The sequence below is a fragment of the Botryobacter ruber genome, from assembly GCF_003347595.2.
GTDB lineage: Bacteria > Bacteroidota > Bacteroidia > Cytophagales > Hymenobacteraceae > Pontibacter > Pontibacter ruber_A.
In genome coordinates this window covers 1-57671 of record NZ_QCZK02000057.1, presented here as the reverse complement: position 1 = coordinate 57671, position 57671 = coordinate 1, and the positions used below count along the sequence as shown (strand labels likewise).

Here is a 57671-nt window from a genome sequence, read left to right as displayed (position 1 = left end):
GCTGTTTCAGGCATAACAGCCGAAAATATATATTATAACACTTGCTTAAACGTTTAAGCAAAGAATCAAAAAAATTTCCCTTACTTATCGGGCATGCCGCCGCTTGATGCGCGCACCACGAGGGTCGCCTCCAGGTTGAGCTGCGTTATGTTTTTATTGCTTTCGATGTTCTTGAGTAAAAGTTCGACTGCCTGTTTCCCGAAAGCCGCCATGGGCTGACGAACATACGTTATCGGGCAGTAAAAAAGATCGTAGGCATCGGTTTCATCAAAGCCCACCACGGCAATATCATCCGGCACTTTCAGCTTCAGGTCGCGAATGTATTTTAAACCGGTAACTGTTAATTTGTTTGAAGGAAAGAATATCGCGTCAACCGGCGGCTCGAGTGCCCGGAAACTATCCAGGGCTTCTTTGATATCCTCTTTGAGGTGGCTCTCCCGGATCTCCTGCAGCAATACGGGCTCCACCTGCAGCTTGTTTTCTGTCAGCGCCTGCTTATAGCCCCGCGAACGTTCCTGCAGGTGAAAAAGGCTGGTGTCGTAATTTACCATCCCGATGCGCCTGCGTCCATTCCGGATCAGAAGCGATACGGCATCGAAGGCAGCTTTATAATTATCCAGCGCGACATAATTGGCCGGCAGATCCGGCAGGTAACGGTCTATGAGCACAAAAGGAATGTTTTTTTCCTGCAGGTACTTGATCTGTGCTTCGGAGTTAACCGTAGGCGCAATGATAAAACCGTCTACCTGGCGGTTAAGCAACACCGTCATCAGGTTCCAGGCATTTTCAGGCGTTTCGTCGGAGCTGCCAAAGATCACGGTATAATTGCTTTTTTTGGCTTCGTCTTCGATGATGCGCGCCAGGTTTGCGAAAAAGGTATTTGAAATATCTGCCACAATAAAACCAATGGTAAGCGTTTTGCCGCTCTTCAGGCTTTTGGCTATCTGGTTTGGCTGGTAATTCAGTTCCCGGGCTGCCTTTTTAATCCGGGCCACCATCTCCTCTCCTACCCGCATCTCCCGTTCCTTGCCGTTGATAACATAGGAAACCAGTGCGGTTGAAACGCCTACTTTTTTCGCTATATCTTTCAGGGATGCTTTCATGGCTTTTCGGTTCAGTATATTTCGCTAGCTTAATCGTTTAAGCAAGGCTTGTAAAAAAATATTTTTGGCTACCCTTTACCGGCTTTCAAAAATATCGCTTACCCCTAACAATCGTTAGTTTCATTACAAATGTAAGTAAACTTTTTAAAAACACAAAATTATTTCTTAAATTTTACATAAAATATTTTTGTAACTGCCGGTGGATATCCGTACGGGCTATGGAAGGCGGGTGATGTGCCATGGATGTAGAGCGGCAGCGCAACTTGCAGCCGTGGAGTTACCGGTTAGTACCTGCTCCGGGGGCAAACGGCTGATAGTGCCGCGACAGGCCTGTTTTTTCGGAACGAACCGCCCCAAAGTCCGGGTAACACAGCAGGAATAACCCCTGAAAATAAGGCTTTTTCGGGCGGTCTGAAATATTTTATTTAGATAATACTTTCTAAATTTCATTTTCAGACATTTTTACATAATTTCGCTTCCTTATAAGAGACACATTACGGACAAAAAAACTTAATCATGTCAGATTTCGCTGAATTAAATTTAGAAGGTAAATCCTACAAGCTGCCAATAATTGTAGGTACTGAAGAAGAAAAAGCAATCGATATCTCCTCTCTCCGAGCCGAAACCGGTTATGTAACCCTGGATTCCGGTTATAAAAATACGGGTGCTACTACCAGCGCCATTACGTTCCTGGATGGAGAGAAAGGTATTTTGAGCTACAGAGGCTATCCTATTGAGCAGCTTGCCGAGAAGTCGAACTTCATTGAAGTGGCTTACCTTTTGATATATGGCTCTTTGCCTACCGCCGACGAGTTGGACCAGTTCAACAACCGGATTAAGCGCCATACCCTTGTGAATGAAGACATGCGTAAGATTCTGGATGGTTTTCCTTCTGCGGCGCACCCGATGGGAATTCTTTCGGCCCTGGTGAGCTCCCTTACCGCCTTCTACCCGGAATCTGTAAATCCGAACCAGACGACCGACGAAGTAGACCGTACCATTGTACGCTTACTGGCCAAGCTCTCTACCATCGCCGCCTGGTCTTACAGGAATTCGGTTGGGCACCCTGTTATTTACCCGAAAAACAGACTCGATTACTGCTCCAACTTCCTGAACATGATGTTCGCTTTTCCAACGGAAGAGTACCAGATTAATCCAGTGGTTGTAGATGCTTTAAATAAACTGCTTATCCTGCACGCCGACCACGAACAGAACTGCTCAACTTCTACGGTTCGTCTGGTAGGTTCAGCTAATGCCAGCCTTTATTCTTCTGTTTCTGCCGGTATCAGCGCCCTTTGGGGTCCATTACATGGTGGTGCCAACCAAGCTGTAATCGAAATGCTGGAGCAGATTAAAGCGGATGGTGGCGATTCGAAGAAATTCATTGCGAAAGCAAAAGACAAAAACGATCCGTTCCGTCTGATGGGCTTTGGCCACCGGGTGTACAAAAACTTTGACCCGCGCGCTAAAATCATCAAAAAGACGGCTGATGATGTATTGGGTGCCCTGGGCATCAAGGATCCGATCCTGGGTATTGCCAAGGAACTGGAAGAGGCTGCGCTTACCGACCAGTATTTCATCGATCGCAAGCTGTACCCGAACGTGGACTTCTACTCCGGCATTATTTACCGTGCCATCGGTATTCCAACCAACATGTTCACCGTTATGTTTGCATTGGGTCGTCTGCCAGGCTGGATTGCCCAGTGGAAAGAGATGCGTGAGCAGAAAGAGCCAATCGGTCGTCCGCGCCAAATTTATGTTGGTGCTACGGAGCGCAACTATGTTCCGATCAACGAGCGATAAGCTTTAGCTTCTAAAATTAATAAAAACAAAACGCCGGCTGCTGCAAAGTAGCCGGCGTTTTGCTTTAGGACCGTTGATGGTAATGATGGCGCTGATGAGTGTGATTTTATGTTTGTCTGAATCAGGATTTACAGAATTAACGGATTTTCAGGATTGGATTTGTCTGAACCGCTGATTCATGTGATTTGATTGATGACTATGATTTACTGCCGAATCAAGATTATGAGGAGCAGAGGCTATGGTGGCAGGAGCAAAAGACTTTTTTAGCGCCATTTGTAATAGGGTTGAAGATTTTCAACCCCTACAAAATCACTACCTCTCTACCTCCCAAACTTTCTAACTCTCTAACTCTCTAACTCTCTAACTCCTAAACTTCTACAACACCTGCATTTCGATGCGGCGGTTCTGGCTGCGGTTTTCTTCGGAGGTATTGGGTTTAACGGGTTTGGCTTCGCCGTAGCCTTTGTACTGGATTCTGACTTTGGGGATGCCGTTTGTGGTCAGGTAATCGACAACGGCTTTGGCTCTTTTTTCGGAGAGCACCTGGTTGGCGGCGTCTGAGCCTACATCGTCGGTGTGGCCGGCTATTTCAACTTTTACACCGTCGTTCTGCCGCATAAACCCGATTATCTTGTTCAGCTCCGTTTTCGATTCCTCTACCAGCTTGTATTCGCCTGTCGCGAAAAACAAATTATTCAGCACGACAGCGGCACCCGCTTTTATAGGATTCAGGTACACGTCCAGCACCAGGGGAGCCAGGTCCTGCGAAGAAGTATAATCGAAACTGAGGCTGTTCATCAGGTACTTCGGAGCACTGACATACAGGGCGTACTGCTTGCCCTCGGTTAACACCACGGTATATTCGCCCGACACCGGGTCGGAAGTTACCTGCTGCACAAGCGAGTCCGCCTTCACATCGTAGAGCTGCACCACACCGGCCAGCGGCTTTTTGGTTTCGCTGTCAAATACCCGTCCCTGGGCATAGGTGCTCCTGGCGCTGCTTTTCCAGCTGTCAGGTACCTCAAACTTAAAGATATGAATGCCAACATTACCGGCCTCGGCCATGGTCTGGCGGGAATAGTAGCCGGTGCGGTTATCGGGTGAAATGATAACAGAACCTTCGTCGGCATGGGTATTCAGCGGGTAGCCCATGTTTACAGGCTCCGTCCAGCTGCGTTGTTTGGTAAAGGTTGTTTTGAATGCATCCAGTCCGCCCATTCCCAAATGGCCGTCGCTCACAAAATACAGGGTAGAGCCGCTGGCATGGATGAAGGGCGCCATATCTTTGCCGTTGGTGTTCACGGATGCTCCCAGGTTTACAGGCTTCAACCAGTTGCCATCGTCCTGCAGGAAGGTTACCCAGATATCCTCCTGTCCCTGTCCACCGCCGCGGGTAGAGGTAAAATACAGGGTGCGCCCGTCGGCGGAGAGGCTGGGCTGGGAATCCCAGGCCCTGGAGTTGACGGTATTGCCCATGTTACGGGGCTTGCTCCATTCGTTGCCCGTGCGGCGGGAGATATACAGATCGCAGTCGCCGTAGCTGTCGGGGCGGTTGCAGGAGGTAAACACGAGCGTTTTGCCATCGCCTGAAATGGTAGCAGCCCCTTCCTGGGCAGCAGAATTTATCAGGCCGGAGATGGAGACAGGCTCCTGCCATCCTCCCTCTTCGTGCCACTGGCTTACATAAATATTCTCGTCGTGGCCCGGGTTAGAGCTCAGGCGGGCAGTAAAAATTATCTGGTGCTGATCGGCGGTGGTGTAGGGGAAGTACTGCAACCCGAACTGGTTCAGGGGAGCAGGCAGCAGTTCCGGGTTAAAGTTAACCGGGTTCTCCATGGCCCGTAAGGCAAAATCGGTCGTGCGGATGTGCTTCCTGGCCAGGTCAGCCAGTTTCTGGTTGCGGGGATTGGCCCTGAGGAAGTGCTCGTATTGCTCTTTGGCTGCCTGGTAGTTTCCACGGTCGAAGTAAAAACCGGCCAGGGTGTAATACTCGTTGGCACGCGCGGGGTTGAAGGGCACCAGTGCCAGCCCTTTCTGCAAATGCTGGAAGGCAGCCTCTTTCTCTCCCATCATTTTGTACAGGTTGGCAGACTTTAAATAAGCTTCGCCAAAATCAGGATCTTTTTCCGTTGCATCGCTCAGCACCTCAAGCGCTTTCCTGAAATCCCGTGCCTTTACATAAGTATCTGCTTTGTAGTAAAGCTCCTCTGCCCGTTTAGATGAAGTGCTCAGGGAAGCGGTCTGGGCTAGGGTGCTGTTAACGAAACCGGTTAGTAGCAGCAGCAAAAGGAGCAGTACTTTAAACATAATTGTTATGGGATATTCATGTACTTGTGCGTTTGCAACGACATACGCCACTGCGGATGTTGCTTTACATAATCAACTAAAAGCGGCATTAATTGTTCGGCCTTGCTCCACTCAGGCTGCAGGTACAAGAGCGTTTTCTCCCCTACCCTGGCGGCATGTTCTTCGGCCCAGGCAAAATCGCTTTTATTAAAGATGATCACTTTCAGTTCGTCGGCATACGGATAAACCGATGCATCGGGTGCCTTAAACTTTTTAGGCGACAGGCAAACCCAGTCCCAGTAGCCGCTGAGCGGGTAAGCACCCGAGGTTTCGATAAAGGTCTTGATGCCCTGTTCCTGTAAACGGGCCGTTAAGGGGTCGAGGTTGTAGAGCAGCGGTTCTCCACCGGTTACCACCACAGCCTTTCCCGGGTACACCATGGCCTGCGCCACAATCTCTTCGGTTGGCGTAAGCGGGTGCAGTTCCGCATCCCACGATTCTTTTACGTCGCACCAGTGGCAGCCGACATCGCAGCCTCCCAGCCGGATAAAATAGGCAGCGGTTCCCGTGTTGGCGCCTTCTCCCTGGATGGTATAAAAAGCTTCCATCAGCGGCAGCTGACTGCCGTCTTTGGGTACCTGGTAAATGGAGGCTGATTTATATGATTTAACTGATTCCAATGTTCTCTTGCTACGGCACTTTTCTCTGCTAGGGTGCCAGGTAAAAATCCAACTACTCCTGAAGTATTGCAGGCAGTATGCAGAACTTGCAAAGGTAGCTAAAAATGTAACATCATCTGCCGGCACTTCTGTTCCTGCACGGCCGCTATTTTAAAAATTGCCTTTCAGGACAAGTAACAGGAACAAAATTTAAAAAAAGATTTGTATTTAATTAAATTAATCTCAAAATTGAGGCTTCAAAATATGAAAAGCTATAAAACCATATCCTCCCCAGTGGGCGCGCCAAAGCCGGTGCAGACTGGTATGCGTCTTTCCTCCATTATTGCTTTTGATATTATCCCCCTTACAATTATTACCCCTTAAGGGGTTTCAATGTATATTTCGTTCCAGCCATACAAAGCCTACCGGCTACCGCAGCCCGTAGTAAGGCAACGTAACATTAATCATTTTATTTACCTGAAACCTTACCTATGCTGGTTTTAAAATTTGGTGGCACCTCTGTAGCTAATGCTAATGCCATAATGCAAATGGCTTCCGTTATCAGGGATAAAAATTATCCTGGTAAAATGGTGGTTGTAGTTTCAGCCATGTCCGGCGTGACCGATATGCTGATCAAATGCTTTCAGAAAGCAGAAGCCCATGACGATTCGTACCAAGACCTGATTCAGGAGCTGGAGAAAAAGCACATGGAAGCGATTGAGCAGCTCATCCCGATGAATATCCAGATCGATATTAAAGGACGTATCAAGCTGCGGTTCCGGGAACTGGAGGATGTGTGCAAGGGCGTTTTCCTGCTCGATGAGATCAGCGACAGCATCAAAGCACGGGTAATGGCCTATGGCGAGTTGCTTTCTTCCGCCATTGTTTCGGAAGCTTTCCAGTACAACGGCCTGCCTAACAAGCTCATCGACAGCCGCGATTTTATTGTTACCGATTCCAATTACCTGAATGCGAAGGCTGACTTGGTAAAAACCTATCAGCAGATAAACGATAAGTTGCCTGATGCGGCCCTGATTGTGGCGCCCGGCTTTATTGCCCGTTCCGAAAGCGGTAAAACTACGGTATTGGGGCGTGGCGGCTCCGACTACACAGCCTCCCTGTATGCCGCCGGCACCCAGGCCGACCTGCTGGAGATCTGGTCCGATGTGGATGGCATGTATACCACCGATCCGCGTAAAGCTAAATCGGCTTACTCCATTCCGGAATTAAGTTACGAAGAGGCCATGGAACTGGCTTATTTCGGGGCAAAGGTATTGTACCCGCCTACTATTTCGCCGTTAGTGGCGGCTCAGATCCCGCTGCTGCTCAAAAATACCTTTAACCCATCGCACCAGGGCACGCTCATTTCCAACAATCCTGCCCCAAGCCAGCAGGTCATAAAAGGGCTGTCGTGCATCGATAACATTGCCATGATTACGCTCAGCGGCAACGTGATGGTGGGTGTTCCGGGTATTGCCATGCGCATGTTCAAGGCTGTTGCGAAAGAGAACATCAATATTTACTTTATCACGCAGTCTTCTTCGGAGCACAGCATTACCATCGGTTTAGCAGAGGCGGACGGCAACAGGGCTCTAAAAGCTTTGTCAGCTGAGTTTGAAGAGGACATTAAGCAGGGTACGATTTACCCGCTCAACCTGGAAGCTCCGATGAGCATCATTGCCCTGGTAGGAAACGGGATGATTCAGCAACCAGGCATTGCCGGCACTACCTTTTCGTTGCTCGGGGATAACAACATCAACATTCGGGCGATTGCACAGGGGGCTACCGAGCGGAATATTTCGTTTGTCGTACAAGCCGACGACGCTACCAAAGCCGTAAACCTGCTGCACGACACCTTTTTTATATCTAAAACAGGAAAACCAGAGTTTGCCGAGGCATAACTCCTTATTATTATGAACAATTCTGAATATGTAAAAGCCTTTGCACCTGCCACTGTAGCCAATGTCTGCTGTGGTTTTGATGTACTGGGCTTTGCAATGGATCAGCCAGGCGATGAAGTGTGGGCCCGGAAATCAGACACGCCGGGTGTCACGATTACGGCCATCGAAGGCATTACCGGCCTTTCAGCTGACCCAAATGAAAACGTGATTGGTGTGGTTGCCCTTAAAATGATGGCCGACCTGCAGGTACAGCATGGGGTGGAGTTGCAACTGCACAAGGGCATGCCGGTGGGCAGCGGCCTTGGCAGCAGCGCTGCCAGTTCTGCTGCAGCCGCCTATGCCATGAACGAACTGCTCGGCCAGCCTTTTACCACCGAAGAACTGGTGGTATATGCCATGGAGGGCGAACGAAAAGCCTCCGGTTCGGCCCACGCCGACAATGTGGCGCCCTCGCTGCTGGGTGGCTTTGTGCTGGTACGCAGCTACGAACCCTTGGATGTCGTGCACCTGGGCGTGCCGGTAGAATTGTACTGCACCATCGTGTATCCGCAGATCGAGCTGAAAACTTCGCTTTCGAGAAGCATCCTGAAAAAGGAAATACCGCTTAAAAAAGGCATAAAGCAATGGGGCAACCTGGCCGGCCTGATTACCGGTCTGTTGAAAAAGGATTATAGCCTGATCGGGCGCAGCCTGCACGATGAGATTTTCGAGCCGGAGCGTTCTGTTCTGATTCCTTTATTTAATAAAGCCAAAGCTGCCGCTATAGGCGCAGGCGCGCTGGGCTGTGGCATTTCCGGCTCCGGCCCTTCGCTGTTTGCCCTCTCTGCTTCAGAAGAAACTGCCAAAAAAGTACAGCAGGCCATGGTAGACGTGTACACGAACAGCGGCATTGCCTTAAACACATATGTAACGCAGGTGCCTGAGCAAGGGGCACGGCTATTAGAACAACCTATTTACCAATCCGCACAAAAGCATGAAGTATTATAGCACCAACCGACAGTCACCGGAATTAAGTTTTAAAGAAGCGGTGATTAAAGGTTTGCCACTAGACAAAGGCCTTTTCTTTCCGGAGCGTGTACCAGAGCTGCCGCCTTCTTTCTTCGAAGCCCTGCCCGACATGGAGCTTCCCGAACTGGCTTTTCAGGTTCTGAAAGAATTTACTGCTCCCGATATTGCCGCCGACCAGCTGCGCGCGATCTGCAACGAAGTGTTTACCTTCCCTATTCCGCTGGTAAAAGTAGAAAAAGGCATTTATTCGCTGGAGCTGTTTCATGGCCCGACCTGTGCGTTTAAAGATGTGGGCGCCCGTTTTATGTCGCGCTGCCTGCAGGCTTTTGCGACCAAAGGTAAGCCTGTAACGGTGCTGGTGGCTACTTCCGGCGATACCGGTAGTGCCGTAGCCAATGGGTTCCTGGGTGTTGAGAATATCGAGGTAGTTATTTTGTACCCGAAAGGCGGCGTAAGCGAAATACAGGAAATGCAGTTCACCACGCTGGGGCAGAACATCAGGGCTGTGGCGGTGGAAGGCACGTTCGACGATTGCCAGAGCCTGGTAAAACAAGCCTTTTCCGATCCGGAACTGGCAAAAGAAATGCAGCTGTCGTCTGCCAACTCCATTAACGTAGCGCGCTGGCTGCCGCAAATGGTGTACTACTTCTACGCCTGGGGCCAGTGGAAGAAACTGGAGCATACCAGACCGGCAGAAGAACTCACCATTTCCGTACCAAGCGGTAACTTCGGCAACTTAGCTGCCGGCCTGATTGCGCGCAAAATGGGACTGCCGATAACTTACTTTATTGCTGCTACGAACCGCAACAAAGTTGTGCCGGATTACCTGGAGTCAGGTGTGTATTCGCCTGTGCCTTCGGTAGCGACCATTGCCAATGCCATGGACGTAGGCAGCCCGAATAATTTCCCGCGCATCCAGGAGATGTTTGGCAACAACCTGGAAGCAATACAGCAGGTGGTAAAAGGGTTCTGGGCAGATGACGAGGAAGTGAAAGCAGCCATCAAAGAAACAGAGGCAAAGGACGATTATGTGCTCGACCCGCACGGGGCTATTGCTTACCTGGCCCTGAAAAAGTACCTGCCGGCGCTGCACACGACCGGTATCTTCCTGGAGACCGCACACCCTGCCAAGTTTAAACAAAGCATCGACGAGATCCTGGGTGGCGACATTGCATTGCCGGAGCAGTTGCAGGCTTTCCTGAACAGGCCAAAGCAAAGCGCCTCGATCAAAAATGATTTTACAATGCTGTCGGATCTGCTGAAGGAGCAGAATAAGGTGAACGCGTAAAATTTGTTGTGTTGTAACCTGCCCATGAGCAGCAGCGGCTGTGGTGGCAGGTGCAGCAGAGTTAGTTTTTAAATAAAAAAGCCAACGAGAGCTATACTTTCGTTGGCTTTTTCTATTTTGGCTGGACCTGCAATTTAATGCTTTAGGCCCGTGACTACATATTCTTCTTCCTGAAGGCCGAAATAGTTATCTTTTTTTTCTACAAACTTTGTAGCCACCACATCAAATCCCGTATTCTGCAACCGCGCTTTTAGCCCGTCGACGGAGTAAATGCGGACGTGGTTCCGGTTTCCAAAGTGTTTTTTTCGGGCGGCAGACGTTCTCTTGTCCCAGTCCTCGTAAATCATACCTTTTTTGAAAGGCGTCTGGATGAAACACTTTCCTCCTACCCGTAGCACCCGGTTCAGTTCCTGCATGGCCTTCTTGTCGTCTTCGATATGCTCCAGCACATGGTAGCAGATAATCATATCAAAAGTACCGCTCGGTTCTTCTATGTTGGTAATATCCAGCTTTTTATCAGCCGGAAATTTGCCCTTCAGATCTGCGGTGTGGTACTGGATGCCGGGGTAATTTTTTAACTTTTTGCTCAGGCACCTGGCAGGCGAAAAATGCAGCACGCTGATATTATCCAGCAGGAAAGGCCGAAGCATCAGCCATAACCTCCTGTCGCGGCTCCGGCTGCCGCAGTTCGGACAAAGCTTGTCATGGTTTGTTAAAAGCGAAATAAACTTACGGAGCTTTTTTTCGCAGACAGTACACTGGAATTTATCGCCTTTGTAGAACTGGAAGATGATACTCCGGATCAGGTTTTCACCATAAAGCAGGTACTTCCGGGGAAGGACCTGCTTCGTTGAATTTTTTATTACTTCGTACATTTTCCAATGGCAGCGGAAAAAGCAGCTTACGCGTAAACCTCTTTCTTTGCTGCACTTAAGGTGTTTTTCAGCAACATCGCAATCGTCAAAGGTCCAACACCGCCTGGCACTGGTGTAATGTAGCTGCACTTAGGCGCCACTTCTTCAAACTTCACATCGCCGCGTAACCTGAAACCGGATTTACGGCTGGCGTCCGGCACGCGGGTAGTACCCACATCAATCACCACGGCGCCTTCTTTTACCATATCTGCTGTTACGAACTCCGGTTTACCGATAGCTGCGATAATGATATCGGCCTGGCGGGTGTAGTACGGAAGATCTTTTGTACGGCTGTGGCAAAGCGTTACGGTACAGTTGCCCGGATAGGTGTTTTTGGCCATCAGGATGCTCATCGGAGAACCCACAATGTTACTGCGGCCCAGTACCACGCAGTGCTTCCCGGATGTTTCGATCTGGTAGCGCTCCAGCAACTGCAAAATACCGGCAGGCGTAGCAGGTAAGTAAGCTGGCAGACCGGCAACCATCCGACCCACATTGATCGGGTGGAAACCATCCACATCTTTCTGCGGATCAACTGCCTCCAGCACTTTCTCCGGGTCGATGTGCTTTGGCAGCGGAAGCTGCACGATAAATCCGTCAATGTCTGCGTCTAAGTTCAGCTCCTTAATTTTCAGCAACAGTTCTTCTTCAGAAATGCTCTCGTCGTAGTGAAACAGCGAAGATCCAAATCCTACCCGTTCGCATGCCAGCACTTTATTGTTTACATAGGTTACAGAACCTCCGTCGTTCCCAACAAGGATAGCAGCCAGATGGGGAACTTTGCCACCGCGGGCTTTTATGGCAGCTACTTCAGCAGCTATTTCGTTCTGAATGGCTTCGGATGTTTTTTTACCGTCGAGCAGGGTCATTGTATAGTTTAAGAGTTAGAAAGTTAGAGAGTTTGGGAGTTATGTATTAAAGTCCGAAAATAAAATGAAATTTTCATCTTTAAAAATTTCCCGATTTATTACTACAGCACAATTAGTGTCAGGATAAACAACAAGCCCCGGTGCACATGCGGGTACACCGGGGCTTGATGATATTTTTTCTTTAGTCGAGCTTGAGCACAGCGAGGAAGGCTTCCTGCGGGATTTCCACGTTGCCCACCTGGCGCATACGCTTCTTCCCTTTTTTCTGCTTCTCGAGGAGCTTACGTTTACGCGAAATGTCGCCACCGTAGCACTTGGCCAGTACGTTTTTACGCAGGGCTTTTACCGTTTCGCGGGCAATAATTTTCTGACCGATGGCCGCCTGAATGGCAATTTCGAACATCTGTCGTGGCAGCAGTTCTCGTAATTTTTCGCACAGGCGCTTGCCCCAGTCGTAGGCTTTGTCGCGGTGCACGATGGCCGAAAGTGCATCCACTTTCTCGCCGTTCAGCATGATATCCAGCTTCACCATGTTCGACGGGCGGAAGCCGATCAGTTCATAATCGAGCGAAGCGTAACCGCGGGAGATGGTTTTCAGCTTATCAAAGAAGTCGAACACGATTTCGGCAAGCGGCATTTCAAAGGCCAGTTCCACCCGGTCGCTGGTAAGGTAGGTCTGGTTTTTGAGGATACCGCGCTTATCCATACACAGCGTGATGATCGGGCCGACAAACTCTGATTTTGAGATGATCTGCGCTTTGATGAACGGCTCCTCGATATGGTCGATGTAATTAGGCTCCGGCATCTCGGAAGGTGCGTTCACCTTGATCATCTGGTCTTTGGTGGTGTAGCAGTGGAACTGCACCGACGGCACGGTGGTAATTACCGTCATGTCGAACTCCCGCTCGAGGCGCTCCTGCACAATCTCCATGTGCAGCATGCCCAGGAACCCGCAACGGAAACCAAAACCCAGGGCGGCAGACGTTTCCGGCTCCCACACCAAAGAGGCATCGTTCAGTTGCAGCTTCTCCATCGAAGAGCGCAGCTCCTCGTACTCGCTCGTCTCCACGGGGTAAATACCGGCAAATACCATCGGCTTCACATCTTCAAAACCCTGAATACCGGCAGCCGGTCGGCCTACGTGTGTGATGGTATCGCCCACTTTTACTTCTTTGGCATTTTTAATACCCGAGATCAGGTAGCCCACGTTCCCAGCGCTCATCTCCTGGCGCGCCTCCTGGTTCAGCTTCAGTACCCCAATCTCGTCGGCTTCGTAGGTTTTGCCGGTGTTGATGAACTTCACTTTTTCGCCTTTGCGCAAAGTGCCGTTAAAAATCCGGAAATAAACTTCAATACCCCTATAGGAGTTAAACACCGAGTCGAAGATTAGCGCCTGCAGCGGCGCTTCCGGATCGCCTTTGGGAGCAGGAACGCGGTCGCAGATGGCATTCAGAATTTCTTCGATACCGATACCGGCTTTGCCAGACGCATGGATAATGTCTTCGCGGTCGCAGCCAATCAGGTCGATGATCTGGTCGGATACTTCTTCGGGCATGGCATGCGGCAGGTCAATCTTGTTGAGCACCGGGATGATCTCCAGGTCGTTGCCGATGGCCAGGTACAGGTTGGAAATGGTCTGCGCCTCGATGCCCTGCGAGGAGTCCACGATCAGGAGCGCGCCTTCGCAGGCCGCAATGGAGCGCGACACTTCGTAGGAAAAGTCCACGTGGCCCGGCGTGTCGATCAGGTTGAGCGTGAACTCTTCGCCTTTGTACAAATATTTCATCTGGATGGCGTGGCTCTTGATGGTAATGCCGCGCTCGCGCTCCAGGTCCATGTTATCCAGCAGCTGGTTCTGCATTTCACGTTCTGCCACGGTAGAGGTAAACTCGAGCAGTCGGTCTGCCAGGGTGCTCTTGCCGTGGTCGATGTGGGCAATAATACAGAAATTACGTATGTTCTTCATATAGTATCAATACAGGAACAAAGTTAAGAATATTCTTTTCAAAAACTGAATAAAGCCCGCCCTCCTGGCAAAACAAGTGGTTGGAGCAGCAATACCAGCCCAAAGTGGAGCAGTTTGCGCAGCTCTGGTATGGTCGGTTTTAACAACAGGCATACTGCAGCTGGTATTAGCAGAAGCCGTAACACCAAAGCCACCTGCTACTATCTACGTATGTTTCAAAAAATATTCCGGGTCGTCGAATTGCTAGCCGTTGTTATTCCTGCTTTGCTTGCGCTGTCTTCTTTTAAGTTACAGTACGACAGGCCCTTGTTATTGTCGCACCGCCACCTGGTGCAGAGGCTGTGGTGGCAGTGGCAGCAGATTTTTTTTGTGGCAAAACAGGTTGTTTTTTCCACTGCTCCTGCCACCACAGCCTTTGCGGCAGTACCCATAAAATTAATTTAAAAATTCTTCTGTTAACTTGAATATATAGTTAGTTTTGAATGAGCAATCGTTAAAGTTTTGTTAGGTTTCATTAAATAAATTACGCCTCTTCCCGATGCCTTCTGAAGAAAATTTCCCTAACCTGTTTAAAAAAATAAAAGAGCTGGAAGAGCAGTTAGCTTTTATGAAAGCTAAATGTTGTTTCCTGGAAAAAGTGGTGCACGAGGTTCCGGCCAACATTTATATTTCGGACCTGGAGAAGGGGGTGATCTGGTGCAACAGGACAAACGAAGAATCGCTGGGCTACACGCTGGAAGAGATCCTGGAGATGGGCGGAATAGAATACCTGTACAGGATCGTTCATCCCGACGACCATAATGTGCCCGAAGCCAGCATCGACCATTACCAGAACTTTAACGGGGCAGAGTTCGGAGGTCTTTTCCGGGCAAAGCACAAGGACGAGCAGGAGTATAAATGGTTTGTTGGCTGGGCCAAAGCGTTTACAAAAGACGAAAACGGCAACGTAAAAGAGTTGCTGTGTGTTGATGTGGACATGAGTCCGCAGATGAATACCGAAAAACAGCTTGTTACGGTACTAAAGGAGAATCTGAAACAGAAGAATACACTGCTGGTAAGCAGCCTCCGCAAACGGGAGGTAGAAATTCTGACGATGATCTGCCAGGGCATGAACACGAAAGCTATTTCGGAGAAGCTCTACCTGAGCACGCATACTGTGGCCACGCACCGGAAAAATATCCAGAAAAAACTCGGAACGAACAATGTGGCCGACATGGTATCGCTGGCGAAGGAGGCGGGGCTGGTGTAATTTTTTTAAGAAACACAACCTCCCATCACAGCTCCCGTATATACAGGTAGGCTAAAAGTTGAAGATTTCGATTTTCATAAAAAAATAAAAGCAGCGGTTCCAAATGAGAGAGTGGAATCGCTGCTTTTTTGTTTGTTGCTAAACATTTTTATAGCCGTAATAACAACATAGAGGTAGCCCGTTAAGGTAATCAGGAGAAGCAGCGTACGTTAGCGGTTCAGGAAATTATGGCACAGGATAACAAGTTTAAGACAGGAGACATTGTAAAAGTAAAAGGGATTCGTTCCCCTAACATGATTGTGAAAGTGTATAGCCCGATTGGGACGCACCTGGAGCCGGCTTATATTTGCAGTTGGTTTGATAATGAACAAAGAATTCAGGAAGGCACATTTCACGAAGAAACACTTGAAAAGGTAACGTAAAATTTTTCAGTTATTTTCAACATGGCATAACCTCCTGCTATACCCTCCCGTATAAAAGAATGGCTAAAAGTTGAAGATTTCGATTTTCATAAAAAATAAAGGCAGCGGTTCCAAACGAAAGAGCGGAACTGCTGCTTTTTTTATGTGCATTACTTCAGGGGTATTTGCTAAAACTTGTCTTCTTTTATAAGTTCCCGCTTAATTCCATTTACAATATCATCATTCAGTATCGTCTTTTCCGGTCGCGACAAAGCACAGAGACTGGCATACTGCATAATATTTGTAATAGCCGACCCGCTGAACTCATGTTTATTGGCATACACTTGAATGGAAACTTCCTCATGCACAGGAATGGTGGCTGGTAAGTTTTTCTGCCAGATGGCCAGGCGTTCGGCTGCATCTGGCATCGGGAAATGGAGTATTGCGTTGAACCTTCGGATGAAGGCCTGATCGATGTTGTTTTTGAAGTTTGAGGCTAGAATGATTAATCCCGGAAAGTCCTCTACACGCTGCAGCAGGTAGCTTACTTCCTGGTTGGCATATTTATCATGGGCGCTCGAAACGCTGCTTCGTTTTCCGAATAAGGCATCGGCTTCGTCAAAAAAAAGGATCCATTCTTTGTTCTCTGCCTTTGCAAAAATTTTTTCCAGGTTTTTCTCTGTTTCGCCTATGTACTTGCTCACCACCTGCGACAGGTCGATGCGGTATACTTCTTTGTTAAATTGCTTCCCCAGCAGCGAGGCCGTTAGGGTTTTCCCTGTGCCCGGCGGACCGTAGAACAACGCTCTGTAGCCGCGCCTTAGTTTACGGGCAATAACCGGGTCAGCAGCTAAGGCCCGATGGTGCTGTAACCACATTTTTATGTCGTCGATGTACCCGCAGGTAGCAGGCCGCAACACCAGGTCGTTCCAATCCATCGCCGTTTCGATTTTTTTGGCAGGAAACTCGGGACTGAAGGCTGGGGCCGAAACTTTGCCCAGCGTCAGCCACTCCACAAATTCCTGCGCCAGTATGATTCTGCCGCTCATGCGGGGTTCGCCTTCTTTTACGGGTTCCAGGGAGAGGATCTGGTGTCGGTAAAAAAAATGGTCTGACGAAAAGTAACGGGTAATCCGAAGCCTATCGGCTAAACTATCTCCTGCCAGAATGAATTGCACGGTTTCACCTGTAGGCAGCATGCCTCTGTGGCTGGCGCCTTTTACTCCTCCCATTTCCGGGAAGTCGCCGCCCTGCGGGAGGTACTTTAGGACAATATTTTCCAGGAAATTAGGCTGGAGGTGGGGCATGAGCGCCAACAGCAGGATGATATATTCTTCAATATTTAACGGATGCTCCCGCAGAAACAGATCGAGCGGACCGCCATCTGCCTCAACTAGTAAGTCAGGGTAAGAGTCCGGTTCAGTATTCAACTCTTTATTAAAGTAACGTTGCAGCCTGCGATCTACGATTTCTCTTAAAAAAACAGTGGAACACTCGATGTTTTTATACATACTTTTCTAATGAACTGGATTTACGTTTTCCCTGAGTAAAACCTTTGCAGCGATTGCTCAGGCAGAGGTATTGAATAGCACTCGTTTTCTTATTTTTCTAAAGAACCCGGATACCACCACCAATGGGTTTCAGGAACACCGGCAGGTACAAACGCATCGGGTATAGTTCCTCCGCTTTGTAACTCCCGAAGCTGCTGGTCAAAGGACTCCAGTTCAAAACCGGCAATTTCATCTTCACTTAAGAAGTCCTGGTAAGTCTCCATTAGAAATTCAAGTTGCGAGCGAAGCAGACATAACTCCCGATGGCTCGTCCAGTCATCGGTAATCCACTGGATTTCATGATTGCCGATCGTCATGTTCATATACGTGATGAGGCCGTTATAGCTCTTTTTCATCAGAAGGGCAGTCTCAGCCAACCACTTTTCCCAGCCGGGAACTTCCTCAGGTAATTTGTCGAGGTACCAGCCTGTATTGAGCGAAAAAATATTTGCCAGCGCTGTTTGTAGCCAATACTTTTTGTCAGGATAATTTAGTGCGAGCGCTTTTTCCCAGGCATTCTTAATCTGCTCAAGCGTATTTAAAAGCAACTTGTCTTCCTGCATAAGCCATTAATTAAGTTTTATTATAATAAGCGTGGCAATAGAAGTTTTGCCATCAGGCATTACCTTTACGATAGTCCGCAATATATACTTATTACCGCTTTCCTCCACCGGGAAATTGTACGCTATACTCCTGACACCCGGCTCAACTGGTGAGACATTTACCGTTATCTGCTTTGCATGCTTTATAGCCAATCCTGCTGCTTTAAAATAAGCAGCGGCAGGAGCCGCTGCATCCTGCATGCTTAACGGCAATTCATGATGGTGTTTTTCAACATGGTACGTGGCAGCCGGGATGTCTTCAAACGATAAACCGCTTAGTTCCTGAACTGCTTTTGCCGCCTGCAAGTCCGGTAATCCAGGTGGGATAAATTGTGCCTCTCCCAAGTGTTCAACCACCTCCAGCACGCCAAGCGTGTAATCTATCGTGATGCTGGTTTCGGTATCCATGCTTATCTTACCGATGCCGGCAGCCGGATCGCTGAGCCCTTGCAGCACCTGGTCCTGTATAAGTTTCCTGACCTTTTTGCGGCTGTCAACGGATGTTTTAAATTTCTCCAGCGTAAGGTTTTTCAGCACTTCTGTTTTCTCTTTTGGAGAAAGACTGATTTTTCCTAAACGCTTTTGTTCTGCTTCTTCTGCCTGCGTCAACGCTGTGTCGAATTTTCCTTCCGCTTCCTCCACGCTCGCTTTAAATTTCGCTATGTAAAACTGGTAATATTCAGAAAAGTCAAACAAATTTTTCGGTTCCATTTTAAGCGCAAAGTCCGAAGCCTGCCTGCGCAGCGCAGGCAGTGTATCTTCTGCACGGATGCCCTTTTCTTTATAGTCCCCTATCTCATTAAATAAATCCCACATACGGATTTTCTCCAGCAAACCGGCTTTACTCCAAAGCGGACCAAAGCGGGTATCGGTATTTAAGCCAGTATCTGCCAGGAATTTATTCAGCTCGCCTTCGTACTGGAATTTAAACCGCAGCCTGTAGCCTCCCGATGAGAAAAACAGTTTTAACGTATTCCAGGACTCATTACTAATCTTGCCGGCATCGCCCCCCTGCTGCTCCAGGTCATGCGTGGCCATCAACAAGGCTTTTAAATCAGATGGATTCTGCAGGAGCAGTCCTTTCAGGAAAGATGGCGACACCTGCACCTGCCCGTTTATAGAAATTAAACCTCCGGCAACGTCCGTAAGCTTACTTTCCGGATGAAGAGTAGCTATGGCTGCCTTGTCTGTAGCGGATAGCTTCAGATAATTTGCAGCGGTTACCCAGGGTCTAAAGGTAAAGTCAAACAGGAATTTATTGGCAGAAGGCTTTTCTCTGGCAGGTGGTTTGGCGGCACCTCCTTTTGCAGGCAGGCTCGCCCCTGGCTTTAAGGATAACTGCTCCAGCACTTCTTTCGATAGCTCCAGTTCATTATTAATTTTCACAGTACCGCTGGCTGTGGTTAATACCTTACTATCCGTATGGACTTCTTTCAGCTTGTTCAGCTCGGTATCGGCTATTGCGGCAGGAGCTCCTCCTTTTTCCACCAGCTGTCTCACCTCCAGGGAAGCCTTTAGCAACCGCTCCAGATTTACCTGATCGAGGCGCAACATCTGGAACAGGCTCCTTCCGGATATCACCACATTCCCATTGATGCTGATCATACCTGCACCGGCTGTACCGAAGGTGCTCTGGGGGCTTAAGGCGGTAAGTTCCTCCAGGTACGGGCGCCAGCCCTTCTGCCACTTTTGCCAGAATGCCAGATTCGCCTCAATGCTCGTGCCTGTTTCCACGCTACCCCGCAGATCAGGTAATGCCATGCCTACGTGTAAGGCAATAGCCCGCTCGGTTTCACGAATCCAGATATCTGTGTGTTTTATATTAAATAGCAGCAGCGGGAACTGTTGCTTTCCTTCCTCCAGGAGAATGCTTTCCACATGATCAGCGCGTTTGGCTTCTTCCACAAGCAGGAAATTTTTCTTCGCCTGGTATAGTTTAACAATTAGCTCATTAAGTTCGGCCAGCGTAGCCGGAATGTTATCCTGAACTATTTTTGCTGCTTTTTCTTCCAGGTTAACCTCAATCTCCTGCTCTACATTCAGCGTCTTTTCTGCCAGGTACATGGCCAGTTTCAGCTGGTCTCCGGTTAGCTTAAGCGATTTTAGATTCTGTTTAAAGGTTTCAAGCTTATCCAGGCTTGTCAGTTGGGTAAGCATGGTATATACTTCGGCAGGCAACACGATATCTTTGCCTTTCATTCTGAATGTCCGGAGTACATCGTAGGCAATGAAGGTGGTCTGGATGCCGCGGATGGCTCCCCCCATGATAGCGACCACCATAAACGTTTGTGCCTGATCTTCCAGGCTCCACTTCACCTGCTCTCCTTTTAACAGCGCCTCCAGTATCTGCCCGTACACTTCTTCTTCGTACTCACCCAGAATGCCATGGAAACCGGCATATTTTTTCAGGGCTTCCCCGGTTTTTTTCAGGTAAGCTGCCGCCACCGAGTTCCGTATCGACATGGGCAGGAATTTTCCTGCTTTTCCAGCTAAGAAAGGGAGCGCCTTCCCGCCCAGGCGTTCCGTAAACACATTCACATACGTGGTAATAAAGCCTTTCCAGGCAGCCTGGGCATTGGTATTGGGGTTCGGCGCCACTTTAACCTCAAAAGAACCATCGGGCTGCATTTCCATGCTCACGATGTGCAGCTTGTGAACCAGCACGTTCTTAGCAATATCGGCAGGATTGGCTAGTGTCTGCGCAAATGCTCCGGACAATAACCCCACTCCTTTAATGATAACTTTTGCGGCCTGTCTTTCAACAAATTTGGCAGTGAATTTTTTCAGGGTGGCCTCTGCAGCCTTTACTCCTATCGACATACCCCCCAGTCCTATGGGAGCTGTAATGATAAATTCTGCCATAAAAGGAATGGCTTCTGCAACGCCCTCCCCTACTCTGTACCAGAATGGCTTTTTCCTGATCTGGTTTATGTACTGCAAACCTGCTACCGCTTTCATCAGCAGTTCCTCAGAAAGCGTTAAGGTACCGCCCATCAGGTGCTTGTTCATCACCCGCATCTGCTCATACAGTTCAGATATTTTTAAAATCGAGTGAATGAACGGAAGCATTTCGGACATGCTCTTTGAGGTAAAACCACTCCAGAATCCCTCATCACTTTCGGGGTGTGAAATGATTTTATCGAAGAATTTTTTAGCGTACAACAGCTCGTACGACAGGTCGACGTAGGCTTGTGTGGTAACGGAGTATTCAGGTAGAGCTAAGCGCAGGTATTGGTTATCCTCCTCCATCTTTCTCTTTAGAACAGGCGCAAACTTATGGATCACCACATCCAAATCCTGGCTGTTGCGTTCGGCCCATTTCTTGATGGCATAGGCACTGAGTTTACTATCGGAGGTATATAAGAGCTGCTGAGAATAATATACCAGTATCACCCGCAGCACCCTTTCATGATCATCCGGATGCATTGCCTTCAGATGTGCTCCGATATTTATTTTCGCCGTGTCAAATGCTTTTTTCTGATCGACATATTTTGATGACGCCTTCAGCTGATCGTCATATTTTTTAACCATGTCGAAAAGCACCTTATCCGATTTTACCAGGTTTACTTTATAAGGATCGGGATTCAGAACAGCCGTCTCAATTACTTTAAATCTTTTTTCGACTGCTTCCTTTATCTCTTTTGCCAGTGCAGAACCTGCGAATGCGTCTCCCGCCTCCTTCATCCGTTCCTTCCACCGTTGTTCCAGCACGGCATCTACGGCTTTTTGAGCCACCTCCCGGTTATACCAGCCCTGCTTCTTCTCTATATCCTTCTTCGCTTTTTCTATAAAGCCCGCCTGTTCTTTTTTGAAGGCTTCGATATAGGGTTCATAAAATTTCTCGATATCAGCCTTCCGCTTATCCCGTTCTTCGGCAATTAATTTTTCCAGTTCGGCTTTCAGGTAGGCCTCATTTTCCGTTATCAGTACCTCCTGACTGTGCGCCAACCATTCGGTGCTGCCTACATCTTTTTTTGGATCAGAAGGCTTATAATAGACATTAGTCATTACCGATTTGATCTTCGCCCTGATTAGCAGCTGGAAAACGGTATAATAGAAAACAAAATCAGAATCGGATTCCTGGCTAAACTTAAACCCTTTTTTCAGGCGGAATTCTTCAAATTTAAAATTCACAGCCTTGATACTTTCATACGGTATACTGAGCGCCATTTTGCCTTTCACCTTCTCACTTTGCTGGTAGATAACTTCATCCACAAACGGATCAAGCTCTTTCTCTGCCTCCCTCCATTTTTTCTGCTCCGGAGTAAGTGGTATAGCCGGGGCGCCCGGTGTAGCGGGCAAAGTCGTTCCGGTACCGGCTGTTGATGAAATGCCGGAAAAACCGGCCAGTTTACCCATTTCGTCAATTTCAGCCTGGTTGGGATCGCGAATCGTTATCTCATATTTTACCGGATAAGGCTTTACTCTTCCATTGGAAAACCAAAATATAGCCCCTGTATTAGGAAGCAGTCCCGTTGTTTTTACCATCAGGAACGCCCGGTTCATGTTTGGCGCCTGCACAAAAAGAATGTCACCAATCATGGTCATAAACTCTTCCTGCGGAGCCTTTTTTAATTTAGGAGGGAAAACAAGACTGGATGCTTTAACATATCCTTTCTGCCCGCTTTCATCATAAGCAAAATACCAGTTGCCGGATTTCCAGGTAAGTTCCAGTCGGGCATTCTTACTAATGATCCGGCTTTTGGTAAATTCTTCTGTAAGGGGAGAGTGGTAGAATATGATTTCTTCTTTCACCACCACATATTCACTTACCGGTAAAGGCTTAAACCCTTCGATGGTTTCGGGTGCTACCTGCCGCTGCACCTTGCGGCCAGCACGTCGGGTATTTTGCTGCAGCACATGAGTCAGTTCGTGGGCCAGCAGTCTTCTTCCGACTGGCGTGGCAGGAGCATATTGTCCCTTATTAAATACAATATTATTCCCACTGGTATAGGCTAAGGCACTTACAGATTGCGCTGATTGGGCAGCCGCTGCATTGGTATGAACTTTTACGCTGCTGAAATCAGAGCCAAACCGGGCCTCCATAAACTCCCTGGTTCCGGTATCCAGGTAATTTCCGGTTGCTTTTAATACATGGTGCACCAAGGCAGGCGCTTCGGAGGAAGCGGTGGGTGGAGGCGCAGGTTTGCGCTGCAGGTATGGATTCTCGGGTAGACCAAAAATGTGCCGGAAGGGAGCCGGCATGGTTAAGGAGCCTGGGAGGTTGTGCAGGTCAAACGTAAACACTGTCGGGCTCAGGATGAAAGAAGAAGTCCCCATTTCTCGGTCGGTCTGTTCCCACCAGGTAGGGTAATCTCTTTTCAGGGCAGAATCGATGGCGAGCGGGGTGAAAAAATTGCTGGCAGTTGCCGAGCGTTCGCTCCCTAAGCCAATGTTCTGAAAAAAATTGTAATTGTAGAGCCAGGGCTGCAAAATGGCATCATAGGCATTGGGGTCCAGCAGCAGGTGCTCGGCACTTCTGTTGTAAAAAGGACGCCGCATCTCGAACCAGTTTACAGCAGCGGTTCCGGTCTGTTCAGGAGAAGGAATTGTGGCAGGTGCTGTTGCTTCCTGGCGTTGCAGAAAAGCGGTTGGTGTACGCTGTAACTGGTCTTCTACCGGTACAGGTTCAGTAGAACCGGCAAAAGCTTTTCTGACAATTGCATTTTCTGCTTCCTGTTTCTCTTCTTTACGCTGCAGTTTCTCCTCGTCCTCACAGGCTACGCATTTTCGTTGCAGCACCTTTTCTACGGGAGCAGGAGGCGTAAAAAAGGCTTGTTTGCCTGTGTAACTGGTTTGTATAGCAACGCCATCCGTTCCATTGCCTGCAGGCAAATCGCTTGCTGCTACCCGGGATTCAGGTTTATGTTCTGCCTGGCTTTCCTCCTTCTTCAGTACTTTGTCTTCCTCTTCACAGGAAGCGCATTTCCGGCTTATAAGCGGCGTTATGGTAACAGGCTGCGGGGCAAAAAAAGGTTGTTCCGCGGGAGCAGGCGTGCGCATCACTTTTTCTGCCACGGCATCCGCTTCCTGCTCAAACACATCGTCCGGAGGACCTACCACTACTTTTGGCTGAAAAAAAGAACTACTCTTGCCGGAAGGCATAGCGCTGTTATTCGCCTTTCTCGCCGTTTCCGGGATGCGAATTGCTTTAATTTTTCCGGCTTTGGAGCTTTCTGCCATGTTGATTTACAAACCTGAAAAAATTATTAAGCTGGATTGTCTGGAATCCGGGAAAAAACGAAACAGCTGCATATGCTATACTGTCTGCTGTTATTTTTCTTGTGATGAAACAGCTTTACAATCTCTGCTGCACCTGCCACCACAGTCTCTGCTTCACCTCGCCTATGAAAATAGCCGGGTGACCGGCGAAAAACTTTGCTGCACCTGTCACCATTTCCTCTGCTCTTCTTCAGGCAGGACGAAAGACCCCCAGACGCCTTTTTCTCCGAAAGGCCCGTATACAGCAGATACCACTATGGTCTGCAGTTACCTCCCTCCCTGCACCTTTTAAAAGTTGGACGGCGCCAGCTACTCCGATCGTAAATGCGCACACAATCCCCTTGCCTGACAAGATTATAAAATGCTGCTGATGCTGCCGAACCTGTAGAATCTTTGTCCGGATCATCTAACCGGGCACACCCGGCAGATTGCGCTCCGGGTATTCTTTCAATTACCCGCTTACCATCCCGTGTTTGTCTCCAGAAATTGCTGTGAAAGCCAAAGTTGCCGCAATAGTTAACAAAATTAATCAGGCCGTGACCAGAGACGAGCTGGTGCCCCAGAACCGGGTACATATGGCACCATCCATTTTTCCTGGCAAGCGAGTAAGTACTAGGTCCCACAATGATATTGTCAAATTGCCTGAAATTAGTAGCGCTTCCGGTATAAACACGGACTGCCCTTAACCCCAGGTTCAGGTGTATTTCTCTCTCTTGGTCAGCCGCACCCCGATAGGTACATGGATCTGCGGTTTCTGTAAAATTTGGTTCGGATGCTTCATCTTCCTGCCTGGCTATTCTTTCAGAGCTACCGTTCTGCTGCACCACATGCGTCAGCTCATGGGCCAGCAGCTTTTTGCCACTATCCGTACCGGGCGCATATTGCCCCTGGTTAAATACCACATGGTTTCCTGACGTGTAAGCCAGGGCATTAATGGAAGCAGCCGACTTTGCGGCGAGTTCATCCGTATGGATTTTCACCTGCGAGAAGTCTTGCCCAAAGCGGCTTTCCATGAATGATCTGGTTTCAGTATCCAGGGCTTGTCCGCCCGCGTTCAGTGCCTGATAAACTTCCGTAGCGGGTTCAGGAATAGTGGAAGAAACAGCTTTCCGCTGCAGTTTCTCTTTTTCTTCCTTTTCACATTCACTGCACTTTCGCTGTATACCAGAAGCTGACATGCGCGTTATACCGGTTTGTGATTGGGGCACACGCATCACCTGGTCCGCGATCGCATCTGCCTCCCTCTCATAGGCATCATCTACCGGCCCAATCTTTAATTTTGGCTGAAAGAATAAATCCTTCCTACTCGCTCCTTTTGATGAAAAAAACGAGCGGGGTCTTATTGGTATACCCGATTTGGTTTGGGGGCTTAAGGTCTCTTTCATACGGCATCATATCTTTCAATTCCATTCTACATGCATCATACTGTCCATCCAGGGCGTTTTTACAATGGAAATGCCCCAGGGAAGTCTGTTTAATAAAATATCTACGGTTTTTTGCGCCACTTTGAGGTAGCATTTCGAGTCGCCAAACCAAACTTTTCCATCACGTTGCAAAAAGGTCGACTGCAGGCCTTCGATGCTGCTGTTTTTTAAGGCATCCCAGTGCCTGATGACCGATTGCAGCAGGTCCTGTGCTTCTTTCTTTTCAAATGCGCTTAAAACGATATTGCCGTTTACGCTCTGGTGCATGGGGTAGCCCAGCAGAAGCTTGTTGAGCAATAAATCGAATTCAGGACATGCTTCGTTGCCGGTTACCAGGTATTGGCTCAGCCCCAGGGCACGCTGCTGCACCTCTTCTGACACCCACACGTGCTTATCTGTATAACCTATATTTTCAAAAAGGGTGGCTAGAAAAGGATGTAAAAGCACCAGTCCGGCATTCGTTACAAAATACTCCTGTTTCTTATTTTTGATTGAAACAAGGTTCTTCCCGAAAGCAGGTTTATCCGTTTGTTTGCCGGCGCCTACCTGTGCTGCTATTGCCTTTGCGCTATCTTCCTGCTTTGAAGAACCATAAAACAGCATTTTTGCTGCCCGCTGCAGTTGCTCAGCAGTGAGATTTTCAAAAAGGTGTCGAAAAACAATCTCCTCAAATTTTTCCGGATTCAGGGCAGATTCATGCCTGCTCCGCTGAACCAAAGCACCTGCCAGAAGCGACTGAATCAGAAGCTGTTTACATTCGGCTGGCGGCAATTTTAGCAGGAATAACAGGGACGTTAGGAACTTCTTTTCCTTTTCGCGCAGGCTTTTCCTCACACCACTGAGCGTCATAATTTTTTCCAGTACCGGCTCCTCAAACTGCTGTACAAGCCGTTTCAGTACCTGGGGCTCCGTATTGGTGAGCTGCTTCATCTGGTGGAGGAAAGTGGACTTGCTGCCGGCAGTTTCCATCAGCCGCTGAAGGTCTGCTTTACTGGACACGGATGCATTCCAGGGCATCACACCGGTACGCAGAAAGTAGAGGATGATGTCAACGGCGTTTTCCTGTTCGCTCAGCTCTTCCACAGGCGTTGCCGTAATACCTGGAGCACCCACAACAGCGCTTGTTCCCATTGACGAAAAAAGGTCTGCCAACTGCTCCACTACTTTCTCACACAGCACCTGTTCCCAATTGTCTGCGGGTAACTCCCCTGCTTCAATAACCACACTGTCTGCCTTTATTACTTTACCTGCCGGTGCCTTTTCATCGAGAACCTTTTCGATGGCGGGCAGTAATTTCTGCGTACAGAAAAGCGACAGCTCTTCCTTGAAAGCAAACGCATCAGTTGCTCCTTCCCTGCTTACTTCCAGGATTTGCCTGCGGATGATATGGCGCTGAACAGTCATGCAGCAGTGACGGGTTAGAGGGTGGTATGGTTATCGAACTCTTCTTTATCCAGGAATCTATCGAATATCCTCCTGTCAATAATAAACCGTTTCTCGTCCATGCATTCTGCACCCGGTAGCTGATGAAATATACGAAGGTTGATAAGCAGCTCATTTTGCGGACTGAGGCCGGTATTCCGATACGAAATATCGACGGCCTGACCGGAGAACTGAAGCTGCCGGTCGCCCGATAACAGCCGCCATTGGTAATCGTCCGCCGCGGGTTCCTTCGCCTTTACATGCAGCACAAAGTCGGACAGGTCTACCGTGGTGTTTGGAGGAGATTGAATGCGTTTAAGCACCATGATGAAGTCGGCATTCGGTACCACTACTTTGATAGTTAACCCTGCCTCCCTGTAGCTTAACGGAAATTCTTTAGTGGCCTGTAAATTTTGTTTGGCCGGAATAAAGGATATTTCCCCTGTATCCGGGTTTCGTTCCAGCACCAGCTTCGCTTCGTTCTTGATTTCTTTTACATTTTTGGGAGTTGGCGCTATTTTAAAGGTATGGGTGGCTCTGTCGTTACTGCAAAAGACTTCCGGCACTAGGCCAAATTCGGTTCTTTCCGGTCGCTTCAGGGTGAAGGTGTGTTCCTTTGTAGCCAGACAGGGAACATCCCTTACCGTCAGCTTAACCGTAAAGCTTTCCGATTCCTCTTTTAACTGGTAGGTGTGACTGGGCTGCTGTTCAGTGGTCGTAACCCCGTCGCCAAAATCCCAGGTCACCTGCCGGTCGCCTGTATTCGACGGGAAGAAATTGACCGTAATGCCATCATTCTCTACCTGGAACCTGAAATCGACCTCAAACGCTTCTACTATTTTTACATCCACACTGGTGCTCCTGCCATCGGCCAGCGTGTAGGTTATTTTGTTTGTACCTGCCGGTATGCCTTTGGGTTTAAACTGGAAGCTGCCTGCCGCTACGCCACCAACTGATGCAGAAAGCACGCCACCTTCCGGTGACACCGTAACCGGATAAGCGCCTTCGTCATTGTTACAGAACTCTGTTGGCGTAATTCGGATAGATAACACCACCTCCGGCTCTTTAGGCAGCACATACGTAATGGGCGGACAGTCGGAGCAGCAGATGTAGGGCAGGTAAAAGTCTGCTATTACGGCAAACTCGGGAATACGAAACCTGTCGGGTACACGAATTTGCGGCACCCGGATAAGTATATCGGTAATGTCTAGTTTGGTAGCTTCCTCCATGTCGCGGCAGGTGTTCAGGAAGCTGCCAAGCGCCAGTTCAAAGTTCTTCAGCAAAACAGGGTCCTTCACCGAAGCTTCTTTTAACAAGTCATCGATATGGGCATTGGATAAAATAGCCTCATTGAGATTGGCGGCAGCCAGCACTGCTCCGGGTACATTCGTCAGCACCTGCGGAATAGGTCTGGTTAACCGTGGGGCGGGCGTTTCATGATACACTAAAATAAACGTGCCTCCCTTCGGTACGCCTGCCTTGTGTTCCAGACCCGGGTGCTTTTTAAAGTAGTTCATGAAGTTGGCCAGCGCCCGCACCTCATTATACCGCTTTTCATATTCCTTCTTCAACGCTGCCAGCCGCTCGTCGAAACAGGTATTTATTAGGCCGGGGAAGCGCCGCAGGCTTTCTTCCAGGCGCAGCTCTTTTGCCGTTTCTGCCATATTCAGCGTGTTGGCAGCTATAAAGCGAACTTCCTCGGTGAGGGCAGCAAACCTGGCGGTAAATGTCGCAGGTGTAAAGTCTTTGATTGTGTCGGGCCAGGACGCACCCATGACATTCTCCACGCTGTCGATAAAATAGAACAGGTGCGCATACACCGTATTCAGGGTCATGTTGCTGTCGGGCGAGGGCTTCACAAAGTGGTGCCCCCTGGCCACCAGGGTCTGGTACACCTCTCCTACCGTCCCCTTCTTCACCGTACAATGGCTCCTGAAAAAGTCTCCCCGCTTGTAGGCCGGCACAGCAAGCGACGGCAGACCAAAGAGCGGAAAAATAGCAGGATTAATGGTAAAGCCGGCCAGGTTCCCGATGGACGTAGCCGCCGTATGCACAGGTATGTTTTCGGTTACAGAAAAGTCTGTTACCGCCCCTGTAATGTTTGAAAGCTGGGGCCGGTAGGGTACATCCGCCAGAAGGCAGGCAAGGTCGCCGAAGCGGCAGCTAAGTTCAGCAATAATTACCTTGTAAAGCGATTCCAGGTCATTGAAGAGGCAGTTTTTATCGTCGCTGGCTGCATAGCGGGCAACGGTAGCTGTGGAGAGGGCTACTACTTCGAAAGGTAAATTGAAGCTATTGCGTTGCGAAATAACAGCGGTTAAGGCTTGCCCGTAGCTCTTGCCAATGTGGCCCTCCACCCGGAAAAAATTAAACCGCTCGATATCGTACAGCAGCGGATTGACCACCGCATCGGCACTGTTATACTGTGCTGCATGATACGACAGGTTTGAGGTGGCCTTCCCCCTCCGGGTTTTGCTCCAGTTCCAGCATTGGTAGAGCTCCTCCGGGTTGTAGTAATACGGAATACAACGATTCGATATTGGCTTGTCGAGGTACTTGCTCGGGGTAATCCTGACGGGCGTATTGGGGAAAGTACCGGGGCTTGGAACGGTAAAGTTCTGAACCAGTACCCGCATTCTCCTGAATAAACTTTGCACTTCGGCCAGCAGGTTTTTCTGGTTGTTAAACAAAGGCGAATACAGGAAGTAGTGCCGGTAGTTTGATTTACTGTGGATGGAAGTGCTTTTGGTAGCTTCTCCCAGCATCAGGTGCAGCGGGAACAGGTCCTCATCGGGGCAGCACGCCACCTGCACATCATACACCTTGCGTTTGAATTCATGGTAGGCTTTATGGATATCATCCAGCCAGTCGTAGAAGTATTGAATAAAGAAAGGGTTCGTGTTCTTAATAGCTGCCAGCCTGGCTTTAAATACTTCAAAGACATCGCCAAAAGGATTACTGGCTTCTTCAAACAGAATAGGTTTATAGTGCAGGTAGCTGTAGTTGAGCACCTGGGCCAGGCGCTTCAGGGTATTTTCGTCTACCAGCTCCAGGAAAGCGTTCAGGACCACATCGGTCGAGGTTAGCTGGTTTACCGGCACATTAAACCGTTTCAGCTTCACATCCAGCAGGGCCGGACTAACAGAGGGTGCAGGCTCATTGTTTACGGGCTGCTCCTCTTTGCTTTTCAAAAATTCATCTATGTCGCTTCGCTTAACCAGTAAAGGTTTAACCGCAAATTCTATTTTATCGCCTTTGTCATCGCAATCGGTATCGACACAGTTTTTCAGCGGCTTTTCTTTCATCTCCAGCAGCAGCAACACAATTTTGTCGCGCATAAAAGCCCGGTTTGCTTCAATAGACAAGGCATCTTCTTCGGCCAGCGATTGTTCTGCCGTGAGTAGCTCCCATAGCTGCCAGTTTTCATAAACCGGTTTATACTTCGGACTAAAATCTGTGGGCAGGGTGTACGGACGGTAATAGGTCAGGCTGAGCTGGTCCTGCACCAGCAGGTAACCGGCAGAAGTTACCCCACACCCTTTCGTGATTTCGATTCTGGAAGAACTAACGTGCAGCTCCAGCCCGCATACAATCCCAATCCCGATGAGTTTGTTGCGCGTCAGCCGGTCCTGCTCATCCAGGTAATTCACGATTTCGTTCAGGTGCTCGGCCATTAAAACCTGATCGGCCACAAAAACGGGATAAGAATTAAATTCTGTCATCGGATTAAAATTTATACGTACCTAAAACCGTGTTACCTAATAAAACCGGATTACTTACACCTGTAGCACAGTCGTGCAAGTGCGCCTCCGGGTATTCGCTGTGCAGCTCTTTCAGGATGGCAATCATGTCGTTACTGGCTTTCCGCAAAGGCTCTTTTTTATCATGATGCTGCACCAGGTCCTTTTCGTAATCGGCCAGCGTTTCCATCCACTTTTGGTAGATGCGCTCGAACCTGTTCAGCAGTGTATTGCTGACCCAGCAGATTTTTATCATGCAATGCGCCGGCGTTTCGGTGCGGACCATACTTTCAAAATACCGCCTGAACTCCATGCTCTTAAAGCGTTCGTGCCAGTACGGCAGCACCAGCGACAACCGGAAAGAATACGGGTCTTCTTCGCCGCAGAACCCGCAGTTCTCGCCCAGGCATACCTGGAACAGTTTGTATACTGCTTCGGGCTCCTCCCCCGGTATTTCCGGCGCTTCGAACCGTGGGCGCAGTAACAGGTGCTCTACCAGGTGCATGCCCTCCCCCGGACAATCCTGCCCCAAAGCTGCGGCTACCTGCGGCATGGCAGCATTGCGGGAGGCTGCATCCGTGAAAATTTGGCCGCTTTTTGCCAAAGGCACCTGGCTGCTGTCCTGTACCAGAAAGGAATATTGGTCTACCGCCAGGTCCTTTGTTTTATAAAAGGAGCTATCGCCTGCCACTTCCGGAAGCTTATCTGCTATTGCCTTTACTTCTGCAAAAGAGGCGTATTCCTGGAGCGACGTGAGCAAGACCGTGCCTGCTTCATCCACGAGATTGAAGAAGTATTTTGGAGGCGAAGCAGTGGTGCTCAGGATTTCGATATGCTTCAGGCAGAAAAGAAAGCGCCTGGTAAAATCGTCGATGCCCGACAGCCGGGCTATTCTTTTTTCGAGCCCCGAAACATTATCGGAATCCCAGGAGGGCTGGAGGTAGTTAAAGGCTTTCCCTCTTTCCCGGCTCACCTGGGGATAATCTTTCAGAAAGGAGATTTTGTCCTTGATAAGCTCATCTGGCTCAATGTCCTGGTAGCTGTCTGCATTTTTGTAGGTATACAGCATCAGCACATACTCATTAAACGACTCGGCGAAGCGCCCTATCAGATGGTCGAGAAAACGGTTCCTCCTGTCGTAAAAGGTATCTGAATCTTCCAGGATGAGCGCGCGCAGTTTTTTTATTGCATCTGTATCGGCAGGGGCTGGCGCACTTAGGGCTTTTTCTAAATCGGTGGCATGCCCATAAATCTCCTCCATACCCTTTATATCACTTAAGAATTGCGCAAAGTAGGTCTGATTGACGTCGGTATTCAGCGAAAACAGGTCTTTGGCCCTGGACAGCTGCGCGAAAAAATTGCCCAGTAGCTGGTCGTAGAACATCAGGTAAGCTTTGAGCTGTTTTGCCTGCGCTACCCTCTCCGGTGTTGACGTGGAGGGCAGGCCGGCCTCGCCTATCCCATAGGTAACCGGAAATTCGTACTGCACCGACAGGTATTCGCCCAGGTCATGATACGCACCTTGCGGAAGTTCCAGGTCGTCTGCTGTGCCTTTTAGCTTTTTTCGCTGCTCCAGCCCGTTCAGGTATTTTAAGGTGTCCAGGGTTTCATCGACCCTGGCTCTGAAGGGCAGCTTTCCTTTAAAGAACAATACCTTCGACCGGAAAACATTTAGCACCGGCTTACAGCCCCCGCCTATTTCCAGGCACCAGCGCTCACTCGGCAGCACCGGCTCTCCTGCCTTGTTATATTTGGTAAACAGCACGTTTTTCACCGACAGCACCCCGGCGGTGTCCATGATAAAATTGATGACATCCGACACGTAGATTTTACTGCGCAGCTGGGTCGCCTTCAGCTCTTCGGTTTTGATGAAGCCATGCGTTAGAATGGGCCCTTCAAAAATCTCATCCGTGTGCAGGCCCTCTTCCAGGAGCTCCTTCAGGGAATAAAAGGGCACATCCGGATTCAGGTAGTTCTGGAGCTGGTAGAGGATGTTGGCATACACCTCTTCAATATCGGCATCGGGTGTTACTTCGATATCGGCACAAAAGGCTACTTCCTGTGTGCACACCGTATCCAGCTCTACAAAATCTTCGCACAGGTTGCGATGCGCATGCAGCGTTTGCTTGGCCGTTTGCAGAATACTGACGACAAGCTTGTTTTTTTTCTGGTAGATGGAAAAGATATCGGCCAACGTTGCGGCGTCGTTGAACAGGTCGGTAATAGCGGGCTCAATGGCGGTCACATCCTCTCGCAGCAACACAAAGGCCTGGAACAGAAACTCCCGCACCTCAGCTGCTCCTGCGATTTCAAATTTTACCGTCCAGCGGTTTTTGCTAAAACTAACGGCTATGTTGCTGATGGTTGACGGGTCAGCCGCTGCAATAAACTCGTACCCGGCGGTAGGGGCGCCTTTCCAGCCCGGCAAGAGGAGTTGCATCCGGATGTCCAGCAGGTCTTCTGTGGCAAACTGGTAGGTAATATCGCCTTTGTTCAGGTCGCCGAACTCATCGGTTTCTTCCAGGTCGAGCAGCACGCAGTAAAGCCCGTGGAGGCGCACGGGATGTTCGGTTTCTTCGTACACCAGCTGGTCTTTCTGACAATGCGCGTAAAGGAGTACTTCCTGCTCCGGCTCCTCCAGGAGTTTACCGTCTTCGTCGCGGTACGGAAACAGCCAGGCATTTTTTACGCCGGCTATGTCAACGAGCAGTTTACGGTAATCTTCAATGGTCAGCGGTTCTGCCGTTAAGATGGATTTGGGGGAGAAAAAAGCCTGGTCGGTTGCTATGTTTCCGTCTTTACCGGCCAGCAAATTTTTAATATCAAACCCGGTACGATAGCCCAGCTCGGTGATGGCATAGCAGAGGGCTTCGAGGGTGGTGATGCCCGGGTCGTGGGTGTTGTAGTCGGTCCAGATTTTGCTCGACAGGTCCTCGATGTGCCGGAGCCCCAGCGTACGCAGGAAATCATAATCCTGAACTTCCGGAAGGCTCCTGTTTTTGGCTATGTACAAAGTTTCTTCCATCAGCAATTGCAGTTTTCAGTTATAAAGGAAATCCGGTGGGCATGCACCGGGTCATCGGATTTAACCGACACAAACACCGAGCGCGCAGAGGTGGCTACCGCTTCGTCGAGGTCGGCGGACCGGATGCCTTCCACCACCTGGTACATTTTAACACAGCTCAGAAAATCGACATAAGGCCGCTCTTCAATAAAATCTATCAAAACGCTTTTACTTATTTTCCCGCCAAACTCTATGTCCGTCTGCGGGTCGTAGGCCCAGGGCGCCAGGAACTTCTCCAGCTCGCTTTTCAGCTCTTTGGTATAAAACTCATTCTCTGCCGTCAGGTACTTTATTTTAAATTCCAGCTGTATTTCTTCGAACCGGGGGTTCCGCACCTCCAGGTTCACATGGGACGAGATGTGCCGGTAGAGGTATTTCTGTATCTCCGTCAGCAGGCCCAGGCTGGTATAGGGGCGCAGCGGGTCAAAGGCGTTTTTATTTTTTAAATCCGGAATCGGCACGACCAGCACATGCCCCGGCTTGCGTTCGTTATCTACAAAAATGGTTTGCGTACCCGAGGTCTGTTCCTGTATGTGGGTGTGGTTGATGCACTTGGCTTTGTAAACAGCCGGAAAAGCCTCAAGGACTAGCCGCTCATAATCCCACATGGTTATCGCGCGGTTTTTATGCCGCAGGCGCTCGCTTACCCGCACATAAAAATGGTTATCCTGCTCCTTAACCCGCCCGTGAAAGGAGGCATAGGGCTGGTTAATTTTCTTGACCGCCGAGTCGCTCACAACCATTTTGCTGATGGTGCCGGCGGGTAAGGTGTTTTTAAAGTAATTGCCGGTATTTTTAAAATCGGTAAATGCTGCTTTGGCTGCCTGGGCCACTACGGCAATCAGCTTGCAAACGGCATGTGTTTTCTGACTGACGGTGGCTCTAAGCCAATGGAGCTGTTCCGGGAAGAGGCTGCTGGTGGCACTAGCTTTATCCGGTATACTGAAGCGGATGATGCCGGACTGGGTCAGGTCGTTGGTTGCATCTGCTATGTCCTCCTTCTGGAATTCCTGCCATACGTTGTTCTCACCCAGAAAGGCCCAGCTCAGTTCCTGCTTTACCTGCAACGGGTCGGCACTGCCTTCTGCTACCTGAAACAAAAGAGAAAGCGTTTGGTCCGGCGTAAAATTTTCTATTCCAATGTAAAAAGTGCCTTCCTCCTGCACATCCGGCAGCAGCGGACGCGGGTTTTCTGTTGCCATATCTTTACTTCCGAAAGGCGTGAGTTGCAGAAAAGCACCTTCCTCTCCGGTAGCAAAATCAAGTACGGTGGAGCAGGAATAGTCAAGGGAGATTTCCTTTACCTGGGGGGTAAAAGGCTCTTCTACCTTATCCATTTTAATAGTGGTAGTCGTTTTGTTCGGGTCCGATTCATCCTGCACCGAGGTAATAACAGCGTCTTTTGCGGCCTTGGCCAGGCGGTCGGCGTAGGTGCTGTGCCCGAAGTCGGATTTCAGCTCAATTTTCAGAAAACCCCACTTCGACTTGACCGAATAATTTTCATTCGCTGTGTAATCCGCTTCCACCTGCAAGGCAGGCAGACTGACGGGCAAAGCTGTGTCGGACTGGATAAAATTGATTTGAATCGGATTTTCGATGATTGCCCCGACCATACCTGCCCCTGCTCCCCCACCCGGAAAAGGGAAAGAGCCGGTTGTAGTACCCATGAACGAAGCAGCAAAGGGTGAGGTGGCAGGTGCAGCGCCGTTTGCCGAAGCAGCAGAAGGAATGGTGGCAGGTGCAGATGATAAAAAAGAACCAGCCGTTACACCGGCAGTCATTTGCTGGATTTCAATATCCGGCCGAATATCATGGAAAAGCTTCCGCTTGGTATGCGTCTCCTTCCAGACGGCGTTTTCGAGGTGGTAAATGTCGACTTTATGTGTGTCTTCAAAATCTGTTTTCCGCCAGAGTTCAGAATAATTATCCCAGTTGATATTCACCTGGACCTTTACATTTCCGGTAGGCTGGAGCGTTTTCAGGAAAATTTCCTTGCTGCCGATAATAAAGGAAGAACCTATCCGGGGCGCCGAACCAAATAAATCAAAAGGCTTAGAGGGGCTGAGGGTGCCGGCATCGTTCTGAATCGCAATATCTTTGATGCCGGTAACATGCAGTTTAATACCGACTTTTTCGACTTCAAATTGCCAGACAGCTTCTTTTGCCAGGGCATTTTTCAAACTGAATTTTGCCAGGGGAAGTGTGGTAGCAAACTGCTGCTGGTGTATTTTTTCGGAGTAAGGCACAATTGGTGGCGCTCCCCCATCCAGCATAATTGAAATGCTGAAATACGTTTTGGAGGCATGCACCGCGACTTTTGAAGGTTCTATCACCACCTCTACCCACCCTTTTTCGCCTGTCAGTTGCAGGGAAAAGCTGTGCCGGATGTCTTCGGTGGTAAAGGCAACAGGTGCGCCTGCCGGGGCATGAAAATCGAAGGTGATAGTTCGGATGCCTTCCCGGAGGTACAAATAATGCGAGGCCACCACAAAGCCAACACGCGCTGGCGTTCGTTCTGCGTCTCCGAATACTTTCCAGCTTTTATCGGCACTTGCAAGTTTTGCACCCTGTCCGTCTTCAGAGTTGGCTATTGGGCTGGCAAAAATCTGCAGCGTCTGCTGGGCCAGGTTTTTCTGTACAAAAAGGCTTTTCAGGCTTTTTACTGCACCTGTATTGACAACGATATCATCCGTTAAAGCATAAAATATTTCCTCGTTAGCAGCGTCTTTCCCGGCCTTAAAAACAGTGCTCTTCCGAAGCAGGTGGTTTTCTTTGCCTTTGGCCAGCTCAAAGGTCAGGTGTACCTGGTCCGGCTCAGCCGCCTTCATCCGGAGGCTTAGTATTTCCTTATAATACAGGTCGAGGTGGCGCTTTGTATAGGTGTTTACATGCTCCTGCGCATACCTGAACAACTTGATAAACGTGAGAAACAGCCCGTAATGCGGACTGTGGGCCGGAAAAGAAGTCAAGGTCTGGTCCAGCTGCTTTCGGGCCTGCGCCACCAGGCGGGTGAGTGTTTTGGAGTACTGGTCAAAGATGCCGGTAAAGAGGTTATGGGTGCCGGTATTCTTTATTTTCAGGGAAGTGCTGGCGCCATGGTAGGTTGGTGTAAAGGCAGGCAGCGGGCCGTCTGTCCAGAAAGCAGCCAGGCTGGCTTCTTGAAAATCCTGGGAAAGCTGAACAGCAAAGGGGGCTGGTTCAAGGGTAAAGGTACTGCCTGCGTCAATCAGTCCCTGGCTGATGGCTTCGTCGTAATACTTTTTCAGGCGGTCGTAATACGGCGGCAGCGTGGACTGTATTGTGTTTTTGATGATTTCACGGAAGCCAAACTCCGCCGGCAGGTCCTGGTAGTACTCCTGAAGCAGTGCGGTAAGGGTAAAGCCAAAATCAAAGAGAACTTTAAAGTGATTCTTTAATTTAGTTTCGTCGCTGGTGGGGGTTGCCTTCAGCACATCGAGTATTTTTTTGACATAGGCAAAGCTTCCTGCCACCTCCAGCTTTACCAGCGAAGCAAGCGTAACCGATACATCCATCCGCATGAATACCTGCCAATCTCCCTCCGCCACATTGGTTGCATTGAAGTACTTCAGCTGGCTGGCATAATTTTTTGCAAACAGGATTAAATCGGCGTCATCGCGCTCATCCACACTGGCATGGCCTGGTAAGAGCGCCTGCAGTACACGCTCATACTGGTTCACGCCCGACCGTACCAGAGGGTTCCTGTTATCGCACTTGCTGTTCATCAGATATCGGTGCCTTCGTTCTTGTAATAAGGAAACACATAATTGAAGCGTGTATTGGTGGTGCGAACCGTGTAATCTACCACAATCAGAATAACCCCTTCCACCTCACGGCTATCGTCCAGCTCTATCTTGTTCAGTTTGACGCGTGGCTCATGAAACAGAATCGCCGTCTTTACCAGGTCTCGGATGTAGGATTTGAAAGTGGAGGTAAGCGATTCGAATACGAGTTCATCCAGGTTGCACCCATAGGTGGGCTGCATGACGCGCTCCCCCAGGCGGGTGGTTAGCAGGACATGGAGGCTGCTTTGAATATCCTCCTCGTCACGTAACATCTCTACGCCACCCGTTTTCTTATCGAAAGCGGGCGGAAAGCTCCAGCCTGTTCCTAAAAATGATTCAGTGCTCATAGCGCTTTGTAGGTTTAGTATGTGGAATCGAACCAGGCGCTCTGCACCAGCTACTTTCCACATATTTAGCGTAAAAAAAGTGTTCTGCACCTGCCACCACTGCCTCTGCTGCCCGGTCAGCAGGTAGTTCAGCGGCTGTCAAGGCATGTCATCCCCCAATGATCACCGTAGGACACCCTATGGTAATAGTGCCGCCATGCGCCGTACTGTCACCTAAGCGGGCAGCAGGTTTACCGCCAATAAGTACTGTAGCGGAACCCATAATAATGGTATCGGGCGGTCCAACACACACGCACATATCGCCAACTGTAGCGGCAGGCAAGCCACCGATTAATACTGTTACCGCGCCCGGCGGCAAAACTGGCCCGCCCACATGCGGCACCCCACCCGGATTTACCATGGGGCATACATGCATATCAGCAACACGGGCAGCAGGTGGCATATCGTTTCTTTTTAGTTAATCTTTACCAATCCTCCTTTTATCTCCGCCAGACCGCTCCCCTCTACCTTCACCGTAGCACTTTTAAATTCTGCGCTACCAGCTCCTGCCTTGATCTCGGAACCAGCTGCCGAAACAGAAAACTGCGAGGAAGGCGAAAGGCTGATGTTCACAGCGGCCAGCGTAATGTCTGTTGCTGCTTTTATTGTTAAGGAGCCTGCACTTTCTAGCGTTACACCGGAAGCTTCCATTTTAACCATGTTTCCGTTTTCGTCTTCTACCTGCACCAGTCCTGCCTCATCGTTCAGAGTGATTTTCTTTCCGCCGGGTGTTTCCAGCACATAGGATTTTTCGTCGTCGTTGAAAATCATTTTAATTTCCGAGCGGCTGATGTAGCCCTTTTCATGGTTATCATTCGAAGGGGTAAGCGGCGGCGGCAGGGCGCTGCTGTGCAACATGCCCAGGATAACCGGATTATCGGGGTCGTTCTGAATAAACCCCACAATCACCTCGTCATCTTTTTCCGGTCTGAAAAAGGTTCCGCGGTTGTTGCCGGCATCCAGCGTGGCAATACGCATCCAGATGCCTTCTTCCGCCATACTCACCACCGGCAGGCGTACCTTTACCCGGTGCTCCCCTTCCGGGTCTTCCAAATCGGTCACTACGCCTATCTGTAAACCCTGCACCGACGGCATGAACCCGGACTGGGCGGATAAATGGTAAGGATTGATGCTTTCGGCAAACCAGGTATCCGGCAACCCGAATTCTATTTCTGTTGTCCAGCTGCCGCTGCTATACTGCTGCCTGACTGCGGCGACAAACACGGGTCCGTTGAAGCGCTCTCCTACGCCGTTCAGCGATATGATGCTTCCCGGCTTTACATCCGGAAAGCCCTTGCATTTGACGGTTCCTTTCACTTTGGCCAGGCGGCTCCGGAGCATGCGGGCATTAGCCCATTCCTTCAGTTTTCCGCTTGTTAGCCGGCCTGCATGTATTAACTGGTAAGACTCCAGGCCAAGTACCGCTGCCAGTTCGGTTGGTGACAGGTTTCCGGTTTCAGGAACATCCGGTATGTCGGCAGTGTCTTCCGCTACTTCCTGGCTGCTGTAGTCCCAGGTTCTGGAAAGTACTTCATTTAGCTGGGTGCGGGAGTCTATTTCGGCCTGGTAGTCCAGGATGGTGGCGCCGTACAACACATCCAGTACAGAAGCTGCCCCCAGGTCAGGCTTTTTCAGAATTATTTTACCGTCTTCCACGGTGCAGATGCGTCCCATCACGTCCAACCGTGACAGCATGAAATCCCAGTCGGAAGTGTTGAACTGGATGACATCCTTGTGCTGGACAGGCGTAGCTTCCACCTCTTTTTCAAGCCCGTATTTGTCAATTATTTCTTCGGCAATATCACTGTCGGTAACGTTTTCATAATGCTTGCTTTTTCTTCCGAGCGTCAGCTTCACAGCCTTGTCCTTGCACTCTACCTGCAGCTCTGCACTCCGGAAAGAGATTTTGTTGGCATGGTGCGTGATGATGCCTTTAAAAACAGGCACATTGTCGCTCCGGTACCCGAGCCTGATTTCTATTTCCTTTCCCGGTGTAAAATAGGCCTCGTTACTGACCGGAAAATCCTCCCTGGCGGGGTCGCCATCCACTATCCGGATACGCGCAAACGGCACCTTGTTTACCTCCCGGTGCACACTGATGCTCTTTACCTGGATGGTGGCAGACAGCGCTTCGCCGTCCACTAAAATAGCAAACGTTACCAGGTCAGAAGGGCGGGTGGTGGGTATGGTTCTGGGTGCAGTCATAATTACTTGATGGGTGGAAATCGGAGTTTAGTGCCAACCGGTATTTTCCGGAAGCTGTTCAGGTTGTTTGCCTTCGCTACATCCAGGTAATAGCGGGGGTCGTCGTAGATGCGGTAGGTCATGAGGGAAAAAGTGTCGCTGGCTTTAAAAATCCGTTCATGGGTAATATCAGGCGACTGCTTCCCCTCCGCGCGCACCCGTTCTTCGTCGCTCACCCAGGCCCGCAGCTTTACTTTGGCTATTACCCGGAGCGGCGTACCATCCGGTGCAAAAAGCTTGTAGTTTAAATCGAGCGACACCAGGCTTCCCTTAAAAATATCCCGCTCCCCCCACGACACAACCAGGTACGCGTTGCGGTGTGTATCTCCCTGCACCTCTACGGTGGCGGCTTTCAGCTTTCTCACCTCATCCATCACTACCATCGGCTTTACAGCGCCCAGCAGCGATATACTTAAGGCATTGGCTTCTTTTATCACGCCCGTACCATCCAGCAGCAGTTCGAATTCCCATTCCTCCGGCGTCTGCCCCTGGTATACCTGTTCTGCGCCACTGTTACCGGGCGCCTGCTCCTGGGCGTACTGCACCACAAAGCGCTCGCTGTAGGTGGAGGGGTTTACCTGGAAAGAATAAGGTTCTGTGACAGGTGTTCGGGCTGCCGTGGCATCGGTGAAAGCCTGAATCTGCATCTTCTCAACTTTGCCCAGTGGTATCATCAGCGTTCTTTTTTATCTTCCAGCACCTGCAGCACCTCCTGCACACAGGCCCGGATGAGTTCGTTTTTTATTTTCTCCAGCTCATAAGCAGGAAGCTGCTGCGCACCGGCATCCCCCTTCCGCTCCACGACCGAAGCTTTAATGTGAAGTTCTTTTATTTCTATCGGCATATTTTATCAGGTTAAAAATCAGCTGCACCTCCCACCATTGCCACTGCTGCCTGGAATTAGGGCTGCTAGTCCAATGCTGTCATCTTAAGCTATCCTGTCATTTCGACTACACCCAAGGCGAGAGCCGAAGGGTGCGAGCGAAGCTCTGAGAAATCTGATACATTTACCTTTCAATACCAGATTTCTCTCTGCGTTCGAAATGACAAAATGTGTAATTTGTGCATAAGTTGACGGCATTGGGTCCCGGACTTGCTTCAGGGCTAATCTGTAGGGAAAAATCTGAAACGGGTGCGCTAGTGCGAGCTTGTAGCTCGTACTTTCATTTCCCATGTAAATTGCTGCATTTCTACCTTCATCAGCAATACAAAACAAGACATAATGCTTTACATCGTGGCATGTAAGTACGAGCTACAAGCTCGCACTAGCAAAATTTTGGCCTACCCCAGGGCATTCATCCCCGCTGCCAGGGCAGTAGAAGCGTTCAGGATGTTGAAATAGTTATAGCTCAGCACCAGCGTTTCGATAGCCACCTGGCTTTGCTCGGCATTCAGGGTAGCAAACTCCACCCGCTTGGGAATGGCGTTTACCACATACCAGTTCTGAACCGGAATATGCTGGTCGTTGAGCATGGTTATGAGCAGGTTGGTGGGCTGAAAGATAAAGTTCTGAACCCCGTTGATGCACCAGGCCATGATACCGGACGGAAGCTCAAACATGCCACGCTTCAGGGTGATATCCGAGTACCGGGTTTTTACCGGTAACTGGTGCTCAAACCGGTTCTGCCCGCCTTCCCGGAACGACTCCATCTCCACATCCACCGACAATCCACTGACTTCCTGAAAGCGGAAATCATGCGGCAACTGCGGGAACAGTTCAAAGGCCACGATAAAATGAAAGCCTACCAGCGGATAAGTACCTAAGATATCAGCCATAGCTTATTCGTTTTGAATGGTCAGGCCTTCGTGCGCCAACTCCAGCGTTTCCAGGGCCACCTCGTTTCCGTCGGCATTCAAATCGGTTGGTGTTACTTTGGTAGGCCAGGCATTTTTCACTTTCCAGACCACCACCGGTTCGTGGTTTTCATTGAGCAGGCTGATGGTGATGTTGCGCCGCTCAATCTGGTTCAGGTTAACCGTATTAAACCAGTTGTAAAATTCGTTATCGCCGGCAAAGGTCCCGCGTTTCAGGCTGATATTGCTGAAGGTGCGCTGGCCAGGCATCTTCACTTTGGAGTATTCCGGACTGGCGCCGTCCCGGTATTCGATAACTTCGGTGGTAATGTCCAGGCCGGTTACTTCGGTGAATCCGATTTTGGTTCCGCCCCATTCTACCTGAAAATGAAACTTCGGAATTGGATATTCTGCCATGGGTGTAGGTTTTTAAATTTGAGTAAAAAACTAGCTGGGTAATAAAAAAGCAGACATGCATATGCTACCTGACCAGGAGCATTTATCAGGACTCCTGCATTTTGTGCATAAAGCGCAGAATAATGAATTCAGCAGGACGTACAGCTGCCATACCTATTTCCACTATCATTTTTCCGTTCAGGATGTCGTCAGCTGTCATGGTCTGGCCAAGGCCAATCTTTACAAAGAAGGCATGTTCGGGTTTAGCGCCTGCCAGTGCTCCCTGCCGCCACAGCACGGTTAAGTAATTCTCTATCATAGCCCGTACTTTCACCCAGGTGTTGGCATCGTTTGGTTCGAACACAAACTGGGCCGACGCTTTTTTGGTAGACTCCTCCACCATGTTGAAGAACCGGCGCACACTCACATAGCGCCACTCATTGTCGTTGCCGGCCAGGGTGCGTGCTCCCCACACCAGTATTCCTTTTCCGGTAAAGGCTCGGATGGCATTGATGGATTTACCGGAAGTGGGATCGATGTTCATATCTTCCTGGTCTCTGTCGCTGTAGGTGATCAATGGCTTCACCACATTCATGACATTTACATTGGCAGGCGCTTTCCAGACGCCCCGGTTGCCATCCACCCGCGCATAAATTCCGGCGATGCTGCTGCTGGGCGGAAGCACCACATGTAATTTATCCAGCTCCGCTTTAATCAGGTTATACAAAGCATTGTTGCTGGCATTAACATCATCTAATTTTTTTCCGGCCAGATCGGTAGCTCCCGGACCGGTATGGGTACCGATAACAGCAGTGGCGCCTGTGTAGGTAAAAGGAAGGTTCGTTTCGAGCCACGGATGATACGCCATGCCATACATCACGTATTCCCGTTCGCTTCTCACTTTATCCCGTAGATCCTTGATGTTAGCAGCATCATTATTGCCTGAAGTCTGGTAAACATCCACCAGCGTCACCCGGTCTGCCAGCGTTTCACACTGGTCCAGCGCAAGGTCGATGAGGCCATAATACTTGTCCTTATCCCCCAGTCCAACCCCATCCGGAAAAACAATAATGGTAGGCTCATCTTCTTTTTCGAGCACTTTCAGTCCGCCCTGTAAACCCTTCGTATCATCTCCAACATCGATGGCAACCGTATCGAGGTCCACCGAAACGATATAGCAGGGGCCTCCCCCATTGGCAAAATACATGCGCATGGCGTAGTACATCCGGTAAGTAAGGCCCGGAGGCGTGATAGGCGCCACAGTAGCACCCGCAGGATTAGCATCAATGTTGCCGCTGATATTGATGGTTATGGATTCGTTTCTGGCTTTCCCGAAATACGTTTCGTACTCCACCATAGAGCTGATTCGTTTTGGCACCAGGTGCAGATCATTATCCACTTTTTCAGTGGCCTTTCCCGTGTAACCGATAAAAGCGGGAATGGCAGTAGCTACCTGGGCTACCGAAGGAGGGAAAAGGGGGATTTCGTTTATGTAGACCCCCGGCGTTTTAATTGCGGTTTCATTTATGGTTGCCATAAGCTAGAAAGGTTTTAGGATGGTGATGGTTAGCTGTTCGTCAGGAATTTTATTTTAAAGAGAACCTCCTTACATTTCGATGATGCATCCAGCAGCTGGTAGGCAGCCGGCAATGTACTGCTGTGCCTGATGTCGATCACCATCACAGTATCTAAATCAAGGGAAGGCGTCCGGGTCTGCAGGTCGGCCTGGCTTACGAAGCTTCCGTCCGGTATGCTCTTCCAGTAAGCTGTGTCTGTAACTGGATGTGCATCGGCGACATTACTTTCCCGGATAGCCTTAAAAAAATTGCTCCCCAACCGGGCCAGGTAGCCTTTTTTGTATTCTTTGCTGCTATCGTAACTTTCTACCGGACGGCTAAGCAACAGCTGCGTTCCTTCTATATGATTCACTTCATTTGACAGGACCAGCACCTGGTTCACAAAATCATAGGAAGCCAGGTGCGTCCGTGCAAAGAAATTCTGGTCCTGAAATTTTACCTGAAACCGGAATACTGCTTCTTCCGCTGGCGGTACGAAAGGTATCCCTTGTGCAGCCCCATCCGGCTCCACTTCAGCCAGGAAAACGCTGGCGCTTTTCTGCTTCCTGTATAATAAATCATATTCCGAAATCTGCTCATCTGATGCTTTGTCCGGCACCAGTTTCAGGTACTGATTTATATCATCCCGGTAGCCCTCCAGCGTAAACTCCAGGCTAAACAGCACCCTGTATGAAAGTTTAATAGCCTCCATTTTCAGATATGGTCGTAGTTCGCAATAATGTCTTTTACAGGGTGAGCTTCTTTCTGAATCACATGTTCATCCATGGTGAGCATCCTGATTTTAAATACAACTGAAGGCATATAATGCCCTCCTAAAGTTGTCCACAACTGGTGTACCTGCTCCAGGTTCAGGTTTACCCATTCAAAAACAATCTTCTCTATACTGCTATCATTCACCTCGTTGGCTGTAGCCAGTTCGGGCGTGTTGGCAGGCGTGAAAGCTCTCTTGATCTGGAAAAAACGGATAATTTTTTCTAGCAGCGGCAGGGCTTTATCATAGTCATGGGTGGCGGCAAAAAGCACAGTTAGGTTCAGGTGGATAGGCGGACTTTTATACTTCACCAGGTTGTTTTCCCGGATAAAGTTTTCCGGTGATTTTGCCACCCGGTCTTCTTCTATGTTGACGATCGACATAACCAGCTTGTCCTGCATGCTCTGGGTAAATTCATCGCCATCATTAACTTTCGAAATATTAGCCAGCACCAGTGGCGGATCGGAAAAACCCGGAGAAATATAATTATTAAGCAGGGTGATGATGGTGCCAAGTGCTTCTGAGATCATAAACGGGCGTATTAAAATAACCTTTTATGTATTTTTCTTCAGTCATTGGAAAGCAGCTCCGTCACCCACAAAAGATGGCAGCTGACCCTGTGGCGGTAACTACAAAAGATAGTTCGAATGTTACACTGCAACAATATTGCAGGCAACAGCTATTACCTGTAGTTTGCGTGTTTGATTGAAATCACTTATTTCGGAAATGCTTGTTATTCCGGAAATAAGGATTATTTCTGAAAAATGATGGCCTTAATTTATTGGCTAGTTGAAGCTACTAATTGGATTTTGGAGTAGGATTTTTAGGCGCTTAGTATTTACTTCTACAAATCTATCTCATTAAGTGACTCATTTCAATACTGATTTTTCAGTATTTATTGCTGGTATTACAGCTGAAGTAGTTCTCTCGCTAACTGCCGCGACTAACAGAGATGATGACTGTTGAAGAGTGGGAAAACTTTTTTTATTGTAATAAAAAACCTCCCTTCACAGCTCCCGTATATACAGGTAGGCTAAAAGTTGAAGATTATGATTTTCATAAAAAAATAAAAGCAGCGGTTCCAAATGAGAGAGTGGAATCGCTGCTTTTTTGTTTGTAAGGGAAGCGGAAATTTTATTCTGTTTTCTTCGCTTCTGCTGCCTTTCTGGCTTTGGCCGCGTTTACATAATCTTTGTACATCTGGCGCCAATTGCGTCCGTTGGCATTCAGGTACTGCTCCGATTTTGTCTTGTAGATTTCGAAAATAGCTGAAATCTGGTTCATGTTTTTATAATCCACCGCCTGTTCACGCGCCTGTTTCAGGTTAGCCAGTATGGTGGCTTCTTCCTCTGCTGTAAGGTTTGGCACTATGGCGCGGTAACCTTTCATCGTAAAATCAACCTTGCCAACCGTGTATTTATCCAGCACCTTTTCTACCTGCTCTTCGCTCAGGTCTTTGCGCAGACCGTTCATCAGGTTTTCATGAACCGTTTTTGGCATAGCGGAATTGGCGATGATCTGACGGTCCAGGTCGCTGAGGCGCTGACCGGTTAGGGGATTAATACCGGCCGGTACGGTTGTATAAGGATGCTCGTTATGCCAGTCGCGGATGGTTTTCAGGTGCGTAGCCACCACCTCCAGCAGGCGCGCCTCTTTGGCCGGATCTTGCAATTGCAGCGAACCTATCCACTCGGCCGCTTTCCTTTCCTGGTCCTCATCCGATTTAGACTTTACAGCTACTGTCTCCTTTTCCTTGGCTTTGTTCTTACTCTGTGCATTAGCCGGAAAAGAAAAGGTAACAGCCCCAAGTAGGGCAATTCCTAATAGGTAAGTTTTTTTCATGCTTCTTAAATTAAAATGTGGTCATTACAAAAATGTTGTTTTCGGGAGCTACTGCTATAGGCAAATCAAAATAGAAAGCCTTAATCATTACCCGTAATTTAGGCTCTTGTACAAGCTTATCCTTAAAGTAAAAACATATTTATATATAAAACAAATATTTGTAAGTAAATTCACATCCTGGTAGTAACTCCAGCTGAAATTACTATTTTTTAAAAACGATAAACCTTCTGTTATACCCTCCCGTATAAAAGAATGGCTAAAAGTTGAAGATTTCGATTTTCATAAAGAATAAGAGCAGCGGTTCCAAACGAAAGAGCGGAACTGCTGCTTTTTGTTTTTACAGCTTACTAGCGGCGTTTGCTCCTCTAATTTCCGGATATAGTATTTCACTGCTGTTTTGCTTTTTGTTTTTACAGCTTACTAGCGGCGTTTGCTCCTCTAATTTCCGGATACAGTATTTCACTGCTGTTTTGCTTATCTTTGTCGATTCACATCATGTAAAAAAGCATACAAATAGCGCCTATGCATACGCTCCAGCCAGAAGTCTACAAACCTGTTAACCATATCCGGGTAGTAACGGCCGCCTCCCTTTTCGACGGGCACGATGCTGCCATCAACATCATGCGCCGCATTATTCAGGCCTCCGGTGCCGAAGTAATTCACCTGGGCCACAACCGCTCCGTGCAGGAAATCGTGGATTGTGCGGTGCAGGAAGACGTGCAGGCGATTGCCATTACCTCTTACCAGGGCGGTCACCTGGAGTATTTCAAGTACATGTACGACCTGCTACAGGAGCGCGGCTGCGGCCACATCCGCATCTTTGGCGGCGGCGGCGGTGTTATTCTGCCTGACGAGATAGAGGAGCTGCACGCCTACGGCATCGCCCGCATCTACTCCCCCGACGATGGCCGTGAAATGGGGCTGCAGGGAATGATAAATGATATGCTGCAGCAGTGCGACTTCCCGACCGGGCAGCACCTGAACGGCGAGGTGAAACACCTGCGCGATCAAAACCCAAAAGCCATTGCCCGCCTGATTTCGGCAGCCGAAAACTTTCCGGAGGAATTTGCCAAAGTAAGAGCACAGCTATCAGGAGCAGAGGCTGTGGTGGCTGGAGCAGAAAATAAAATTACCCCCGTGCTGGGCATAACCGGTACGGGCGGAGCAGGCAAGTCGTCGCTCGTGGATGAGCTGGTGCGCCGTTTCCTGCTCGACTTCCCGGATAAGCGGATTGCCATCATCTCCGTAGACCCCTCCAAGCGGAAAACCGGTGGCGCCTTGCTGGGCGACCGCATCCGGATGAATGCGATTGCCAATGACCGGGTGTACATGCGCTCGCTGGCCACCCGACAGAGCAACCTCGCCCTCAGCAAGTATGTGCAGGACGCGGTAGACATCGTTAAAGCCGCCGGTTTCGACCTGATCATCCTGGAAACTTCCGGCATTGGCCAGTCCGATACCGAAATTGTGGAGCACTCCGATACCAGCCTTTATGTGATGACACCCGAGTATGGTGCCGCCACACAGCTCGAAAAAATCGACATGCTCGACTTTGCAGACATTATTGCGCTGAACAAGTTTGATAAACGCGGTGCGCTGGATGCCCTGCGCGACGTGAAGAAGCAGTACAAGCGTAACCACCAGCTCTGGGACGTGGCAGACGAGCAGATCCCGGTGTTCGGAACTATCGCCTCGCAGTTCAACGACCCGGGCATGAACCAGCTCTACAAAGCTGTGATGGCAACGGTGACCGAAAAAACAGGCGTAACGTTTGAGTCGAAGCTGCAGACGGGGGAAGAGATGTCAGAAAAAGTGTACATCATCCCCCCTGCCCGCACCCGCTACCTCTCTGAAATTGCCGAAACCATCCGCAACTACGACAAGTGGGGCAAGGAACAGGCCGAAGTGGCGCAGCAACTGTATGGCATCAAAAAGTCGATCGAGGCGGTGCAGGGGCTGGAAATAGTGGATAAAGACCGGCTGGTAAAACAGCTGCAGGAAGCGTATGCGGAGCTGGAGCTGAACCTGGACGGGCAGAACAAGAAAATTCTGGAGAACTGGCAGGAGAAAGTACAGGCCTACAAAAATGAGTTTTTCCTGTTCAAGGTACGCGACCGGGAAATTAAAATCAGGACCCACACCGAATCGCTTTCGCACCTGCAGATCCCGAAAATTGCCATGCCGCGCTACGAGGCTTGGGGCGATCTGCTGAAGTGGAACCTGCAGGAAAATGTGCCGGGCGAATTCCCGTATACAGCCGGTGTATTTCCTTTCAAACGCGAAGGCGAAGACCCAACCCGTATGTTTGCCGGCGAAGGCGGACCCGAACGCACCAACCGCCGCTTCCACTACGTCAGCCTGGGCATGCCCGCCAAACGGCTTTCCACGGCCTTCGACTCCGTAACGCTTTACGGCGAAGATCCCGACAACCGTCCTGACATTTACGGCAAGATTGGTAACTCCGGCGTCAGCATCTGCTGCCTCGACGATGCCAAAAAGCTTTACTCCGGCTTTAACCTGGCCGACCCGATGACCTCCGTTTCCATGACCATTAACGGACCAGCTGCCATCCTGACCGCTTTCTTTATGAATGCGGCCATCGACCAGCAGTGCGAGCTGTACATTAAAAAGCATGGACTGGAAGACGAAGTAAACGCGAAGATTGAAGCTATCTACAAGGAAAAAGGAAGTCAGCGCCCGGTTTACAGGGGAAACCTGCCGCAAGGCAACGACGGGCTGGGACTCATGCTGCTGGGTGTAACCGGCAATCAGGTACTGCCGGCCGAGGTGTATGCCGAAATAAAAGCAAGTACCTTGTCAGCGGTGCGGGGAACGGTGCAGGCGGATATCCTGAAAGAGGACCAGGCACAGAACACCTGCATTTTCTCGACGGAATTTTCGCTGCGGCTTATGGGCGACGTGCAGCAGTACTTTACCAACAACCAGGTGCGTAACTTCTACTCCGTTTCCATCTCGGGCTACCACATTGCCGAGGCAGGCGCCAACCCAATCACGCAGCTGGCCTTCACGCTCTCCAACGGGTTTACCTATGTAGAATATTACCTGAGTCGCGGCATGGACATCAACAAGTTTGCCCCGAACCTGAGCTTCTTCTTCTCCAACGGCATCGACCCAGAGTATGCCGTAATCGGGCGGGTAGCACGCCGCATCTGGGCCAAAGCCATGAAACTCAAGTACGCCGCCAACTCGCGTTCGCAGATGCTCAAGTACCACATCCAGACCTCGGGCCGCTCGCTGCACGCCCAGGAAATCGACTTCAACGACATCCGCACCACGCTGCAGGCGCTTTATGCTATTTACGATAACTGCAACTCGCTGCACACCAACGCTTACGACGAGGCCATCACCACACCTACCGAAGCTTCAGTGCGTCGGGCCATGGCCATCCAGCTCATTATTAACCGTGAACTGGGGCTTGCCAAGAACGAAAACCCGCTGCAGGGCTCCTTCATTATCGAGGAATTGACAGACCTGGTAGAGGAAGCGGTGCTGGCGGAGTTCGACCGCATTACCGAGCGTGGCGGCGTGTTGGGTGCCATGGAAACGATGTACCAGCGCGGGAAAATTCAGGAAGAAAGTCTTTACTACGAAACGCTGAAGCACTCCGGGGAATACCCGATTATCGGCGTGAATACGTTCCTCTCCGCCACCGGCTCGCCCACGGTACTGCCAAAGGAGGTAATTCGTGCCACAGAAGAAGAAAAGCAGTACCAGATAAACATGCTGCAGGCCCTCCATCACCGCAGCGAAGATAAATCAGCGGAAATGCTGCAACGCCTGCAGCAGGTAGCCGTCCATAACGAAAATATTTTTGAGGAGCTGATGGAAACCGTGAAATTCTGCTCACTGGGCCAGATTACCCACGCGCTTTTCCAGGTCGGAGGCCAGTACAGGCGCAACATGTAAATACCTGATTAGAACACTTTCAGCCCCTTCACGCCTGGCGTGTGAAGGGGCTTTTCTTATTATAATTTCCAATAGTCTCTTTTAAGAGTAGGCAAAAATTAATAAACACAGCGCTAACATCAGGATCAATTTATTCATAATCAGGATCAATTTATTCATAACACAACAGCAACTTTGGCTCTGATAAGGCGTTTATTCTAAAAGAAGGAATATTAACTCCGGCAGGCTATGAAACTGATTTCTACCATTTCGTCTATTGTTTTACTTACTACACTTGGCATTTTAATTAAAAATTGGGTAACCCCCGAAAATTTTAAAGTTGACTTCTCTGATGAGGATTATCATTTGTACCTCTAAAAATTGATACAAGCAAAAGCCACCTGACTTTGGTTTAGGTGGCTTTTGCTTTATACCCGTAGCAGCAAAGCCAGCCTTGCAATGGAACAGGCAACCCTCCCTCCTGCTTTCCGTTCTGAACAAAATGCGTAGCTTTGCACAAACGCGTTCTATAGCGCCATTTTTTCATAGCACCTGCAGGTGCGCAATTTTACAACTATGGAATTAAACAACCAGAAAGACAAGATCAGTTACATTATTGGCCGCGACATGGCAACCAACCTTCAGAAACAAGGTATTACCATTGAAGCTGAAGCCTTTATACAGGGCGTGAAAGAAGTGCTGGCCGGTCAGGCTTCCAAACTCTCTGCCTCCGATGTGCAGCAGGCCATGATGGCGCTTCAGCAGGAACTGACGCAAAAACAAAGTTCGAAAGGCGCCGCCGCAAAAAAAGCAGGGGAAGACTTCTTGGCGGAGAATAAGAAAAAAGAAGGTGTTAAAACACTTCCAAGCGGCCTGCAATACGAGGTGCTGCAGCAAGGCAGCGGCAAGTCGCCTGCTGCTTCTGACAAGGTTACGACTCACTACCACGGCACGCTCATCGACGGCACCGTATTCGATTCATCGTATGAGCGCGGACAGCCGGCTACTTTCCCTGTTAACGGCGTGATCAGCGGCTGGACCGAAGCGCTGCAACTCATGAAAGAAGGTGATAAGTGGCGTTTGTACCTGCCCTCAGAGCTGGCCTATGGTACGCAGGGTGCAGGCGGCTCCATTGGTCCGAACGAAACGCTGATATTTGATGTAGAGCTGCTTTCGGTTCATTAAGGTAGTTTAGCTTACCGTCAAAAAAGTATAAAAGAGAGGCGCCGCCCTTTCTTTTATACTTTTTTGTTTTGAGAGCCTCTGCACCCGGCAGAAAAGTCTGCTGCAGCAGCCACCATAGCTTTACCTGCTGCACAGCAGCAAAAGAATAAAATCGTTGAAACGGCGTTCTTGCATAGCCAACGGCCCTGCTATTCCGTATGTAAACCGGGCAAAACAATTTCTTTTTTGCTATGTTAAAAGCTATAACTTAGCAGCTACATACAGCTACATCAGGTTTTAAAACATAACGAATGCTTTCCAAACCAGATAAACCAGACGGTACCAGAGAACGGAAATATGTGTTAACCAGGAGGCTGGATCGCTTGTTTCTGGAACTGCACCGGGTATTTGCCTTTAACATCCGCTTTTTCAAAGAACTTGTTGTCCCTCCTTTCGAATTCAAGGAATTTATCAAGCAGTGTTTCGAAGCCGGCGTAAAATCGCTTCCGCTTATTTCGCTCACTGGTTTTATCATCGGAATCGTTTTTACAAACCAGTCGCGCCCCTCGCTGGCTGAGTTTGGTGCTACGTCCTGGCTGCCTGCGCTTATTTCCATTGCCATTGTGCGTGCCCTGGCACCGCTCGTAACGGCGCTTATTGCAGCAGGCCGGGTGGGTTCGAGCATTGGCGCCGAACTGGGCTCGATGCGCGTAACCGAACAGATCGACGCCATGGAAGTATCGGCCACCAACCCCTTTAACTTCCTGGTGGTAACGCGGGTGCTGGCCACTACGCTCATGATTCCGACCTTAGCCATGTACACCACGCTGATTGCGCTGCTGGGCGGTTATGTAAATGTCAGCCAGATGGAGCAGACAAGCTTTGCCACTTACTTTTCGCAGGTTTTCGGCGCCATTACGTTTCTCGACGTGTTTTCTGCGATCATCAAATCCTTTGTGTTCGGGTTTACCATCGGGATGGTAGGGTGCTACAAAGGCTACCATTCGTCTAAAGGAACAGAAGGGGTCGGAAAGGCAGCCAACAGTTCTGTAGTTACGGCCATGTTTCTTATTTTTATTGAAGAGCTTATTGCCCTTCAGATCATTAATGCCATCCGGGCCACTTAACCTGCGGGATAGATGAAGAAGGAATATTCGAGGATAGATAAGGAAAAGAAAGTTATCTCGATCAGGGGACTTAAAAAGTCGTTTGATGAATTTGAGGTACTGCGCGGGGTGGACCTGGATTTGTTTCAGGGCGAGAACCTGGTGGTGCTGGGCCGATCGGGCACCGGAAAATCGGTGCTGATCAAAATAATCTCGGGCCTGCTGCAAGCCGACGAAGGCGACGTGATGGTGTTGGGTAGCGATATCAACAGGTTAACGCCAAAAGAGCTGGATGCCCTGCGCCTTAAAATCGGTTTCTCGTTTCAGAACAGCGCCCTTTACGACAGCATGACCGTACGCGAAAACCTGGAGTTTCCGCTGGAACGGCATGCCAAAGAGCTTACCAAAAACGACCGGAACCGTATTATTGAACTGGTACTGGATGCCGTGGGGCTGTCGCAAAGCATTAACCAGATGCCCTCCGAACTTTCTGGAGGACAACGCAAACGCATCGGCATTGCCCGGACCCTGATTCTGAAACCGGCGATCATGCTCTACGACGAGCCCACCGCCGGCCTCGACCCGATTACAAGTATCGAAATTAACAAACTGATAAACGATGTGCAGAGGCGGTTTAATACCTCCTCCATTATCATTACCCACGACCTTACCTGTGCACGTGCCACAGGCGACCGCATTGTGATGCTGCTCGATGGGAAGTTTAAGCGGCAGGGCACGTTTGAGGAGGTCTTCAACTCAGAAGATGAGCGGGTAAGAGCTTTTTACAACTACAACTTTATAGACTAAATGAGTGCTGCAGAAAATAAACGTTCGGTAATTGTCGGGATCTTTGTGCTCCTGGGCCTGGTTATATTTGTGGTTGGTGTGTTTACGCTGGCCAGCCACCAGAAAAGATTAATGCAAAGCATCCAGCTCCGGGCTGTGTTCGACGATGTGGCCGGCATGCGCAAAGGAAATAATGTCTGGTTTTCGGGCGTAAAGATCGGTAACGTAAAGGAAATACGTTTTTACGGCGACTCACAGGTAGAGGTAATCATGGATATACAGGCAGATGTGCAGCAGTTTATCCGCGAAGACGCCAAAGCCCGCATCAGTTCCGAAAGCCTTATCGGTAACAAAATTATTGAAATTTTCGGAGGAAGCGCCCAGGCCTCACCCGTTGAAGACGGCGACCTGCTGACGGCTGTCAACCCGATGAACACCGACGATATGATGGCTACCCTGCAGGAAAACAACAAAAACCTGGTTACCATCACCAACAATTTTAAAAAGCTCAGCACGAACCTGGTGCAGGGCGAAGGCACGGCAGGCGCCTTGCTTACGGATTCTACGCTGGCCAACAATTTCAGGAATATTGTGGCCAGCCTGCAGCAAACATCTGCCAACACGGTACAGGCCTCGCGCGCCTTAAACCGTTTCACCAGCAGGCTGAACAACAGCGACGGGCTCGTACACCAGATGCTGACCGATACAGCAGTTTTCAACCGCTTACAGGCGTCTGTAAACCAGTTGCAAAATGCCACGACAGCGGCAACTGCCATTACAGATAACCTGCAGCAGGCAAGCCAGAAACTAAACAACAGCAGCAATGCGGTAGGTGTACTGCTAAACGACCAGGAATTTGCCAACAACCTGCGCAACACCATGCAAAACCTGGAAACAAGCACCCAGAAGTTTGACGAGAACATGGAAGCACTCCAGAACAACATCCTGTTCAGGGGTTACTTCAGAAGACAGGAAAAAGACCAGCAGAAAGTACAGGAAACAAATGCCGGAGCCGCAGACTCGGTTAATGTGATCCCGTAAGGAGCAGCGGCTGTGGTGGCAGGTGCAGAAATAAATTGTTAAATTGTAAAATGGCTGATTTCAGCAAATTTAAACATTGCTGCAGCACCCACCACAGTTTCTGCTCCAGGCAGAACATATTTTCAGGAATAAAAAAGAGCAGGAGCCATTTGTTAACAGGCTCCTGCTCTTTTTTTATTTTTGATATGTACACGTTACCCGTTATAGGCGGCTTTAATCTTTGCCAGCACCTCCTCAAATTCTTCTTTGCTGAACTGCTGTTTGTTGGCGAAGTCCATGTCCTTCATGCTGTGCAGCGGAATCAGGTGCACGTGTGCATGCGGCACTTCCAGGCCCACCACGGCCAACCCGATGCGCTTGCAGGGAACGGCTTTTTCGATGGCCAGTGCTACTTTTTTGGCGAAAAGCATCAGCCCCGCATACAGCTCATCCTCCAGGTCGAAGAGATAATCTGTCTGCTGCTTCGGTATCACTAACGTATGCCCTTTGGTGGTCGGGAAAACATCCAGGAACGCCAGGTAGTTTTCGTCCTCGGCAATTTTGTAAGCCGGTATTTCGCCATTTACGATCTTAGTGAAAATAGAAGCTGCCATATGCTTATCGGGATATGTCCAGGATTTCGAACTGTAATTTACCGGCCGGTACGGTTATTTCGGCCACGTCGCCCACTGATTTGCCCAGCAGACCTTTGCCGATAGGTGACTTAACGGAGATTCTGCCGCTGGCCAGATCCGCTTCTTCCTCTGCTACCAGGGTGTAATCCATCACCATGTTGTTTTTCAGGTTCTTGATCTTCACCTTCGACAGGATAAGTGCTTTGCTCATATCCAGGTTCGACTCGTCGATCAGGCGGGCATTTCCCACCACTTCTTCCAGCTTGGCTATTTTCAGCTCCAGGTGGCCCTGTGCATCTTTTGCGGCATCGTATTCGGCATTTTCGCTCAGGTCACCTTTATCGCGGGCTTCGGCCAGCTGGCGCGCCACATCTGCACGACCTTTTGTTTTCAGTTCTGCCAGCTCATCTTTTAATTTCTGCAAACCTTCGGCAGTGTAGTAAGAAATTTTGCTCATAGTAGTTTTTACGGTTAAAACACAAAAACAAAAAGAACGGTTATGTCGAGCATAACCGTTCTTTTTGCCAGTATATGTTATTGTTATAAATAAATCTTTTTAAGAAACAGCAGCAGCTACAAACGCAACAGTTTTTGCAGGCTACTGTTTTGCTTCGGCATATTTATTTGCTTTATTTTTTTAAGTCCTGCCCGTTGGCAGAAGCATGTGCAAATATACTAAAAATTTAATAACAAAACGTTTTTACAGGATTCATTTCTAATGATTGCTTGTAAGTACGGGCAGTACAGCAGGCAAAACGGAACCTTTTCAAAAGCCTAAAACTGCTGCAGCAACCGGTTGATTTTAGCAGCCAGCACTTCATTTATTTTAACGTAAGATTCGTGGGTCCAGCCGGCAATGTGTGGTGTGAGCACTACGTTTTCTGCCTGCGCCAGGTACTCAAAACTGGCCTGCTGCTGTGGCGTGAGCGTGTGCAGTTTTTCGTTTTCAAGCACATCCAATGCAGCGCCTTTTACTTTACCGGATTGCAGGTGCTTTACCAGGGCCGCCTGGTCCACCACTTCGCCCCGCGAGGTGTTTACAAACCAGATGGGCTTCCGGAAGCCGCTGAAGAAGGCATCGTCGGCAAAACGCAGGTTTGGAGCGGATAAAGGAATATGCAGACTTACAATATCCGCTTCGGCCTGAACTTCTTCGAGTGTGCAGCAGGACAGCGGATGCCGCACCTTTTCCGGCGCATAGCGGTCGTGGCCCAGGATGCGGCAGTTAAACCCGGAAAGTACGTGGGCAAAGCTTTGCCCCATGTTGCCGAAGCCAATGATGCCAACGGTCTTCCCTCCTATTTCCTCGCCCCGGTTCTCTTCCCGCAGCCACACTTTTTCCCGCACCTGTCGGTCGCCCCGCCCGATGTTCCGCATCAGCGACAGGAGCATGCCCAGCGCATGTTCGCCCACCGCCTCGCGGTTACCTTCCGAAGCGCTGACCAGCGCAATGCCCCGCTCCTGCAGTGCCTGCTCGTCGATGTTGTCTACCCCGGCGCCTGCCCTGGCTACAAATTTTAATTTATCGGCAAACTGCAGTACCGGAGCCGTAATCCGCATTTTGCTGCGGACAATCAGGCCATCGAAGCCAATCAGTGCCTGCGGCACTTCCTCTGGTTTGATGACAGGCCTGTAATCTGCCTCCACTCCTGATTGTTGCAGCAGTGGAAAAATGCTCGGGTGCATTTCATCGATGATAAGGCAGCGGTATGGGTTAAAGGTCATTTGCGGGTTGAGTAACTTATGTAATAATGGTAACTACTTAACTTTATTGGTATGGAAAAGAAGCGAAAATACTGAAATTTCAGTTGCAGACGAACAAAAGTCGGAAAATATACCTACCGGAATTGCTTGTCAGGAGTACTCGACTGCCTGGGTGCAGACATGTAATGCGCTAACGTTTAACGCAGGAAAATCCGCTATTTATAGAGTCACAGTTACTTAAGCAAAGCAGCGGCAATGGTGGCAGGTGCAGCAGAAATTTTGACTATAACAGTTATTATATATTGAAATTTTCTATATTTGATTTAAGCCTTTATCAGGGCTGGCGGGTACCGGCCTTGCGCTGTTACCTTTTCTTTTGCCAAAACACATTTAAAAATTATCAAAATGGGAATGTTAAAAGAGTTTAAAGAATTTGCCATGCGTGGCAACGTCATGGATCTGGCCATTGGTATTATCCTGGGCGCGGCTTTTAGTCTGATCGTAAATTCTGTAGTTAACGACTTGTTTATGCCAATTGTCGGCAAAGCAATAGGCGACATGGATTTTTCAAATCTCTACATACCCTTGTCGGAAGAAGTGCCGGCAGGCTTAGCGTTGGAAGAAGCCCGTAAATTAGGGGCTGTTTTTGCCTGGGGAAACTTTGTAACTGTTCTTATCAATTTCCTCATCCTGGCATTTATAATTTTCCTGGTAATCAGATCAATGAACAAACTCATGCGCAAAAAAGCGGCTGCCCCGTCGGTGCCGCCGGCCCCGACCAAAGAAGAAGTGCTGCTCACCGAAATGCGCGACGCCCTGAACAAGCTGGTAGCCAAATAGACCGGCTGCAGCACCGGCAGGAAAAACCTCACATGTTTTTCAGCCTGCTTTCCGGGAGCAGCGGCAATGGTGGCAGGTGCAGAACACAAAAAACCCGGCAGGTTTTAAAAACATTGTTGTCCGAAACCTGCCGTATATTCTATAGTTATCAATTAGTTACTGCTATGGACACAAAAGGTATCCGGGTAAAGAAGTTATTAAATTACCTGCCCGACAAGTTACTTGATGAGTTGGCCGTAGAGACAC

At 49.3% G+C, this 57671-nt stretch carries 40 protein-coding genes; 12 read left to right on the top strand and 28 right to left on the bottom strand.

Features of this window, described 5'->3' with window-relative positions:
* Positions 1 to 80: 80 nt before the first annotated feature.
* Positions 81 to 1103, bottom strand: a complete 1023-nt coding sequence (locus tag DCW36_RS19990; protein WP_114782571.1) for a LacI family DNA-binding transcriptional regulator — start codon at positions 1101 to 1103, stop codon at positions 81 to 83.
* A 516-nt stretch (positions 1104 to 1619) separates the two neighbouring features.
* Between DCW36_RS19990 and DCW36_RS19985 the strand changes: the two genes are divergently transcribed.
* Positions 1620 to 2906, top strand: coding sequence for a citrate synthase (locus DCW36_RS19985; RefSeq protein ID WP_114782570.1), 1287 nt, complete (start codon positions 1620 to 1622; stop codon positions 2904 to 2906).
* Between the two features lie 375 nt (positions 2907 to 3281).
* Here DCW36_RS19985 and DCW36_RS19980 read toward each other — a convergent pair whose 3' ends face one another.
* Both DCW36_RS19980 and DCW36_RS19975 read right to left on the bottom strand, forming a co-directional pair.
* Positions 3282 to 5213 carry an OmpA family protein gene (locus DCW36_RS19980; protein WP_114782569.1) on the bottom strand — a complete coding sequence of 644 codons (1932 nt, stop codon included), beginning with the start codon at positions 5211 to 5213 and terminating at the stop codon, positions 3282 to 3284.
* Between the two features lie 5 nt (positions 5214 to 5218).
* Complete coding sequence (locus DCW36_RS19975; RefSeq protein WP_114782568.1) at positions 5219 to 5872, bottom strand: 7-carboxy-7-deazaguanine synthase QueE; 654 nt, start codon at positions 5870 to 5872, stop codon at positions 5219 to 5221.
* 470 nt (positions 5873 to 6342) lie between these two features.
* Between DCW36_RS19975 and DCW36_RS19970 the strand changes: the two genes are divergently transcribed.
* The 3 genes from DCW36_RS19970 to thrC are packed head-to-tail and all read left to right on the top strand — an operon-like array spanning position 6343 to position 10048.
* A complete protein-coding gene (locus DCW36_RS19970; protein WP_114782567.1) occupies positions 6343 to 7752 on the top strand; it encodes an aspartate kinase in 1410 nt (469 codons plus the stop codon).
* 12 nt (positions 7753 to 7764) lie between these two features.
* Entirely contained in the window at positions 7765 to 8739 is a 975-nt protein-coding gene (locus tag DCW36_RS19965; protein ID WP_114782566.1) for a homoserine kinase, read from the top strand.
* On the top strand, positions 8726 to 10048 hold the full coding sequence (thrC, locus tag DCW36_RS19960) for a threonine synthase (protein ID WP_114782565.1): 1323 nt from the start codon (positions 8726 to 8728) through the stop codon (positions 10046 to 10048). Before DCW36_RS19965 ends, thrC begins: the two co-directional genes overlap by 14 nt.
* Positions 10049 to 10182: 134 nt before the next feature.
* On the opposite strand, the gene DCW36_RS19955 is transcribed toward thrC, so the two are convergent.
* The 3 genes from DCW36_RS19955 to lepA form a co-directional block, all read right to left on the bottom strand.
* Positions 10183 to 10923, bottom strand: coding sequence for a class I SAM-dependent methyltransferase (locus DCW36_RS19955; RefSeq protein ID WP_114782564.1), 741 nt, complete (start codon positions 10921 to 10923; stop codon positions 10183 to 10185).
* A gap of 26 nt (positions 10924 to 10949) precedes the next feature.
* Positions 10950 to 11831, bottom strand: a complete 882-nt coding sequence (gene folD / locus DCW36_RS19950; protein WP_114782563.1) for a bifunctional methylenetetrahydrofolate dehydrogenase/methenyltetrahydrofolate cyclohydrolase FolD — start codon at positions 11829 to 11831, stop codon at positions 10950 to 10952.
* A gap of 181 nt (positions 11832 to 12012) precedes the next feature.
* The gene (gene lepA / locus DCW36_RS19945) at positions 12013 to 13797 is read right to left on the bottom strand and encodes a translation elongation factor 4 (RefSeq protein ID WP_114782562.1); all 1785 of its coding nucleotides are present in this window, start codon (positions 13795 to 13797) and stop codon (positions 12013 to 12015) included.
* Between the two features lie 538 nt (positions 13798 to 14335).
* Between lepA and DCW36_RS19940 the strand changes: the two genes are divergently transcribed.
* Together DCW36_RS19940 and DCW36_RS19935 are read left to right on the top strand one after the other, a co-directional pair.
* Positions 14336 to 15046: a LuxR C-terminal-related transcriptional regulator gene (locus DCW36_RS19940; RefSeq protein WP_114782560.1), complete on the top strand. Its 711-nt coding sequence runs from the start codon at positions 14336 to 14338 to the stop codon at positions 15044 to 15046.
* Positions 15047 to 15273: 227 nt separating this feature from the next.
* Entirely contained in the window at positions 15274 to 15468 is a 195-nt protein-coding gene (locus tag DCW36_RS19935; RefSeq protein WP_114782559.1) for a DUF2158 domain-containing protein, read from the top strand.
* A gap of 167 nt (positions 15469 to 15635) precedes the next feature.
* On the opposite strand, the gene DCW36_RS19930 is transcribed toward DCW36_RS19935, so the two are convergent.
* The 19 genes from DCW36_RS19930 to DCW36_RS19845 all read right to left on the bottom strand — a co-directional run bounded on the left by DCW36_RS19930 (position 15636) and on the right by DCW36_RS19845 (position 46264).
* Positions 15636 to 16877 (bottom strand): ATP-binding protein, encoded by a 1242-nt coding sequence (locus DCW36_RS19930; RefSeq protein ID WP_240676251.1) that lies wholly within the window; start codon positions 16875 to 16877, stop codon positions 15636 to 15638.
* A gap of 170 nt (positions 16878 to 17047) precedes the next feature.
* Entirely contained in the window at positions 17048 to 17560 is a 513-nt protein-coding gene (locus tag DCW36_RS19925) for a hypothetical protein (protein ID WP_114782557.1), read from the bottom strand.
* A gap of 6 nt (positions 17561 to 17566) precedes the next feature.
* Complete coding sequence (locus tag DCW36_RS19920; RefSeq protein WP_205702968.1) at positions 17567 to 23782, bottom strand: eCIS core domain-containing protein; 6216 nt, start codon at positions 23780 to 23782, stop codon at positions 17567 to 17569.
* A gap of 293 nt (positions 23783 to 24075) precedes the next feature.
* Positions 24076 to 25206, bottom strand: coding sequence for an eCIS core domain-containing protein (locus DCW36_RS19915; RefSeq protein WP_114782556.1), 1131 nt, complete (start codon positions 25204 to 25206; stop codon positions 24076 to 24078).
* A gap of 15 nt (positions 25207 to 25221) precedes the next feature.
* The gene (locus DCW36_RS19910) at positions 25222 to 26649 is read right to left on the bottom strand and encodes a contractile injection system tape measure protein (RefSeq protein ID WP_114782555.1); all 1428 of its coding nucleotides are present in this window, start codon (positions 26647 to 26649) and stop codon (positions 25222 to 25224) included.
* Between the two features lie 14 nt (positions 26650 to 26663).
* Positions 26664 to 30389: a PKD domain-containing protein gene (locus DCW36_RS19905; protein ID WP_128396999.1), complete on the bottom strand. Its 3726-nt coding sequence runs from the start codon at positions 30387 to 30389 to the stop codon at positions 26664 to 26666.
* Positions 30390 to 30393: 4 nt separating this feature from the next.
* Positions 30394 to 33432 carry a hypothetical protein gene (locus tag DCW36_RS19900; protein WP_114782553.1) on the bottom strand — a complete coding sequence of 1013 codons (3039 nt, stop codon included), beginning with the start codon at positions 33430 to 33432 and terminating at the stop codon, positions 30394 to 30396.
* Entirely contained in the window at positions 33432 to 37214 is a 3783-nt protein-coding gene (locus DCW36_RS19895) for a baseplate J/gp47 family protein (protein WP_114782552.1), read from the bottom strand. Before DCW36_RS19895 ends, DCW36_RS19900 begins: the two co-directional genes overlap by 1 nt.
* A complete protein-coding gene (locus DCW36_RS19890) occupies positions 37214 to 37621 on the bottom strand; it encodes a GPW/gp25 family protein (protein ID WP_114782609.1) in 408 nt (135 codons plus the stop codon). Before DCW36_RS19890 ends, DCW36_RS19895 begins: the two co-directional genes overlap by 1 nt.
* Positions 37622 to 37769: 148 nt before the next feature.
* Positions 37770 to 38063 (bottom strand): PAAR domain-containing protein, encoded by a 294-nt coding sequence (locus DCW36_RS19885; RefSeq protein WP_114782551.1) that lies wholly within the window; start codon positions 38061 to 38063, stop codon positions 37770 to 37772.
* A gap of 11 nt (positions 38064 to 38074) precedes the next feature.
* The gene (gene vgrG, locus DCW36_RS19880; protein ID WP_114782550.1) at positions 38075 to 39865 is read right to left on the bottom strand and encodes a type VI secretion system tip protein VgrG; all 1791 of its coding nucleotides are present in this window, start codon (positions 39863 to 39865) and stop codon (positions 38075 to 38077) included.
* 2 nt (positions 39866 to 39867) lie between these two features.
* On the bottom strand, positions 39868 to 40578 hold the full coding sequence (locus tag DCW36_RS19875; RefSeq protein WP_114782549.1) for a CIS tube protein: 711 nt from the start codon (positions 40576 to 40578) through the stop codon (positions 39868 to 39870).
* Entirely contained in the window at positions 40578 to 40748 is a 171-nt protein-coding gene (locus DCW36_RS22665; RefSeq protein WP_164891198.1) for a DUF5908 family protein, read from the bottom strand. Before DCW36_RS22665 ends, DCW36_RS19875 begins: the two co-directional genes overlap by 1 nt.
* A gap of 437 nt (positions 40749 to 41185) precedes the next feature.
* Positions 41186 to 41680 carry a phage tail protein gene (locus DCW36_RS19870; RefSeq protein ID WP_114782548.1) on the bottom strand — a complete coding sequence of 165 codons (495 nt, stop codon included), beginning with the start codon at positions 41678 to 41680 and terminating at the stop codon, positions 41186 to 41188.
* A gap of 3 nt (positions 41681 to 41683) precedes the next feature.
* A complete protein-coding gene (locus DCW36_RS19865; RefSeq protein WP_114782547.1) occupies positions 41684 to 42115 on the bottom strand; it encodes a phage tail protein in 432 nt (143 codons plus the stop codon).
* Positions 42116 to 42200: 85 nt separating this feature from the next.
* Positions 42201 to 43631, bottom strand: a complete 1431-nt coding sequence (locus tag DCW36_RS19860) for a phage tail sheath family protein (protein WP_114782546.1) — start codon at positions 43629 to 43631, stop codon at positions 42201 to 42203.
* Positions 43632 to 43660: 29 nt separating this feature from the next.
* Entirely contained in the window at positions 43661 to 44362 is a 702-nt protein-coding gene (locus tag DCW36_RS19855; protein ID WP_114782545.1) for a hypothetical protein, read from the bottom strand.
* Between the two features lie 2 nt (positions 44363 to 44364).
* Positions 44365 to 44952: a DUF4255 domain-containing protein gene (locus tag DCW36_RS19850; RefSeq protein ID WP_114782544.1), complete on the bottom strand. Its 588-nt coding sequence runs from the start codon at positions 44950 to 44952 to the stop codon at positions 44365 to 44367.
* 604 nt (positions 44953 to 45556) lie between these two features.
* Entirely contained in the window at positions 45557 to 46264 is a 708-nt protein-coding gene (locus DCW36_RS19845; protein WP_114782543.1) for a DUF3826 domain-containing protein, read from the bottom strand.
* Between the two features lie 522 nt (positions 46265 to 46786).
* Here DCW36_RS19845 and DCW36_RS19840 point away from each other — a divergent pair.
* The 5 genes from DCW36_RS19840 to DCW36_RS19820 all read left to right on the top strand — a co-directional run bounded on the left by DCW36_RS19840 (position 46787) and on the right by DCW36_RS19820 (position 54267).
* Positions 46787 to 50191 (top strand): methylmalonyl-CoA mutase family protein, encoded by a 3405-nt coding sequence (locus DCW36_RS19840; RefSeq protein WP_114782542.1) that lies wholly within the window; start codon positions 46787 to 46789, stop codon positions 50189 to 50191.
* Between the two features lie 555 nt (positions 50192 to 50746).
* Positions 50747 to 51355, top strand: coding sequence for an FKBP-type peptidyl-prolyl cis-trans isomerase (locus DCW36_RS19835; protein WP_114782541.1), 609 nt, complete (start codon positions 50747 to 50749; stop codon positions 51353 to 51355).
* Between the two features lie 290 nt (positions 51356 to 51645).
* On the top strand, positions 51646 to 52461 hold the full coding sequence (locus DCW36_RS19830; RefSeq protein WP_114782540.1) for an MlaE family ABC transporter permease: 816 nt from the start codon (positions 51646 to 51648) through the stop codon (positions 52459 to 52461).
* A gap of 12 nt (positions 52462 to 52473) precedes the next feature.
* Positions 52474 to 53247: an ABC transporter ATP-binding protein gene (locus DCW36_RS19825; protein ID WP_114782539.1), complete on the top strand. Its 774-nt coding sequence runs from the start codon at positions 52474 to 52476 to the stop codon at positions 53245 to 53247.
* Positions 53248 to 54267: an MlaD family protein gene (locus DCW36_RS19820; protein WP_114782538.1), complete on the top strand. Its 1020-nt coding sequence runs from the start codon at positions 53248 to 53250 to the stop codon at positions 54265 to 54267.
* Positions 54268 to 54461: 194 nt separating this feature from the next.
* Here DCW36_RS19820 and DCW36_RS19815 read toward each other — a convergent pair whose 3' ends face one another.
* The 3 genes from DCW36_RS19815 to DCW36_RS19805 form a co-directional block, all read right to left on the bottom strand.
* On the bottom strand, positions 54462 to 54860 hold the full coding sequence (locus DCW36_RS19815; RefSeq protein WP_114782536.1) for an HIT family protein: 399 nt from the start codon (positions 54858 to 54860) through the stop codon (positions 54462 to 54464).
* 4 nt (positions 54861 to 54864) lie between these two features.
* Entirely contained in the window at positions 54865 to 55338 is a 474-nt protein-coding gene (gene greA, locus DCW36_RS19810) for a transcription elongation factor GreA (RefSeq protein WP_114782535.1), read from the bottom strand.
* A gap of 317 nt (positions 55339 to 55655) precedes the next feature.
* Entirely contained in the window at positions 55656 to 56606 is a 951-nt protein-coding gene (locus DCW36_RS19805; protein ID WP_114782534.1) for an NAD(P)-dependent oxidoreductase, read from the bottom strand.
* A gap of 384 nt (positions 56607 to 56990) precedes the next feature.
* Between DCW36_RS19805 and mscL the strand changes: the two genes are divergently transcribed.
* Positions 56991 to 57425 (top strand): large conductance mechanosensitive channel protein MscL, encoded by a 435-nt coding sequence (gene mscL, locus DCW36_RS19800; protein WP_205702967.1) that lies wholly within the window; start codon positions 56991 to 56993, stop codon positions 57423 to 57425.
* Positions 57426 to 57671: the final 246 nt, after the last annotated feature.

Coding starts and splice junctions, on each gene's coding strand:
- DCW36_RS19990 (WP_114782571.1), bottom strand. CDS start 1,103: ATGAAAGCATCCCTGAAAGATATAGCGAAAAAAGTAGGCGTTTCAACC.
- DCW36_RS19985 (WP_114782570.1), top strand. CDS start 1,620: ATGTCAGATTTCGCTGAATTAAATTTAGAAGGTAAATCCTACAAGCTG.
- DCW36_RS19980 (WP_114782569.1), bottom strand. CDS start 5,213: ATGTTTAAAGTACTGCTCCTTTTGCTGCTGCTACTAACCGGTTTCGTT.
- DCW36_RS19970 (WP_114782567.1), top strand. CDS start 6,343: ATGCTGGTTTTAAAATTTGGTGGCACCTCTGTAGCTAATGCTAATGCC.
- DCW36_RS19965 (WP_114782566.1), top strand. CDS start 7,765: ATGAACAATTCTGAATATGTAAAAGCCTTTGCACCTGCCACTGTAGCC.
- thrC (WP_114782565.1), top strand. CDS start 8,726: ATGAAGTATTATAGCACCAACCGACAGTCACCGGAATTAAGTTTTAAA.
- DCW36_RS19955 (WP_114782564.1), bottom strand. CDS start 10,923: ATGTACGAAGTAATAAAAAATTCAACGAAGCAGGTCCTTCCCCGGAAG.
- folD (WP_114782563.1), bottom strand. CDS start 11,831: ATGACCCTGCTCGACGGTAAAAAAACATCCGAAGCCATTCAGAACGAA.
- lepA (WP_114782562.1), bottom strand. CDS start 13,797: ATGAAGAACATACGTAATTTCTGTATTATTGCCCACATCGACCACGGC.
- DCW36_RS19940 (WP_114782560.1), top strand. CDS start 14,336: ATGCCTTCTGAAGAAAATTTCCCTAACCTGTTTAAAAAAATAAAAGAG.
- DCW36_RS19935 (WP_114782559.1), top strand. CDS start 15,274: ATGGCACAGGATAACAAGTTTAAGACAGGAGACATTGTAAAAGTAAAA.
- DCW36_RS19925 (WP_114782557.1), bottom strand. CDS start 17,560: ATGCAGGAAGACAAGTTGCTTTTAAATACGCTTGAGCAGATTAAGAAT.
- DCW36_RS19920 (WP_205702968.1), bottom strand. CDS start 23,782: ATGGCAGAAAGCTCCAAAGCCGGAAAAATTAAAGCAATTCGCATCCCG.
- DCW36_RS19915 (WP_114782556.1), bottom strand. CDS start 25,206: ATGAAAGAGACCTTAAGCCCCCAAACCAAATCGGGTATACCAATAAGA.
- DCW36_RS19910 (WP_114782555.1), bottom strand. CDS start 26,649: ATGACTGTTCAGCGCCATATCATCCGCAGGCAAATCCTGGAAGTAAGC.
- DCW36_RS19905 (WP_128396999.1), bottom strand. CDS start 30,389: ATGACAGAATTTAATTCTTATCCCGTTTTTGTGGCCGATCAGGTTTTA.
- DCW36_RS19900 (WP_114782553.1), bottom strand. CDS start 33,432: ATGGAAGAAACTTTGTACATAGCCAAAAACAGGAGCCTTCCGGAAGTT.
- DCW36_RS19895 (WP_114782552.1), bottom strand. CDS start 37,214: ATGAACAGCAAGTGCGATAACAGGAACCCTCTGGTACGGTCGGGCGTG.
- DCW36_RS19890 (WP_114782609.1), bottom strand. CDS start 37,621: ATGAGCACTGAATCATTTTTAGGAACAGGCTGGAGCTTTCCGCCCGCT.
- DCW36_RS19885 (WP_114782551.1), bottom strand. CDS start 38,063: ATGCCACCTGCTGCCCGTGTTGCTGATATGCATGTATGCCCCATGGTA.
- vgrG (WP_114782550.1), bottom strand. CDS start 39,865: ATGACTGCACCCAGAACCATACCCACCACCCGCCCTTCTGACCTGGTA.
- DCW36_RS19875 (WP_114782549.1), bottom strand. CDS start 40,578: ATGATACCACTGGGCAAAGTTGAGAAGATGCAGATTCAGGCTTTCACC.
- DCW36_RS22665 (WP_164891198.1), bottom strand. CDS start 40,748: ATGCCGATAGAAATAAAAGAACTTCACATTAAAGCTTCGGTCGTGGAG.
- DCW36_RS19870 (WP_114782548.1), bottom strand. CDS start 41,680: ATGGCTGATATCTTAGGTACTTATCCGCTGGTAGGCTTTCATTTTATC.
- DCW36_RS19865 (WP_114782547.1), bottom strand. CDS start 42,115: ATGGCAGAATATCCAATTCCGAAGTTTCATTTTCAGGTAGAATGGGGC.
- DCW36_RS19860 (WP_114782546.1), bottom strand. CDS start 43,631: ATGGCAACCATAAATGAAACCGCAATTAAAACGCCGGGGGTCTACATA.
- DCW36_RS19855 (WP_114782545.1), bottom strand. CDS start 44,362: ATGGAGGCTATTAAACTTTCATACAGGGTGCTGTTTAGCCTGGAGTTT.
- DCW36_RS19850 (WP_114782544.1), bottom strand. CDS start 44,952: ATGATCTCAGAAGCACTTGGCACCATCATCACCCTGCTTAATAATTAT.
- DCW36_RS19845 (WP_114782543.1), bottom strand. CDS start 46,264: ATGAAAAAAACTTACCTATTAGGAATTGCCCTACTTGGGGCTGTTACC.
- DCW36_RS19840 (WP_114782542.1), top strand. CDS start 46,787: ATGCATACGCTCCAGCCAGAAGTCTACAAACCTGTTAACCATATCCGG.
- DCW36_RS19835 (WP_114782541.1), top strand. CDS start 50,747: ATGGAATTAAACAACCAGAAAGACAAGATCAGTTACATTATTGGCCGC.
- DCW36_RS19830 (WP_114782540.1), top strand. CDS start 51,646: ATGCTTTCCAAACCAGATAAACCAGACGGTACCAGAGAACGGAAATAT.
- DCW36_RS19825 (WP_114782539.1), top strand. CDS start 52,474: ATGAAGAAGGAATATTCGAGGATAGATAAGGAAAAGAAAGTTATCTCG.
- DCW36_RS19820 (WP_114782538.1), top strand. CDS start 53,248: ATGAGTGCTGCAGAAAATAAACGTTCGGTAATTGTCGGGATCTTTGTG.
- DCW36_RS19815 (WP_114782536.1), bottom strand. CDS start 54,860: ATGGCAGCTTCTATTTTCACTAAGATCGTAAATGGCGAAATACCGGCT.
- greA (WP_114782535.1), bottom strand. CDS start 55,338: ATGAGCAAAATTTCTTACTACACTGCCGAAGGTTTGCAGAAATTAAAA.
- DCW36_RS19805 (WP_114782534.1), bottom strand. CDS start 56,606: ATGACCTTTAACCCATACCGCTGCCTTATCATCGATGAAATGCACCCG.
- mscL (WP_205702967.1), top strand. CDS start 56,991: ATGGGAATGTTAAAAGAGTTTAAAGAATTTGCCATGCGTGGCAACGTC.